The following is a 56183-nucleotide window of genomic DNA, read 5'->3' as shown; positions in this document are numbered from 1 at the left end:
TCCATGCCCACCAGCGGCATCGAGCTGATGAATTCAGCAGCGTAAGGGCTGTTCCAGGCCGCCTGCAGCAGGGTGGCCATTTCACGCGTGCTGACACGTTCAGCGCGAGACAGGCCAGAGCCGTTCTCCATCACCAGGTGCGGTGAGGTGATACCTTTTTTCGCCATCCACTGACGCACGACCCGTTGTGCGGCGCGCGCGTCATCGCCGTCGGCATCGGTACGGAACTGCGCGCCCAGGCTCAGGAACAGCTGCTGAGCCATGGTGTTGTTGCTGTATTTGTTGATGTCGCGGATCACCTCGACCAGGTCGGGCGAGAATGCCCGCGCCAGTACTCGGGCGCTTTTCGGCACGTTCTCGATGCGATCGCCACCCTGGATGGTGCCGCCCAGTTCGTTCCAGATTGCGCGAACGGCACCTGCCGCGTAGGCGGGGTGGTCGAGCAGGGCCAGATAGGTCTGCGAGTTGCAGCCTTCGCCCAATTGGCCGCTGACCACTACGGTGACACCGTCTGGTCTGACCTGCGGGTTATAGCGGACCTCACCGGCGCACTGCTTGGAGGCGACCGCCTTGACCTGATTGTCGATGCGGATGCTGGCAATCGGCGGTTCGACTGCAATCATGACCTTGCCGCCGTCATTGCGAGCAACGAAACGCAGCGCCTTGAGGTTGACCAGCAACGAGTCTGGCTTGACCAGAAACGGCTTGTTGGTGTCGCCGCCGTCATCGTCGAAGTGGGGCAGGTTGGGCTGCACGAAGTGGCTGCGGTCCAGCACCAGGTCACCGGTGACGGTGCGCACGCCGTTGGCGCGCAGGTCACGCATCAGCAGCCAGAGCTTTTCCATGTTCAGTTTGGGATCGCCGCCACCCTTGAGGTACAGGTTGCCGTTGAGCACGCCATTGCTCAGGGTGCCATCGGTGTAGAACTCGGTTTTCCATTGAAAGGTCGGGCCAAGCAGCTCGAGGGCGGCGTAGGTGGTAACCAGTTTCATGGTTGAGGCCGGGTTGACCGACACATCGGCGTTGAACACCGTTGCCGTACCGGGGCCATCGAGGGGCAGCATGACCAGCGACAGGGCGTTGTCCTGCAATTTGTTGGTCTTGAGAGCCTGTTGCACCTTGGGCGGCAAGGTGGTGTTGACGGCGGCCTCAGTGGGCATGGCCAGAGGCAGCATCAGGCCGGCGAGCAGCAGTGGGCGGAGCGCTTTGATCATAAGTAGGAAAACCCTGCGGGCGAGGGGGAAATAACGGGGCTGTAAAAGATGGTGGCCCCAGATCGAAATATAGCGGGCATTATGCCCCAAGCGCGTCCTGTATGTGCCGGGTTCGACACAAAAGCGCCGCTGCGCCCCGGAAACTGGTAAAGTGCCGCCCGTAATTACTTAAGAGGATTGTTTCATGGCTACCAACCGTTCCCGCCGTCTGCGCAAAAAACTCTGCGTAGATGAATTCCAGGAGCTGGGCTTCGAACTGAACCTTGGTTTCAAGGAAGACCTGTCTGAAGAAGCCATCGATGCCTTCCTCGACGCCTTCCTGGTAGAAGCCATGGACGCCAACGGCCTGGACTACGTCGGCGGCGATGACTTCGGTCTGGTCTGCCTGGCCGAACGTGGCTCGGTCAGCGAAGAGCAGCGTGCTGCTGTCGAAGCGTGGCTCAAGGGCCGTAACGAGCTGACCGAAGTCAAAGTCAGCCCGCTGCTGGACGCCTGGTATCCGGAAAAGCCGATCAACTCGGCTTCCTGAACCAGCCTGGCGGGCGCTGTCGGCGCGCCGCCATGCCAAAGCCCTGAACGCTCAGCCCAGCTGACGGCTCAGGGCTTTTTCAATTCTGCGCATGTGCCTGGCCAAGGCCTGCCGCTTCAGCTTCAACTCGTGCAGCGTCAGTTCGCCACTGGCGAGCAGCTCGCACACCTCCATCATTGCCTGAGCATCCAGCATCCGTGCGGCGCTGAGGATTTTGTGTGCCTGCTCGACGATGGCCAGGGCCTGCTGCTCTGGATCAAGGCTCATCAGCACTGTGCAGTCATCCTTCAGGCTCTGCTGCAACAGCTGCAGAAAACGCTGTTGATCTGCCGGGTCGTCGCCAGCAACCCTCCTCACACTGGCGACGTCGAACGCCGTTCGGCGGGGCTGTAGCGCCGCGGATTCGGGTAATGGAGTGACGTTGGCGAGGTGCTCACTCAGCGTACGCAGGCTTATCGGCTTGAGCAGGCAGTCGTTCATGCCCGCATCCAGGCAGCGCTGGCGAACTTCGGGTTGGGCATTGGCGGTGTAGCCAAAAATGACGCAGGGTGGCCGGTTGCTGGCGCGCTCTTCAGCGCGGATGGCTCGCGTCACCTGATAGCCGTTCATGTGGGGCATGTTGCAGTCGAGCAGCAGCACATCGAACGTAGCGCTGTGCCAACATTGCAAGGCTTCATTGCCATCCCGGGCACTGGTGTGGCGCAGCCCCATGAAATTCAACTGCTGCGCCATCAGCATCAAGTTGGCGGGGTGGTCGTCGATGACCAGTACGCGCAAGTCGGGATTGAGCGCGTCGACCTGGCGTATCGCCGCCTCGGCTGCCACCGGTGCACCGGCTGGGCAGACCTGCATGCTCAGGCGGACCTGGGTGCCTACCCCCTGCAAACTGCGCAGGGTCAGTGTGCCACCCATCATTTCGCACAGGGTGCGGCTGATGGTCAGGCCCAACCCGGTGCCGCAGCGTGCGCCGTCGCTCTGGGTGTTGGCCTGCACGAAGGGACTGAACAGCCCTTGTATTTCGTGCTCGGGAATGCCGATGCCGCTGTCGCGCACCTCAAGTTCCAGTTGGGTGGTTGGCGCAGAAGCTGACCGGTGCAGCTGTGCGTGTACGCGGACCTGGCCAATGTCGGTGAACTTGATCGCATTGCTGAGCAGATTGCTCAGTACCTGCTTGAAACGCAGTGGGTCGAGCAGTACGTGACGTTGTGCGCTCGGCTCGATCTGGACTTCCAGTGCCAGGCCCTTTTCACGTGCCTGGCCTTCAAATACCCGCGCTACGGATTTGATCAAAGCAGCCAGCTCGACCGGTTCTGGCGCCAGGCTCATGTGCCCGGATTCAATCCGCACGATATCCAGGATATCTCCGATCAGGCCCAGCAGGTCGGTAGCGGAATGGTAGGCGACTTCCAGTGCCGGTTTGTCCACGCGGCCTTGATCGGCGTGCCTGACGGCGAGTTCGAGCATGCCGATGACTGCGTTCATCGGCGTGCGAATTTCATGGCTGATGGTTGCCAGAAAGGTGCTCTTGGCACGGTTGGCATCATCGGCCTGCTGTTTTGCCAGGCGCAGCTCCTGCACCAGCTGGCGGCGCTCGCTGATATCGATCCAGCCGCCAATGATGCCCTGCACTTCACCCAACGAGTCACGATAGGGCAGGACCCAGTGGTACACCGTCAGTTCGCGATTTTTCAGGCGGAGCTGGCGATCAAGGATCAACGGCTCGCCGGCGGCCATGACCTGCTGATAGTCGGCTTCGATCTGATGCGTACAGGCATGCTGGCTGCCCAAGCTCTCTTCCAGGCGTTTGCCAATGACGTCTTGCGCACAGGCGTCCATCGCCTTCAGGTAACTGTCGTTGCAGCTTTGCAACTTGCCATCACGACCCCGCACAAACAGCGGATGAGGAGTGCCATTGAGCATCACCTGCATGAATTCGAGTTGGTCGTTGAGGGCTCGTTCGACGCGTTGGCGATGGCGAATCTGGCGGCGCAGATGCGCGTTCCAGACCAGCGCCAGCAACAGTAAAGAGCAGATTCCCACTGCAATCTGCAGAGCCAGATGCCGCAGGTTCCGCCAATAGGCATCGTCTTGCGCATTGAGGCCGCTCCAGCGGTTGTAGATCGCGCCAAATTCTTCTGGAGAGATACTCAACAAGGCCTTGTCGAGGATAGCTGCCAGCGGCTGCGCATTGCTGGCATTCGCCATCGCGAAGCTGGCGGGCTCGATGCCCACCGTATTGCGAATCACCAGATCCGGGTCGCTGGCCAGCGCATGGTTGGCATCGATCAGCGTGCTGACAGCGCCGTCGACGGCACTGCTGCTGAGCAGCGCCAGGGAGTAGTACGGGCTTTCGGTCTGGATAGCCATGACATCCGGGTACTGCTGGGCAAGCAGTTGCGCTGCTGCGCTGCCACGTGTGACGGCAACCCGCTTGCCGTTGAGTTGCTCGAATGAGCTGGCCGTTTCGTTGTGTCGGGTGACCAGCACCAGCGAGCTTTCCAGATACGGCCGAGTCACCAGCAGTTGCGGGTTGTGCTGCTCTTGCATCGGCAGTGCTGCAATGACATCGGCGCGACCATCGGCAATCCGCGCGAGCATGTCGTCAACACTGCCCGCACGCTGAATCTCGAAATGCAGACCTGTGCGCAGCCTGAGCATTTCCAGCAGGTCGGCGGTAATGCCGCGGAACTGACCGGCCGCGTCGAAGTAGGACACCGGGGCCGCCGTTTCGTCGATGACTACCCGCAACAATGGACGCTGCCTTAGCCACTGTTCTTCTGCTGGGCTTAGCTGCAGCTTGCGCTCGCTCAGCAGAATGTCGCTACCGGCGCTCCAGCGTTTGAGAATGTTGCTTTGCACCACCACTGGCTGAGCTTGCAGCGCGAGGTTGATCAACCCTCTGAGCATCGATGCGTCGCGGCGCATGGCGAAGCTGAAGCCAATGGCCTCATGCTGGCCAAAATTGGCCATACGCAGGCGCGGCAGATGGCCCTGATTGAGTTGAAAGTAGGTGGAAATGGTATCGCCGATGAAGACGTCGGCCTGCCCAAATGCAACCGCATTGAGTGCCTGGGTCGACGAGCCGAACGTCAGCAGTGAAGCGTTGGGGTAGGTCTCGCGTACCACCTTGGGCGGCAGGTAGTGATACAGCATGCTCAGGCGCATGCCATTGAGGCCGTTGTTCAGCGGGCGCGCCTCGTCCTCGCGAGTCACCAGCACGGGTTGGTCGACCGCATACGGGACCGACAGCCCCAGCCCTTGCGCAGCGGCTTCGAAACCGTTAGCGCTGCCCAACAGGTCAATCCGCCCTTGCTTGAGCGCCTCGACGGCATCCAGGCGATTGTCGAAACGCAATACTTTCACCGGCAGCCCGAGCGCGCTGCTGATCACCGCAGCGTACTCGGCGGTAATGCCCTGGTAGTCACGGCCACCGCTGGTGATATCGAACGGGGGGTAATCGGGGAAAGAGGTGCCTAGCGTCAGTTGCTGCTTTGTCTCAAGCCAGTTGCGCTGCTCGGCGCTGAGCTGTGGGCGGCTTGGTTGTGCTGACGTACGTTTGAGCAAGGTCAGTGTCGTAGGCTCCTGCTCCGCCGCCACCGACAAGCCGGTGGCGGCCAGGAAAAGGCACAAACAGGTCAAGTAATGCCCCACTCGCAGCATCACACCAGCGCGTTCCGTTTGGCCACGTCAATCAGGTCGACCAAAGTACTTACCCGTAGTTTTTGCATCAGGCGTTTTTTGTAGGTGCTCACTGTCTTGTTGCTGAGAAACATGCCTGAAGCGATTTCCTTGTTGCTTCGACCCTGGGCAAAAAGTTGCAGCACCATCAGTTCTCGATCATTGACCTGTCGGAATAGACCTAATTCCGATCTGCTGCTTTCTGTCTCACCCTGCAGGACTTGGCTGGGGAAATAGTTGTAGCCAGCAAGTACTGCCTTGATTGCACTGATGAGTTCGCTCAAGTCTTCCTGCTTGCAGACATAGCCCGATGCGCCCGAATGCATGCAGCGAATGGCGAACAGCGCGGGTGACTGGGCAGTTAGTACCAGCACCTTCATGGGCAGGGCCATGCTCTGGAAACGCGCCAGCACTTCGAGCCCATCCAGTCGCGGGATAGCGATGTCAAGGATGACCAGGTTGGGGCGTGCCTCGCGAATCAGCTGCATCGCGTCGACGCCGTTGTCAGACTCGCCGACGATCTTGTAACCCTGGTTTTCCAGTAGCATGCGTACGGCCAAGCGAATAACCGGATGGTCGTCGACAATAAATACGGATTGCATAGTTAACATTCCATTGGGACAGATGGCGTGAACAGAGCGCACCTTAACCCAGATGGGCGGCAGGAAGCAGGCAACAAGCGTTTGTCAGTCGTATATGGGAAATGGACTACAGTAAGAGACTACATAGCCGATGATTCTTGAGACGAGATGTTTATATGTAGCAAGAAATTAGTAACGTGGTGTGAGTGGCTGTTAGTTGGGGTTGGTTAATCGATAGGCGTGAGATTGGTTCATCTATCTACACTGCTAACCTTCGCATAACCGGGGCCGCACAGCGGCCCCAATACTGGCTGAGATCTGCCTAAGTTTGCCGTATTCAGGTCGGGCTGGAACGCCCAGTCATCTCACAAGCCATCTCGCTGGCATAGCTGTCGGTCATGCCGGCGATGAAATCAATCATCCGCAGGAAGGCGTTGTGCAACGTGTCATCAGGGCTTGGCGCATGGTTGCCAATCAGGTCGAGCACTCGCCGGCTTTTGAACGACGGGGTGCGCCCGCCGTGTTGTTCCAGGGCCGCGCCACAAAAAGCGTTGAGCAAGATTTCCAGCGTGGTGTAAGCGCCAATCTCGTGCAGCGTCTTGCGCTTGTCCTGGAAAATCTTCTTGCGCGCCATGTCCTTGGCCTGCAGTACACAGCGCTTGGCAGGGCCGTGCATGTGCTCGACCAGGTCGCCCGCTAACTGACCGCTGAGCAACGCCCGTTGCTGCTCGACGAACGCTTCGGCTGCCGCATTGGTCAGGTGTTCGATAGCCTTGCCGCGCAAGATCGCCAGCTTGCGTCGGCGCGAGTCGTTGGCGCCGAGCTGGCGGTAGGTCTCGGGCAGGTCGTCACCGACCAGGTCCAGCAGCAGCGCTTCGACTTCGGCATATTGCAGCAGCTCCATCTCGACCCCGTCTTCAAGGTCGATCAAGGCGTAGCAGATATCGTCGGCAGCCTCCATCAGGTACACCAGCGGATGGCGTGCCCAGCGTTGCTCCTCGAGCTGCGGCAGGCCCAGCTTGCGTGCGATCTGCTCGAGCAACGGCAGCTCGCTCTGATAGCTGCCGAACTTGTGCTTCTTGTAGCCCAGGGCATCGGCGTGACGCGAGCTCCACGGGTATTTAAGGTAGGTGCCGAGGGTGGCGTAGGTCAGCCTGGTACCGCCATCGAACTGGTGATACTCCAACTGTGTGAGCACCCGAAAGCCCTGCGCATTGCCTTCGAAATTGAGAAAGTCAGCGCGTTGCTCGTCGCTCATGCCGTCCAGCCAGCCGCGACCTGCCGCCTGCTGAAACCAGGAGCGGATCGCGTCTTCGCCAGAGTGGCCGAACGGCGGATTACCGATGTCGTGGGCCAGGCAGGCCGACTGCACGATCATGCCCAGGTCGCTTGGCTCGCACCAGGCCGGCAGCTCGTCGCGCAAGGTCTCGCCCACACGCATGCCGAGTGAGCGGCCGACGCAGCTCACTTCCAGCGAATGGGTCAGGCGGGTATGAATATGGTCGTTGCTCGACACCGGGTGGACTTGAGTCTTGCGTCCAAGCCGGCGAAACGCACCGGAAAAGATGATCCGGTCGTGGTCCTTATGGAAGGGACTGCGCCCTAGTTCCTCAGGGCTGTACAGGGCCTTGCCCAGGCGCTCACGGGTCAGCAGGGTATCCCAGTCCAATGCTCGCTCTCCGATCGGATAATCGCCATAGCTTCAGGGTAGCGCTGCGCCTGCGCAAGGGGCAGGCGCAGCCGCTGCTAGCGGCGTCGACCGTTGTGCAGGAACAGTCTGGCCAAGGGCAGCAACGTGCCGCCCAGGCGCAGCAAGCGCGTAAGGCCACCACCGCGGGCACCCTTGCCAGTCAGAAAGCCCATGAAAACCACGCCGGCAATGCCCCATAACGGCGCATGCTTGATCCCCAGCCCTTGCTGCACAGAGCTACCTATGCCGCGCAGGCGACGGACTGGCTCGAGCAGTTGCGCCGATTCCTGGCGGATTTCCTGGCGGTGCATTTCGAGGCGCAGACGCAACAGCGCCTTGCGCAGCTCGCGCGGATTACGCGTATTGGGAAGTTCAGGCAGGCTCATGGCAACAGTCGCTCCCGATCCTTGGCAAGCTCCTCAAGTGTGGAGCTGAACGGTGAAGACTCATCGAATACCGCAGCTTTCAGGCGAACAGCGCAGTACAGCGTGGCGAGGCAGTAGAACACGCACAGACCGATGATCCCGGCCAGGCGATAACTGTCCCAGACCAGTACCAGCAGCAGACCAGACAATGCCGACAGCAACAGCAGGGCAAATACCAATGCCATGCCTGCGAACAGCAGCAGCTTCAAGGTACGGCCTTTCTGCTCCTGCAGCTCGATGCCGAACAGCTCGATGTGGCTGTGCAGCAGGCCAAGCACGGCAGCGCCGAGGCGCTTGCCGGTTGCGCTAGTGGAGGCGTCATTTTCCATGAAGTTACCTCAGCGGCGATTGGCCAGCAGCCCGATCAGCAGGCCGACACCTGCAGCAATGCCGATAGCCTGCCAAGGGTTTTCTTGGACATAGGCTTCGGCTTGAACAACCGCCTCCTGACCGCGGGCGCGCACCGATTCCTGAGTCACCTGCAGGTTGGCACGAGCCTCTTCGAGGCGCGCATGAATCTGTTCGCGCAATTCGTCAGCCTGATCACCCGCCAGATTGGCCGTGTCCGCCAGCAGCCGCTCGGTGTCGCGTACTAGCGCCTGGAAGTCAGCCATCAATATCTCTTGAGCATTCTTTGCCGATTTGCTGGCCATTGGGTCTCTCCCTGTTTAGGTATGTGGATAATTCGAGTGATGGCTGTTGTGAAGGTTCACTGCAGTTGCTGGTATGGCGTTTGCTAAGTGTTTGTTAAGTATTGGGGCGTGCCCGCAGCGGCTGCGACGATTTCGCGCATCACGTCTGCACATACCGATAAACCTTAACCCAATCCACGACAAACCCAAGAAAAAACCACGCACGTTCCGCCAGGCCTCACCAGAACAGGGCAGCGGGGCGGGCACCGATTCGGTGCAGGGATGCCGGTTCTTGAACTGTCATGGTGCCTTTTTCAGCAGGTCTGCCAATTTCATGGAAAACACCCACAGCGCAATGGACTCTCTGGTCCACGGTTCCAACACGCTTTTCTTACTGATGGGCGCCATTCTGGTGCTGGCGATGCATGCCGGTTTTGCCTTTCTGGAAGTAGGTACGGTTCGCCACAAGAATCAGGTCAACGCACTGTCGAAGATCCTCAGCGACTTTGCCATTTCGGCGCTGGTGTACTTTTTCGTCGGTTACTGGGTTGCTTATGGGGTGACCTTCCTGCAGCCGGCAGCGACGCTGGCCAGCGATCATGGCTACGCCTTGGTGAAGTGCTTTTTCCTGATCACCTTCGCAGCGGCCATTCCCGCGATCATCTCCGGCGGCATCGCCGAACGTGCCCGCTTCGCCCCGCAGTTATGCGCGACAGCGCTGATTGTGGCGTTCGTCTACCCGTTCTATGAAGGCATTGTGTGGAACGGCAATTTTGGCTTGCAGGAATGGCTGCAACAGCGCTTCGGTGCGCCGTTTCACGACTTCGCTGGCTCGGTGGTAGTGCATGCCATGGGCGGCTGGCTGGCCCTGGCAGCGGTGTTGCTGCTTGGCGCACGGCGTGGGCGTTATCGTGACGGGCGACTGATCGCCTTTGCTCCCTCGAGCATTCCGTTTCTCGCGTTGGGCTCTTGGATCCTGATCATCGGCTGGTTCGGCTTCAACGTCATGAGCGCGCAGAGCCTGCAAGGGATCAGTGGCCTGGTGGCGATCAATTCGCTGATGGCAATGGTGGGCGGCACCCTGGCAGCGCTGCTGGCCGGGCGCAATGACCCAGGCTTTCTGCACAACGGTCCGTTGGCTGGGCTGGTGGCGGTCTGTGCCGGCTCCGACCTGATGCATCCACTTGGCGCGCTGCTCACCGGCGTAGTGGCGGGTGGGCTGTTCGTCTGGTGTTTCACCGCTGCGCAGAACCGCTGGAAAATCGACGATGTTCTCGGCGTCTGGCCACTGCATGGCGTTTGCGGTGTGTGGGGCGGCATCGCCTGCGGGATCTTTGCCCAGCCGAGCCTGGCTGGTCTGGGCGGGGTGAGCATGATCAGTCAACTGATCGGCAGCCTCGGCGGTGTACTCGTGGCATTGACCGGTGGCCTGGTCGTGTATGGCTTGCTCAAGGCTACGCTGGGCTTGCGTCTGAGCCATGAGCAGGAGTTTCAGGGGGCAGACCTGTCGCTGCATCGAATCGGTGCCACCAGCCAGGATTGACGGGTGCGGGCTGGACTTTACAATAAGTCCACCTCTCCATTGTGCGCAGGCCCGCCATGCTTCCGGAATGCCAACTGCTGGGCACCCTTGGGTGCCACCTGTGCGAAGTCGCCGAAGCCGTGCTGATGCCATTCGTCGAGCGCGGCCTGCTGGTCGAACTGGTCGACATCAGTGAACAGGAGGCATTGTTCGAGCGCTATGGATTGATCATCCCGGTGCTGCGTCGGTGCGATTCAGGCGATGAGTTGCACTGGCCGTTCGATAGCGAACAGGTGGTGGCTTTCCTCCGGCAATGATCGCCCCAGGGGCGGCGCGTCCCTCGTGTGCAAACCTGTGTGGTGACAGATGATCGGCCCTGGCCCGCCATGAGCGAGCCTTGCCATCAGCCACGCAGAGGTCCGTGATGTTCATCACCCCCCACTTCACGCTAGCCGAAATGACCGCTTCCAGCACAGCAGCGCTTGCAGGTCTGGATAACACGCCGCCGCCCGCGGCGTTGGCGAACCTGGGCCTGTTATGCGGCGTACTCGAGCAGGTGCGTAGTCTGCTCCAGGTGCCACTGACGATTACCAGCGGCTTTCGTAGCCAGGCGCTCAACCACAAGGTCGGCGGCACAGCGCAAAGCGCTCATGTACTGGGGCTGGCGGCTGACTTCACGGCTTTGAACATTCCCGCACGCCAAGTTGCAATACGGATTCGCGACAGTGACATCATGTTCGATCAGTTGATTCTCGAGTTCGACAGCTGGGTCCACCTGGGTGTCTCGACCGAGCATCCACGCCGTCAGGTACTGACTATTCAACGAGGCAGCGGCTACCTACCGGGCATCCACTGACAGCGCCTGCCATTTGACGAAAGCCGGAACAACTTCGTATGCTGTATATAAATACAGTGTCAGGGTGAAGCGATGCTCAATGTCGAGCAACTGAAATACAGCATCAACAGGATGGCGCCCGAGCGTGTAGCCGACGCCGTTCTGGAGCTGCGTCTCGAGGGCCTGGTCACGGATGACCGGACGCCCTTTGGCAAGGTCCACTTCAATACCTGCTTCGCTGAAGTCGAGGCGTTGTTTCAACGGGCCGGATTTCACCGACCGCTGGATGTCGTCGGCTATCAAGGCCTGGTTTATGCGCTGTATGACCCTGGCCGCTGGGACGCCGTGCAGGTGCTGCGCTGGCTCAAGGTGCGCTGCGAGACGGCCGAAGCTGGCTGAGCTGCAGGGCATGGGTGATAATGCCGGCTTATTGACTGCCTGAGCCTGACATGAGCGCACCTTTCGATCCTGCACATCAACAAGCCAGCACGGTATGCCTGCCGCCTGGCGAGTGGAAGACGGTGCTTGATTGCTTGTGTGAGCACTTCAAGGCAATTGATCGCGAGCAATGGCTTGACCGTTTTGCCCGCGGTCGGGTGCTGGACGCTGAAGGGCGTGCAATCGGCGCAGATTTGCCTTACCGACGCGGCATGCGCCTGCATTATTTTCGTGAAGTGGCCAACGAGAAACCGATCCCGGTGCACGAATCGATTGTGCACATGGACGAGCACCTGGTCATCGCCGACAAGCCGCACTTTCTGCCGGTGACGCCCACAGGCGAATACGTCGAGCAGACTTTGCTCCGTCGGCTCATCCGCCGGCTGGGCAACCCGCACCTGGTGCCCTTGCATCGCATCGACCGGCATACGGCAGGACTGGTCATGTTCTCGGCCAACCCTGAGACCCGCAGCGCCTATCAGCGCCTGTTCCCCGAACGGCGTATCGACAAGCAGTATCAGGCGATTGCCGCTGCACTGCCTGAACTCGACTTCCCGCTGGTGCGACGCAGCAGGTTGGTGCACGGCGAACCGTTTTTCCGCATGCACGAGGTCCCCGGCGCAGAGAACAGCGAGACGCTGGCGCATGTGATCGAGAAAAATGGTGATTGCTGGCGCTATGGCCTGTCGCCGGTAACCGGCAAGACGCACCAGTTGCGCGTGCACATGGCCGCGTTGGGGGCGGGCATCTGCAACGACCCGTTTTACCCGCAGTTGCAGGCGGTCGAGGATGACTATCAACGGCCCTTGAAACTATTGGCGCAGAGCCTGCGCTTTGCCGATCCGCTGGACGGCAGCGAGCGCTGTTTCGAAACGCGGCTGGCGCTGGACTGGTAAACGGCCGTTACCGCAGGTTCCCCAGCGATAACGACTCCGTCAGCACATCAACGGTTGAAGCGCTCCACCAGTGAGTACTGAGTCCCCGCCGTGCCGGTCAGCTCTTCGCTGAGCAAAGCCGAGTGCTGTGCTTGTTCGGCGGTTTCGTCAGCAAGGCTGGCAATGGTGCTGATGTTGCGGCTGATTTCGTCAGCCACGGCGGTTTGCTCTTCGGTTGCCGCTGCGATCTGGGTCGCCATGTCGGTGATATTGGCCACCGCTTCGCTGATGCCGATCAGCGCCTGATCCGCTTCCATAACCCGGGCAACGCCTTCCTGCGCCTGGCGATGGCCACTTTCCATGGTCAACACGGCGCTGCTGGCCGTCTGTTGCAGCTTGGCAATCAGGCCGTGGATCTGCCCGGTGGATTCGGCAGTGCGTTGCGCCAGCTGGCGCACTTCATCAGCCACCACGGCAAAACCGCGGCCCATTTCGCCGGCGCGGGCGGCTTCGATGGCAGCGTTCAAGGCCAGCAGGTTGGTCTGATCGGCAATGCCTTTGATCACATCGACCACGCCGCCGATCTCGTCGCTGTCCTTGGCTAGTTGGGTCACGGTTTGCCCGGTTTCGCCGACTGCGGTGGACAAGCGAGCAATGGCCTCGCGGGTCTCCCCGGCGATCTGCCGGCCCTGGCTGGTCAGGCGATTAGCTTCCTGGGTGGCATCGGCAGTGCGCTGCACGTGGTTGGCAACTTCCTGGGTGGTCGCGGCCATTTGGTTGACCGCGGCTGCGACCTGCTCGGTTTCTACCCGTTGGCGTTCCAGGCCCGATGAGCTCTGGTGAGCCAGGACATCGGACTGACGCGCCTGCTCGCTCAGGTGTTCGGCGCTGTCCTGCAAGCGGGTCAGGCAGGTTTTCATCCGCGCGTCCTGGCTGAGCATGGCCATTTCAAGACGCGCCTGTACGCCGCGGCTGTCGGTGTACATCTGCGCGATCAGCGGGTCGGAGGTGGTTTGCTCAGCCAGACCGAGCAGGCGCTTGAGGCCGCGTTGCTGCCAGCTCAAACCGAGCAGGCCCAACGGTACCGACAGGCCGGCGGCGAGGGCGAAGCCCCAGGAATGGCCCAGCCAGTTGCCGATCAGGAAGCCGACCTGGCTGACCAGAATGAACGGCAGCCAGTCTTGCAGCACCGGCAGCCAACGGTCGCGGCGAGGGATCGCCGACTTGCCCTGGTTGAGGCGCTGGTACAGGCCTTCGGCACGGCGAATCTGTTCAGCGGTAGGTTTGACCCGCACCGATTCGTAACCGACTACCTGGTTGTTGTCGAAAATCGGCGTTACGTAGGCGTTGACCCAGTAATGATCGCCGCTCTTGCAGCGGTTCTTGACGATACCCATCCACGGCAGGCCTTGCTTGAGGGTCTGCCACATGTGGGCAAACACTGCTGCGGGGACATCGGGGTGGCGGACCAGATTATGCGCAGCGCCGATCAATTCCTCGCGTGAGAAACCGCTGATTTCGACGAAGGCATCGTTACAGTAACTGATCACACCTTTGGCATTGGTGGTGGAGATCAACCGCTGTTGGGCAGGGAAAGTCCGTTCTCTCTGGGTAATCGGCTGGTTGTTACGCATGGCTGCTCGGTCCGCAAGGCTTTCCATGGCTATCGGCATGGCTGCGGTTTTATTGAATGATTATTTAACCAGCGGCGGGCGAGAGAAGGGGCGCAGTGCGCCCCTGGGTTGATGAGATGGCGATCAGCTGGCGATCAGTTGCCGCAGCACATAGTGCAGAATGCCGCCTGCCTTGAAGTACTCGACCTCGTTGAGGGTGTCGATCCGGCACAGCACCTGGATGTCCTGTTGCTCGCCGTGTTCACGGTGGATGCGCAGGGTCAGGGTCATGCCCGGGCGGATCTGCGCGTCGCTCAAGCCGAGGATATCGATGCGTTCAGTGCCGGTCAGGTTCAGCGTCTTGCGGCTGTCACCGGCCATGAACTGCAAAGCCAGCACGCCCATGCCGATCAGGTTCGAGCGGTGAATGCGCTCGAAGCTCTCGGCCAGCACTGCCTTGACCCCGAGCAGGTTGGTGCCCTTGGCTGCCCAGTCGCGGCTGGAACCAGTGCCGTATTCCTGCCCGGCAATCACCACCAGCGGAGTACCTTCGGCCTGATAACGCATGGCGGCATCGTAGATCGAGAGTTTTTCACCGCTGGGCACGTGCACGGTGTTGCCGCCTTCTTCGCCGCCGAGCATCTCGTTGCGGATGCGGATGTTGGCGAAGGTGCCGCGCATCATTACCTCATGGTTGCCGCGGCGCGAGCCATAGGAGTTGAAGTCTTTGGGCTGCACGCCTTTGTCGCGCAGATAGCGACCGGCAGGGCTGTCGGCCTTGATGTTGCCGGCAGGGGAGATGTGGTCAGTGGTGACCGAGTCTCCGAGCAACGCCAACACACGGGCCTGCTGAATATCAGCGATCTCGGGCAGCGCCCCGCCGATGTCCTCGAAGAATGGCGGGTGCTGAATGTAGGTCGAGTCAGCCTGCCAGACATAGGTTGCCGCTTGGGGCACTTCGATGGCCTGCCATTGTTCATCGCCGGCGAATACCTCGGCGTATTCCTTGTGGAACATCGCGGTATCGACCTTGGCTACCGCATCGGCGATTTCCTGCTGGCTCGGCCAGATGTCGCGCAGGTACACCGGCTGGCCATCTTTGCCGACGCCCAATGGTTCTTGGGTGAGGTCGACGCGCACACTGCCAGCCAGCGCGTAAGCCACCACCAAGGGTGGCGAGGCCAGCCAGTTGGTCTTGACCAGGGGATGCACCCGGCCTTCAAAGTTGCGGTTGCCCGAGAGCACCGAGGCAACGCTCAGGTCAGCGGTACCGATGGCCGTTTCAATAGCTTCATCGAGCGGCCCGGAGTTACCGATGCAGGTGGTGCAGCCGTAGCCGACCAGGGCAAAACCCAGTTGGTCGAGATATGGGGTGAGGCCGGCAGCATTGTAGTAATCGGTGACGACCTTGGACCCAGGCGCCAGCGAGCTCTTGACCCAAGGCTTGCGGCTCAAACCCTTCTCGATCGCCTTCTTCGCCACCAGACCGGCGGCCATCATCACGCTGGGGTTGGAGGTGTTGGTGCAGGAGGTGATCGCGGCAATCACCACCGCGCCGTCGCGCAGGGTGTAGTTCTGGCCTTCGTGGCTGTAGTCGATCTGCCCGGTCTGGTCGGCATTGCCCACTGCAACGCCACCACCACCTTCGCTTTCGAGCCGGCCGACTTCCTTGGTGGCAGGTTTGACCTGCAGCTTGAGGAAGTCATCGAAGGCCTGGCTGACCTGACCCAAAGCGACCCTGTCCTGCGGCCGTTTCGGGCCGGCCAGGCTGGCTTCCACGGTGTCCATGTCGAGCCCCAGGCTGTCGCTGAACAGTGGCTCCTGGCCTGGCATGCGCCATAGGCCCTGGGCCTTGCAATAGGCTTCGACCAGGTCGACCGTGGCTTGCGGCCGGCCTGACAGGCGCAGGTAGTCGAGGGTCACCTGATCCACCGGGAAGAAACCGCAGGTGGCGCCGTATTCCGGCGCCATGTTGGCCAGCGTCGCGCGGTCGGCCAAGGGCAGTTCGGCAAGGCCGTCGCCATAGAACTCGACGAACTTGCCGACCACGCCTTTCTTGCGCAGCATCTGCGTGACGGTCAGCACCAGGTCGGTTGCAGTGATGCCCTCGCGCAGCTTGCCGGTGAGCTTGAAGCCAATCACTTCGGGGATCAGCATCGACACTGGCTGGCCAAGCATGGCTGCCTCCGCCTCGATGCCGCCCACGCCCCAGCCAAGTACACCGAGGCCGTTGATCATGGTCGTGTGCGAATCGGTGCCGACCAGGGTGTCGGGGAATGCGTAGACCTTGCCGTCTTCCTCGCGGGTCCAGACGGTGCGGCCGAGGTATTCCAGGTTGACCTGGTGGCAGATGCCGGTACCCGGTGGCACCACACTGAAATTATCGAACGCATTCTGGCCCCAGCGCAGGAAGGCATAGCGCTCGCCGTTGCGTTGCATTTCGATATCGACGTTTTGTTCGAAGGCATCGGCGCTGGCGTAGCGGTCGACCATCACCGAGTGGTCGATGACCAGGTCCACGGGCGACAGCGGATTGATCCGCTGCGGGTCACCACCGGCCTTGGCCATCGCCGCGCGCATGGCTGCCAGGTCGACCACGGCCGGTACGCCGGTAAAATCCTGCATCAATACCCGGGCAGGGCGGTACTGGATCTCGCGGTCGGAGCTGCGCGTGTCCAGCCACTGCGCCAGCGCCTTGAGGTCGGTGCCGGTGACGGTCTTGCCGTCCTCCCAGCGCAACAGGTTTTCCAGCAGAACCTTGAGCGACATCGGCAGGCGTTGCAGGTCGCCTAGCTGCTGTGCTGCTTCGTCGAGGCTGAAGTATTGATAGGCGCGGTCGCCTACCTGCAGGGTCTTGAGGGTGTTCAGGCTATCGAGCGAGGGCATTGCCAACTCCTTCTGCGCCGGTGCCCGGCCTCTTGTGCATGCCGGTGTCACCGCTCTGAATAGGTCCGCACGGCACGGACCTGGCTGAGTAGTCAGGTTAGGCCGAAATTGCGGCCATGACCCTGTACTGGACAGGCGGGGCATGTCGCTGGTTCCGATCTTCCTTTATCATCGCCGCCGTGCCGGTGCGTGTTGTGCGCTGGATCAAGGCTGACGATCGCCGTCAGCGATGTGGAGTGACAAATGAATACCCTGTTCATGCATTGCCGGCCTGGTTTCGAAGGCGAGGTCTGCGCCGAAATCAGCGAACACGCCGCCCAGCTTGGGGTGGCCGGCTATGCCAAAGGTAAAGCGCAGAGCGCCAGTGCCGAGTTCGTCTGCAGCGAGCCGGGTGCCGCCGAGCGCCTGATGCGTGAACTGCGCTTCGACAAACTGATCTTCCCTCGCCAATGGGCGCGTGGTGAATTTATCGAGTTGCCCGAAACCGACCGCATCAGCGTGTTGCTCGAGCATCTGGCAGCACTGCCGGTCGCCGGCAGCCTGTGGCTGGAGGTGCTTGATACCAATGACGGCAAAGAGCTGTCGACGTTCTGCCGCAAGTTCGAAGGGCCGTTGCGCAAGGCTTTGGAGAAGGCTGGCCGGTTGGTCGAAGACGCTCAGCGGCCGCGCCTGTTGTTGAGCTTCATCAGTGGTCGACGGGTGTTTGTCGGCCTTGCCGAAGCGGACAACTCGGCGCTGTGGCCAATGGGCATTCCGCGCCTTAAATTCCCCCGTGAGGCGCCCAGCCGTTCGACCCTCAAGCTGGAAGAGGCGTGGCATCAGTTCATCCCGCGCGATCAGTGGGAAGAGCGTTTGCAGGATGACATGACCGGTGTCGACCTGGGTGCCTCACCGGGTGGCTGGACCTACCAGTTGGTCAAGCGCGGCATGTTGGTTACCGCGATCGATAACGGGCCGATGGCCGAAAGCTTGATGGACACCGGCCTGGTGCAGCACCTGATGGCCGATGGCTTCACCTGGAAGCCCAAGCACACCGTGGACTGGATGGTCTGCGACATCGTCGAAAAGCCTGCGCGCAGTGCGGCCTTGATCGAGACGTGGCTGGGCGAGGGCTTGTGCCGTGAGGCGGTGGTCAACCTCAAATTGCCGATGAAGCAGCGCTACGCCGAAGTCCGGCGCCTGCTGGACCGCATCGAAGCGGGCTTCAAGGAGCGCAAGATCAGGGTCTCGATCGCCTGCAAGCAGCTCTATCACGACCGCGAAGAAGTCACCTGCCATTTGCGCCGGCTTGACCTCAAACCGCGCAACACGCGCGGCTGAGGCTCTGCCGGGATCAACGCTTGCCGAGAATTTCGCCGAGCTTGTCCGGCCGTGGTGCGCCTTGCTGACTTTGCAGGCGGCCTTGCGCGTCCTGGTAGAAGATCGCCGGGGTTGCCGATAGGCCGAGTTCTTCCATCACCGCCAGGTTGCTGTCGAGCTGTTGCTGGACGCTCTCGGGGATCTTGTCCAGCGCCTTGAGGGTGCTGGCCTTGCCAGAACTCTCGTGCTGCAGCAGGGCCTTGGCTGGGTCCTTGGCGGCCAGCAGGGCTGCCGATTTGCCTGGGCTGTCTTCACGAATGATGCCGACCATGATGTGCCGCAGCTGCACCTTGCCAGACTCGACCCACGGCCGTGCCTGCTGCCAGAACATGTTGCAGTAGGGGCAGTTCGGATCGCTGAACAGGTAGACCGTGCGCGGTGCATCGGCTTTGCCATCGGCAATCCACGCCGACTTTTCCAGCTTTGCCCAGATCGCCTTGCTCATCGGCGCATAGACCAGTTTTTCCAGTGGTTCAGCGCTCAGATCCTGGCCTTGCTCGTCAAACAGGCTGCCGACCAGCACATGCTTGCCGTCTGGTGTGAGATACAGGGCAATACCGTTGTTCTGGTACTCGGCTGCGTAGCCACGCATACCGTCTGGAGCGGCGAAGCTGCCCTTGATCACGGCGCCCTTGGCCTGCAGTTGCTGGATGGCCTTTGGCAGTTCTTCGGCCTGCAGCAAGGGCGCGGCGAGCAGAGCGAGGGTCAATGGCAGGAGTGCGGTCAAACGCATGTCAATTTCCTTTTGCAGCGGAGGCGGGCACATCGTCCCGCTCGAATGATTGCAGCGCGTGGCTCAGGCTGGCCCGGGACAGCTCGCCCAGGTGGCTGCCGACCAGCCTGCCGTCGGCGCTGTAGAACAGGGTGGTGGGCAAGGCCATCGAACCGACCCGTTGGGCCAGTTGGCCAGCGCCGTCGAACAGCACATGGGTCAGACTGAGGCCGGTGGTAGCAAGAAAGGTGCTGACGTTTTCCGGGGTTTCCCCTTGGTTGACGAACAGAAAGGTCACGTGTGGGTATTCGTGCTGGGCCTGTTGCAGCACCGGCATCTCGCGCCGGCAAGGCGGGCACCAGGTCGCCCAGATATTGATCACAAGTGGCTTGCCGCGGTAGTCGTGCAGCGCCATCGACTGGCCACTGGCGGTGCGCAAGGTCAGCTGCGGCAGCTCGGTGCCCTTGCTGTACAGGTGGCTGCCCAGGCTGGCCAGCACCCAGAACACACCGCCGCTGGCCAGCGCCCAGCCCAGCGGCCGGCGCAGGCCGGGTTGGCGCCAGCCCTGCCAGAGGGTGCCGAGCACGATCGCCAGCAAGCCGCCCCAGAGCAAGAAGCCGCCATCGCGGATATCGATGATCTGCAGCAGCTCATCGCGGTACATCGGCCAGTAGGCAAGCACGAAGGTCACGCGTGCACCCAGTACCCCCAGCAAGAACAGGTTGAATAGTGCCGACTCCGGGCTCTGGCCACCACGTCGGGCGACGGCCCAGCCAACTACGCAGGCAATCGCCAGCGCCGCCAGCATCAGCAGATGGTTCAGGGCCATGGTCAATGGCCCGAGGGTCACGCTCAGCATCAGCCTCGGCTCCTTGTCTGTGCCCAGTGTTGCAAGAATGTCGCCGCGTCGACTTCACCGGTGATGCGCCGGGGGCGGCGTTCGTCACCCTCTGGGCCGATCCAGATCAGGCTCGGTGGGCCCGGTACCTTGTAGTGTTGCAGCAACTCGCGACTGGATTGCGAGTCAGCGGTGACATCCAGCCGTAGCAGGTGCACACCGGCCAGGCTGGCTTGTACATCAGCGCGAGCGAAGACTTGTTTCTCCATGACCTTGCACGACACGCACCAGTCGGCATAGTAGTCGACCAGCACCCACTGGCCACGGGCCTTGGCGGCTTGCAGTTCGCGTCGCAGGTCCTGCGGCTGGCTGACGGTGATGAAGGCGTCTTCGGTTTTACCCGCTGAGCTTGGCGCACCGGCGGTAAACGGATGCAGCGGCTGCCATAACTCGCTGCCACCAGCAGCGGCGCCCACCAGCAGCAGGCCACCCCACAGCGCGCCGAGCAGTGGCAGCACACGCAGCGCCGGCAAGCGCTGCAGTGCGGGCCAGGCGGCCCAGGCCAGGGCAATCAGCCAGCTGCCGGCCAGACCCAGCAGTAGAGGCGCTGGCAGCAAGCCGCGGAGGGTGTACAGGGCCATGGCCAGGAAGACAAAGCCAAACAGGCCCTTGACCCGGTTCATCCAGGCGCCGGGGCGCGGCAGGACGCGGTTACCGAGGGTGACCAGCAACAGCAGTGGCACGCCCATCCCCAGGCCAAGGCTGAACAGCACCAGAGCGCCTTGCACGACATCGCCGCTCTGCGCGATATACAGCAGTGCACCGGCCAGCGGCGCGGTCATGCATGGGCCCATCAACAGCCCGGACAACGCGCCGAGCAGGGCTGCACCGTACAGGTTGCCACCGCGGGTGCCCTGGCCGGCCCGGTCGAGGCGGTCGCGCACGGCGACAGGCAATTGCAGCTCGAAGGCGCCGAACATTGGCAGCGCCAGCAAAATGAACAGCCCCGCCAGGCTGCCGAGCAACCACGGTTGCTGCAGCCAGGCTTGCAAGCTGGCGCCCAGCAGTGCGGCGATCACACCCAGTGCGGCGTAGACCAGAGCCATGCTCAGTACATAGACGCCCGCCAGCAGCCAGCCGCGGCGAGCGCTGGCGCCGTTGCCCAGCACCAGCCCGGCCAGGATCGGCAGCATGGGCAGCGAGCAGGGGGTAAAGGCCAGCAGCAGCCCCAGGCCAAAGAACGCCAGCAGGCCCCAGGCCAACTGGCCCTGCTGCAGATCACTTGCCAGCGCCTGGTCATCCGCCTGGCCTGCGCTCGTAGCAGGCGTGCTGCCGCCAAGGTCGATAACGGTGGTTTGCGGCGGGTAACACAGGCCAGCGTCGGCACAGCCCTGCCAGCCCAGTCGCAGCTGGCCACTGGCCGTCGCCGGGATCAGCAGCTCAAGCTCGCTGCGGTACACCGCACTGTCACCGAAGAATTCATCGTGATGGTTGAGTGCCGCTGGCAGCGGCGGGTGCTGCGTTGCATCCAGGCCGTCGAATTTCAGCCGCTTCTGGTACAGGTAATAGCCGTCCTTGATTTGAAACTGCACGCGCAGTTCGCCTGACGGCAAGCGCTCATGGGTGAGCATGAACGCCTGTTCCACCGGGAGAAAGTCAGGCTTGACCTCGAATGGATTGGCCAGCAATGGCCCGCTCATGAAGAATGTCAGCAGCAACAGAAAAACGCGCATGTCTGGGCCTTGGCAGTGCAGAAGAATGGCCATGCTGGATTGGCCTGATTAACCGAGGGTTAACCCGGTCCTACACGGGCCGTCCTACAGCCAGGCGCAGGCGACTAATCCAGCCGCACAGTCCATAATCCTGACTTAATCAGGCCATGGCGCAATAGCTCATCGCCTATTGGAGATTGACCATGCACGTACTGCTCTGCGAGGACGACGACCTGATCGCCAGCGGCATCTGCGCCGGGCTTACCGCCCAGGGCCTGACCGTGGATCGGGTTGCCAGTGCCTCGGCCGCCCGCGCGCTGCTGCAGGCGGCACAGTTCGACGTGATGATTCTCGATCTTGGCTTGCCTGACGAAGACGGCCTCAAGTTGCTACGGCGGCTGCGCCAGCAGGGCGAGAGCTTGCCGGTGCTGGTACTGACCGCCCGCGATGCGATCACCGATCGCGTCGCCGGCCTTGAGGCGGGCGCCGACGACTACCTGCTCAAGCCGTTCGACCTGCGCGAGCTGGCGGCGCGGCTGCACACCTTGCTGCGGCGCATGGCCGGGCGCGCAGTGAACATGATCGAGCACGGGCCGCTGCGCTACGACCCGAGTAGCTGCGAAGCCTATCTGGGCGACCAGCCTGTTGACTTGTCCCGGCGTGAACAGGCGCTGCTGCAGGCACTGCTGCAGAACAAGGGGCGGGTGCTCTCCAGTGAACAACTCAAAGACTGCGTCTACGGCTTCAGCGATGAAGTCGAGAGCAATGCCCTCAACGTGCATATCCATCACCTGCGGCGCAAGCTGGGCAACGGCATTGTCGAGACCGTGCGCGGCCTCGGTTATCGGCTGGGCCCGGCGCAGGTGCCCGCACCATGAGCCTGCGTGTACGCCTGTCGCTTATTCTGGGCAGCGCCTTCATCGTCATCTGGGCGCTTGCCGCGGCCTGGATGCTGCGCGACCTGCGCCAGCAGATGATGTTCTCCCTTGACCAGCGCCTGGTGGCCTCCGCGCGGATGGTTGCCGGGCTGATCGACCAGTTGCCCCAGCCCCTGGCGGGCAAGGGTGAAGAAACTCGCTTTGCCGCTGACCAGCTCAGCGTGCCGGATGGCATGGCCTGCCAGGTCAGTTCGCTGCGCGGCGAGATCATCGCCAGCAACCACAAGCACGAAGGCACCATGGACGACCAGTACAGCGGCTTTCGTGACCAAACCATCGACGGTGCAAGCTGGCGCACGTTCACCTACCACCGCGGTGATATCCGCATCACCACGGCGGACCGCCATCAAGAGCGCGAGGCGCTCAATCAATCGATCCTGCTGGCGGCTTCGGCACCGGTGCTGATGGCCTTGCTGGGCAGCCTGGGCTTGTTGTGGATCGGTCTGGGCAAAGGGCTGGAGCCGATCAATCGGATCCGCGATGCGTTGCGCAAGCGTCGTGTCGATAGCGTCGAGCCGCTGCAGGTCAGTGGCATACCGAGTGAACTGCAGCCGTTGGTGGAAACCCAGAATCAGCTGTTCCAGCGCATCGCCCAGACCCTTGAGCGCGAGCGGCGCCTGACCGACGACGCTGCCCATGAGCTGCGCAGCCCGCTGACCGCGATCAAGACGCACCTGCAGGTGGCACGCATGACCGACGGCGCCGTACGCGAGCAGGCACTCGAGCACGCCGAGCAGGGCACCGACCGCATGCACCGCACTCTTGAGCAGTTGCTGATGCTGGCGCGGGTCGAGGGCAGCCTGTCGTTTGACGACGGGGTGCAGTGCACTGCCGAGCAAGTGGCGCGCCAGGCCGTGCAGGATGTCGGCGCCGGTGACAGTCGGCGGATCACCGTACGCCTGCCGCAGGACGCCACCGAGGTTTACCTGAGCATGCCCGGCCCGCTGGCGGTGGCGGCGTTGCGCAACCTGCTCGACAACGCACTGCGCCATGGCGGTGATGCCGCCGTGGAACTGGAAGTGCAGATGGCCGACGGCCAGGCTGGGTTCCTGGTGCGTGACCATGGCCCAGGCATCAGCGCAGGCGATTTGCAGCACATGACCGAGCGTTTCTGGCGCAACAGCCAAAGTGGCGGTTGCGGCCTGGGCCTGGCGATTGTGCAGGCGATTGTCCAGCGCTGTGCCGGCAGCCTGCGCTTTGACAGCCGCAGCGATGGTTTGCGGGTTTGGCTGCAGGTGCCGACTCGGGCGGACAACTGAGTTTGCCGGCGGCGCCTTGGCCTGGGTTGGCCCAGGCGCAAAATGTTTGTAAATCCGTGACGGGCTGAAGCGTATTTCAAGCGATGCCACCTTTCGCTTGCAAGGGACTCTTCAATGTCGACCGCTTCCAGCCTTGCCCAGATCCTGCCGCTTGCCACGCCGCAGCCGTTGTATGAATTCGCCGAATCACCGTTGCTGCTGCGCCAGCAGCAGCAGGAGTCCAATGCGCGCAGCTATCCGCGGCGGATTCCGCTGGCGCTCAAGCGCGCCCGCGGGATCTATGTCGAGGACGTCGAAGGGCGGCAGTTCATCGACTGCCTGGCCGGGGCCGGTACCCTCGCGCTGGGCCACAATCACCCGGTGGTGGTGGCGGCGATCCAGCGTGTGCTGGCCGATGAACTGCCCCTGCATACGCTCGACCTGACCACACCGGTGAAGGACCGCTTTGTCCAGGACCTGTTTGCCATTCTGCCCGAAGCCTTGCGGCGTGAGGCGAAGGTCCAGTTCTGTGGCCCGACCGGCACCGACGCGGTGGAAGCTGCGCTGAAACTGGTGCGCACGGCGACCGGTCGCAGCACGGTGCTGGCGTTCCAGGGTGCCTACCACGGCATGTCGCAGGGGGCGCTGAGCTTGATGGGCAGCGTCGGGCCCAAGCAACCGCTGGGCGCGTTGCTGGGCAACGGTGTGCAGTTCATGCCGTATCCTTATGACTACCGTTGCCCGTTTGGCCTCGGCGGTGCCGCAGGCGTGCGCGCCAACCTGCATTATCTGCAGAATCTGCTGCTCGACCCGGAGGGCGGCGTGCCGCTGCCGGCAGCGGTGATCCTCGAAGTGATACAGGGCGAGGGCGGCGTGATCCCCGCCGATATCGAATGGCTGCAGGGCGTGCGGCGCATCACCGAGCAGGCCGGTGTGGCGTTGATCGTCGACGAGATCCAGAGCGGCTTTGCCCGCACCGGCAAGATGTTTGCCTTTGAACATGCCGGCATCGTGCCGGACGTGGTGACCCTGTCCAAGGCGATTGGCGGCAGCCTGCCGTTGGCCGTGGTGGTCTATCGCGACTGGCTCGACACGTGGAAACCGGGCGCCCATGCCGGCACCTTCCGTGGTAATCAGATGGCCATGGCGGCGGGCTCGGCAGTCATCGACTATTTGCTCGAGCATCGCCTGGCAGACCACGCCGAGGCCATGGGCCAACGCCTGCGTGGCCACCTGCAGCAGTTGCAGCGCAGCTACCCGCAGCTTGGCGATATCCGCGGGCGTGGCCTGATGCTGGGCGTCGAGCTGGTCGAGCCGAATGGGCCACTCGACACCCGCGGGCATCCGCCGGTGGCCCGCGAGCTGGCGCCGAAGGTGCAGCGCGAGTGCCTCAAGCGCGGTTTGATTCTCGAACTCGGCGGTCGGCATGGCGCAGTGGTGCGCTTCCTGCCGCCACTGATCATCACTGCCGAGCAGGTCGACGAGGTCGCGCAGCGCTTTGCCGAGGCCTTGCAGGCTGCGCTGGGGAGCTGCGGCTAATTCGCCGAAAAGGCGTCGAGGATGGTTCTGGGGGCGGGCTTGAGCGACAATGGTCGGCCATTCACGGAGTAGCCCATGACAGATTACACCCCCGACGCCGTCCTCGACGCCAGCGGCCTGAACTGCCCGGAGCCAGTGATGATGCTGCATCAACAGGTGCGCGCACTGGCTGCCGGCGGCCTGCTCAAGGTCATCGCCACCGACCCGTCGACCCAGCGTGACATCCCCAAGTTCTGCACCTTCCTCGGCCATCACTTGCTTGAGCAGCAGGAACAGGCTGGCACTTATCTGTATTGGATTCGCAAAAAGGCCGATTGAGCCGCGCTGGATCGCGCCCGGCGCAGGGCCTACACTGCGGGCCCCTGACAGGAGAGCGCCATGCTGATAGTTGCCGACGAAAACATCCCGCTGCTCGACGCGTTTTTTGCCGGATTCGGCGAGATCCGCCGCTACCCTGGCCGCAGCATCGATGCTCAGTGCGTGCAAGATGCCGACGTGCTGCTGGTGCGCTCGGTAACCGATGTCAATCGGCAACTGCTGCAAGGCAGCAAGGTCGGCTTTGTCGGTACCTGCACCATCGGCACCGATCACCTGGATCTGGACTACTTCGCCGAGGCCGGTATCCGCTGGAGCAGCGCCCCTGGCTGCAATGCCCGTGGCGTGGTCGACTATGTGTTGGGCAGCCTGCTGACCCTGGCCGAGCTCGAGGGTGAAAACCTCGCCGAGCGGGTCTATGGCGTGGTCGGTGCCGGGCAGGTTGGTGAGCGTCTGGTGCGGGTGCTGCATGGCCTGGGCTGGAAAGTACTGGTGTGTGACCCACTGCGACAGGCGGCGGGGGGCGGCGATTTCGTCAGCCTCGATCGCGTGCTCGAGCAGTGTGATGTGATCAGCCTGCATACTCCGCTGCAGCGCGACGGCGAACACCCCACCTGGCACTTGCTCGGCGCCCCGCAACTGGCGCGGTTGCGCCCGGGCGCGTGGCTGATCAACGCCAGTCGCGGGCCGGTGGTGGATAACCAGGCGCTGCGTGAGTTGCTGCTGCAGCGCGACGATCTGCACGCGGTCCTGGATGTGTGGGAGGGTGAACCTCAGGTTGACCTGCAACTGGCCGACCTGTGCACGCTGGCGACGCCGCACATTGCCGGTTACAGCCTCGACGGCAAGCAGCGCGGTACGGCGCAGATCTATCAGGCATTTTGCCAGTGGCGCGGCGTGCCGGCGCCTGTGCAGTTGGCGGATCTGCTGCCGGAACGCGACCTGGTCCAGATAGAACTGAATGCGGCCAGTGATCCGGCCGTGGCCTTGGCGACGGTCTGCCGAGCAGTTTACGACCCGCGCCGCGACGATGCCGACATGCGCCGTAGCTTGAGCGAGGATCCGATCGAACAGCGAGCAATCTTTGACCTGCTGCGCAAGCATTACCCCGTGCGCAGGGAAATCGAAGGGTTGGCAGTGAAGGTGCGCGGCGAGTCGGCGCAGTTGGCGCAGATGATCAATGCGCTGGGGGCGGTGCTGGTTTAGCAGTAGTAAAGCAGGGGCCGCTTGGCGGCCCCAATCCAGCCCGCGCAGCGCTCAACTAGCTAACTGAGCGCCACGCTGCTGTGATCCAATCAATTCTTCTCGGCAAGCGCCACTCGGCTTTTTTCCAGCTCTTCACACGCTTGTTTGATCATCTCAGGGGTAATTGCCACTTCGCGGCCCTGGTCGTCGATGATCGAGCCGCAAATCGGCTGCGGTTGCGCTTGCTGGTTGGCGTGCGTTTCACTGTGCTGCTGCATGTGCTGTCTCCTCATCAGGTTCAAACCAAGCCTATCCACGGGTCGTGACTGGCGTATGACATTGTCTGTGCCGCCACGACTGCTCTAGTCCAACAGAAAGCTCGGCAAAGCTCCACCAGCACTTTAGAACCATAAGCTATTGCTACTGTGCTCTGCTGTGCTGGCCAATGGCATGTCCTTTTCTGCGATCCTGACAACCGCTGCAAAGTTCAGCCTGTGCAGATGGATGGTAGGCTTGCTGCTTCTTCGCCTGAATGATCTGAGTCATGACCGAACCTGTCTCCTCACGTCAGCGCCGCGCCTTGCGCCTTAGCTGGCGGTTTCTGCGTCCCTACCGCAAGCAGGCGGTACTGGCACTGCTCGCGCTGGTCGTCACCGCTGCGATCACGTTGTCGATGGGCCAGGGCATTCGCCTGCTGGTCGATCAAGGCTTCATGACCGGTTCTGCGCACCAGCTCAACCAGACCCTCGGCTTGTTCATGTTGCTGGTGCTGGCACTGGCGATCGGCACGTTCAGTCGCTTCTACCTCGTGTCGTGGATCGGCGAGCGCTGCGTGGCCGATATCCGCCGCGCCGTGTTCGACCACCTGGTCGGCCTGCATCCGGGCTTTTTCGAGGACAACCGCAGCTCGGAAATCCAGTCGCGGCTGACCGCTGACACCACCTTGTTGCAATCGGTGATCGGCTCGTCGTTGTCGATGTTCCTGCGCAACGCCTTGATGGTGATTGGCGGCGTAGTGTTGCTGTTCATCACCAACCCCAAGCTCACCAGCATCGTCGTGCTGGCACTGCCGCTGGTGCTGGCGCCGATCCTGTTGTTTGGCCGACGGGTGCGTAGCCTGTCGCGGCAGAGCCAGGACCGGGTCGCCGATGTCGGCAGTTATGTCGCAGAGACCCTCGGCCAGATCAAGACCGTGCAGGCTTACAACCACCAAAACCTCGACCGTGAACGGTTTGCCGACACGGTCGAGGCAGCCTTTGATGTGGCGCGGCAACGGATTGCCCAGCGGGCCTGGCTGATCACACTGGTCATCGTACTGGTGCTCGGCGCTGTCGGGGTAATGCTCTGGGTGGGCGGCATGGACGTGATCGCCGGGCGTATCTCCGGTGGCGAGCTGGCCGCATTCGTGTTCTACAGCCTGATCGTCGGCAGCGCGTTTGGCACCCTCAGCGAGGTGATCGGCGAGCTGCAACGCGCGGCTGGGGCGGCAGAGCGGATCGCCGAGTTGCTGGCAGCGCAGAGTAAGATCCTGCCGCCGGCGCTGAGCGCGGGCCTGGCCAACGCGCGCGCCAGCGGTCGCATCGAGCTGCGCGAGGTGCGCTTTGCCTACCCGTCGCGGCCGACCGTGGCGGCGCTCGATGGCCTTAGCTTGCTGATCGAACCGGGCCAGACCTTGGCGCTGGTTGGTCCGTCCGGCGCCGGCAAGTCGACGTTGTTTGACCTGTTGCTGCGTTTCTATGATCCGCAACAAGGCAGCATCCTCCTCGATGGCCAGGCATTGACCAGTCTCGACCCACTGTTGTTGCGTAGCCAGTTCGCGATGGTGGCGCAGAACCCTGCGCTGTTTCGCGGTTCGGTTGAGGCCAATATTCGCTATGGCCGCCCCGATGCCAGCTTCGCCGAGGTGCAGGCCGCGGCCCGCGGGGCGCATGCCGAGGAGTTTATCCAGCAGCTGCCGCAGGGTTATCAGACCTTGCTTGGGGAAGGCGGGGTCGGCTTGTCCGGTGGTCAACGCCAGCGCCTGGCGATTGCCCGGGCGCTGCTGGTGGATGCGCCGATCCTGTTGCTCGACGAAGCCACCAGTGCCCTCGACGCCCAGAGCGAGCACCTGATCCAGCAGGCGCTGCCCACGCTGATGGCGGGCCGTACCACCCTGGTAATCGCGCACCGCTTGGCCACCGTGCAGCATGCTGACCGCATCGCGGTGATCGACAAGGGCCAGATTGTGGCGGTGGGCAGTCATCGCCAGTTGATCGAAGAAAGCCCACTGTATGCGCGGTTGGCGCAGTTGCAGTTCACCTCGAGCTGAAATTGGAGGCACGTCGCTGATCTGTCACATTTCTGTAGCAATGGCCTGAGACTATCTGCCTCAGCGTAAGTGCTCGACCTGGCTGCTATCGACTGATGGCAGCTTTTTTTTGCCCTGCGAACGAGGACATGGATGTCTGTCGTGGTGCTGCCTGCAGCGCCGTTTTCTTCTCTCCTTGTTCTCGAGACCCGCATGTTGCGTACATCCCTTCGCGTGCAAATTCTCTCTCTGCTGGGCGGCAGCCTGATCGCCATGCTGCTGATCGCGCTGGTTTGCTTCCAGTTCCTGTCGTCCAGCGTGCGCAGCTATGCCGAGCTGGTCGATGGCCCATTGCGCGCGTCACAGTTGATCGACGAGGCCAATCTGCAATTCAAGATCCAGGTGCAGGAGTGGAAGAACGTGCTGCTGCGCGGCCGCCAACCGGCCGAGCTGGACAAGTACTGGCAACAGTTTCAGAGCCGCGAGCAGCAGGTGCAGAGCCTGCTGGCGCAGTTGCTGGCAGACAGCGATGGCGAGCTGACGGCGCCACTGCGCCAGTTGCGCGACAGCCATCGCCAGTTGGGCCAGGCCTACAGCAAGGGGCGTGAGGCGTTTCTGGCCGCCGGCGGTGACCCGGTGGCAGGCGATGCGGCGGTCAAGGGTGTCGACCGCGCCGCCAGTGAGCAGATGAGCGCGCTGGTCGAGCAACTGCGCAGTGAGGCCCGCGAGCGTGCGGCGATCATCAATGACAGCGCCCAGCGTACCGTGTGGATCGGTCTGCTGGTCATGCTCGGCTCAGCCATATTGGTGGGGTTGCTCAGCCTGTGGCTGGTCAACCGCAGCCTGATCGAGCCAATCCGCCAGTTGATCGACTATGTGGCCCAGCTCAGCCAAGGACGTTTCGCCGCCCGCGTTGATGATCGCCGTAAGGATGAGCTCGGGCGCCTGGCGCGTGCGGCCAATACCTTGCGTGATTTTCTTGCCGAGACCATCGGTCGGCTCAAGGACAACGCCGAAGAACTGGAAGGCGCCAGTGGCCAGTTGCGCAACCTTGCCGGCGATATGGCGCGGGGCACCCAGGATCAGTTCCAGCGCACCGATCAGGTGGCCACGGCCATGCATGAAATGTCGGCGACTGCGCAGGAGGTCGCGCGCCATGCTGCCCAGGCCGCCCACGCTGCCGACGATGCCGATCACAGTGCCCAGGCGGGCGAGCAGGTGATGCAGGCAACCATCGAGACCATTGCCGGGGTCAACCGCGAGATTGCCGGTACCGCTGCAGTGATTCGCGACCTGGAGCACGACAGCACGCGCATTGGCAAAGTGCTTGAAGTCATCCGCGGGATCGCCGAACAGACCAACCTGCTGGCACTCAATGCCGCGATTGAAGCGGCGCGTGCCGGAGAGGCCGGGCGCGGATTTGCCGTGGTCGCCGATGAAGTACGCAGCCTGGCCCAGCGCACGGCGGCTTCGATTGCCGAGATCAATCAGATCATCGACGCGGTGCAATCAGGAGCGGTGGAGGCGGTCAAGGCGATCGAGAGCGGCCAGCGGCGCAGCGAGGAGGGCGCCGAACAAGTCCAGCATGCGGGGCAGATGCTGCAGCGGATTACCCAGGCGGTCGAGGCGATTCGCGATATGAATCGGCAGATTGCAACGGCAGCCGAGGAACAGACCAGCGTGGCCGAGGACATCTCGCGCAACTTGATCGAAATCACCCGCATCGCCACAGCCAATCAACGGGCCGTGGAACATACCGAGCAGGCTGGGCAGCGTTTGCATGGATTGTCCGGGCAGTTGGGGCAGGTGACGGCGCGGCTGGGGGTGTGAACTTTGTTCGACTCAGAATTGCCGGGGCCGCTACGCAGCCCTTTCGCGACACAAGGCCGCTCCTACGCCGACCGCGTATTACCTGGATGCGCGGTCTCTGTAGGAGCGGCCTTGTGTCGCGAAAGGGTCGCGTAGCGGCCCCAGCGATTTAGCATTAGCGCAGATCAGAGCTCTTTGACAGTACGAACCTGATCTTTATTGATGCGGGTACGCTTGCCGTCAAGCTGCTCGATTTCATAGAAGCCGGAATCGTCGTCATAGCTTGGAGTATCTACCGCCTGAATTTCGCGGCCGTCGTTCAAGGTGATCACGGTTGGCGAAGCACAGCCGGCGAGGGCGCCGAGGCCAAGTGCAAGAATAAAGGCGGGAAGGGTCCGTTGAATCATCGTGTTTCTCCTGTCGATGGTGCTTGATGGTTTTATGACGCGGTGTGTCCGCGCAAGTTCCTCAGCCAGTGCAGCATAGTCACAGCAGGCTGACATTGACCGAGAACAAGCCTCGCGTTCGGCGCTGTGCGGGCTGTGATATAACAGGCGCCATCTTCTTCCTTCCCTGCGCTGGAGCCCCCATGAAAGCCAAGGCAGATACCCCGTTCGTGCCGCTGAACATTGCCGTGCTCACGGTCAGCGATACCCGCACTTTCGAAACCGACACCTCTGGCCAGGTGTTCGTCGACCGTCTCACCGAGGCTGGTCACCAATTGGCCGCGCGGGTGCTGCTCAAGGATGACCTGTACAAGATTCGCGCTCAGGTTGCGACTTGGATTGCCGACGACCAGGTGCAGGTGGTGCTGATCACCGGCGGTACCGGCTTCACCGGCCGTGACAGCACGCCCGAGGCGGTCGCCTGCCTGCTGGATAAACAGGTCGATGGCTTTGGCGAATTGTTCCGGCAGATATCGCTTGCCGACATCGGCACCTCGACCGTCCAGTCCCGGGCCTTGGCTGGTCTGGCCAATGGCACGCTGGTGTGCTGCCTGCCGGGCTCGACCAATGCCGTGCGCACCGGCTGGGACGGCATTCTTGCCGAACAGCTCGACGCGCGTCATCGCCCGTGCAACTTTGTCCCTCATCTGAAGCAGGCAGCGGCCTGTGACAGCCGTGGTTGAACCCGCCCCAAGCCGGCCATTGATGCCGGTCGAAGAGGCCCTGCAACGTCTGCTGGCCTTGGCCGAAGCTGCGCCAATCAAGGACACCGAGTGGGTTGCCTTGGCGGGCGCTGAAGGCCGCGTGCTGGCCACCGAGCTGGTGGCCGCACTGGACCTGCCGCCCTGGCCGAACAGCGCCATGGACGGCTACGCCCTGCGCCTGGCTGATTGGCACGGCGAGCCGCTGGCGGTCAGCCAGCGGATCTTTGCCGGGCATGCGCCGCAGCCGCTCCAGGCCGGGACCTGCGCGCGGATTTTCACCGGCGCGCCGCTACCTGAGGGCGCCGACTGTGTCGAAATGCAGGAAAACGCCCAAGTGCTGGATGACGGCCGGGTAACCTTCAGCGAGCCGTTGCGGGTGGGCCAGAATATTCGTCCGCAGGGCCAGGAAACCCGCGTTGGCGAGCAGGTCATGAGCGCTGGCACTCGGCTTGGGCCGATTGAACTTGGCCTGGCGGCGACGCTTGGGCATGCGCGCCTTGAAGTGGTGCGCAAGGTGCGCGTGGCGCTGCTGTCGACCGGTGACGAACTGGTCGAGCCGGGTTTGCCCCTGGGGCCGGGGCAGATCTACAACAGTAATCGTCGCCTGCTCGCCAGTTGGCTGCAACGGCTGGGCTGCGAAGTGGTCGATGCCGGTATCCTGGCTGACGACCTGCAACTGACCCGCGACTGCCTGGCGCGGTTGGCTGACGTTGACCTGATTCTTTCGACAGGCGGGGTTTCGGTAGGCGAGGCTGATTATCTCGGTATCGCCCTGCGTGAAGCCGGCGAGCTGGCGCTGTGGAAGCTGGCGATCAAGCCCGGCAAACCGCTGACCTTTGGCCATTATCGCGGTGTGCCGGTGATCGGCTTGCCTGGCAACCCGGCCTCGACCCTGGTCACCTTTGGCCTGCTGACGCGACCTTATCTGTTGCGTCGCCAGGGCGTGGCAAATGTCACACCGCTGCAGTTCAGCGTGCCAGCCGGGTTCGATTGGCCCAAGGCCGGGACGCGCCGCGAGTACCTGCGCGCCCGTATCGAAGACGGCCGCGTGCGCATTTACAAGAACCAGAGTTCGGGTGTGCTGCGCAGCGCGGCGTGGGCTGAAGGTCTGGTCGAAGTGCGCGAAGGCAGCACCCCGCAACAGGGCGACAACGTCAGTTTCATCCCCCTCAGCGAACTACTTGGCTGAGCGCCTCAGAATCACCGCCGCTGGCGCTGGGGCGGTGCTTGGCAGCGTTTGGGTCAAGCGCGTGTGCACGCTCTCCAGCTGCTGCGCGACGACGCTCCAGTCATGCCGCTGGCGGGTGAACTGGCGGCCGCTTTCGCCCAGCTGACACATCCGCCACGGCTGATTGAGCAACTGGGTGATCTGCAACGCCAACTGGCCGCTGTCATCGCTGCCCAGATAATGCTCGCCGTTGTTGACCGCCAGTCCCGACACACCCTTGCTGGTAGTGATCACCGGCAGGCCGGCTGCCATGGCTTCGAGAATCTTCACTTTGGAGCCGCCGGCATACCGTAGCGGGGCAAAAAACAGCGCGGAGCGGCGCTGCAGTTCACGCAGGTCGGGGCGGTAGCCGATCCATTCGATACGCGGGTCGTTCCAGTGCAGCTTCCAGCTCGCCGGCAGGGCGTGCCCGGCAATCGCCAGGCGCACGGCGGGGTTGCTCAACCAGACCTGCGGCAGGATTTCTTCCAGCGCCCACTCGATAGCCTCGAGGTTGGCGCCATACTCGAAATTGCCGACAAACAGCAGGCGCTGACTGTGCGCGGCGGGGCGCACCTGTTCGAAGTAGTCGCAATCAACGCCGTTGACCACCACATTGACCGGCCGGCCGCTGATCTGGCTGATCAACTCGGCATCATGCGGGCTCACCGCGACCACCTCCGAGGGCTGGCGCAGCACCCGCTGCTCCCAGCGCCGGTAGCGCCAACGGTCGAATGCGTTCAGAGGTCTGAGCCACAGCGGCAGGCGGTCGTGACAGGCAGCACCCATCACCGACTCCAGCGTGTGTTCGCTGAGCATGTAGGGCAAGCCGCGTGCCTGCAGAGCTTTTTCGAAGGGCTGAAAGCTGTAGCTGTGCTCGATCTGGATAACATCCCAGGGCTCGTCCAGCAGTTGTTCGAACTGATGACGCAGGGCAGGAGCCAGGCCATGGATGATCGCCCGCATGGGGTAATCGATGATCGGCGAAGCAAGCAGGTTGAGTGGGCTGTGCAACGCGCGCCTGGGCAGCACGATCAGGCGCTCGAGCAGGGGTTCAAGGGCAGTGCGGGCGGCGTCGCCGAGGGGCACCTTGGACTGCACCAGCAAGGTAATCCGGTGACCACGCTGCGCCAGTTCGCGCAGCAGGTGGTATTGCCGGGTCTTGCTGCCACTGGTGGTTGGCCAGGGCAGGTAGGGCAAAGTCCAAAGTATGCGCATCGCCCCAAATCCTCGCTGACGGTTGGGTCATGGATGGCAAGGCACGCCCGCACAGGTTCAGCCGATGGCGGCTTCTTCCGGGACGCGTCCGTAGATATCAGTAAAGCGCACGATGTCGTCTTCGCCCAGATACTCGCCGCTCTGCACCTCGATCATCACCAGATCGATCACCCCCGGGTTGGTCAGGCGGTGGGTACGGCCTGGCTTGATGAAGGTCGACTCGTTGGTGTCGAGCAGGAACTCTTCGTCACCGTTGGTCACGCAGGCCATGCCACTGACGATGATCCAGTGCTCGCTGCGGTGATGGTGCATTTGCAGCGACAGCGATTCGCCGGGGCGGACCATGATCCGCTTGATCTTGAACCGCGCACCTTCCTCGAGGATGGTGTAGGTGCCCCATGGCCGGGTCACGGTCCGGTGCAGGCGATAGGCTTCGTGGCCCTGGCGCTTGAGCTGCTGGGCGATGATCTTGACTTCCTGGCTGCGCGCCGCATCGGCGATCAGCAGCGCATCGGGGGTGTCGATGATGATCAGGTTGTCCAGGCCCACGCCGCCGACCAGACGCCGCGGCGAGTCGATGTAGCAGTTGCTCACATCATGCAGTACGGTCTCACCATTGGCGTAGTTGCCCTGAGCGTCGGTCTGGCGCAGTTCGCGTACTGCTTCCCAGCTGCCGATATCGCTCCAGCCCAGCTCGCACGGTACCACTGCAACCTGGCTGGAGCGCTCCATCAACGCGTAGTCGATGGAGATGTCCGGCGCCAGAACGAACGTGTCCGGGTCCAGTTCTACCTGAAGGGCACGCTCACCTTGTTTGCTGACGCTCTGCTCAAGGCAATGGGCGACGGTTTCCAGCACCTCGGGCGCGTGGGTCTGCAACTCGCGCAGCACGGCGTCGACGCGCAGGCAGAACATGCCGGCGTTCCACAGGTGGCGGCCGCCGTCCAGGTAGGCCTGAGCGGTCGCGGCGTCCGGTTTTTCGACAAAGCGTGCGACCTTGTACGCGCGCTCACCCAATGTCTCGCCTTGCTCGATATAGCCAAAGCCGGTTTCAGCACGGCTGGGCAGCAGGCCGAAGGTGCTCAACCAGCCGTCATGGGCGAGCTGGGCCGCTTGGGCGACCGCTTGTTCGAAGGCTGGGATGTCTTCGATCAAATGATCTGCCGGCAAGATCAGCAGCAGACTATCCTCACCATACTGCTTGGCGCAGTGCAGCGCGGCGGCAGCGATGGCCGGCGCAGTGTTGCGGCCACATGGCTCGAGAATGAAGTCCAGCGCGACATTGAAGCTGTTGACCCGGTTGTATTCATCCTGGGTGCGGAACAGCACGTCGCGGTTGGTCACTGTCAGCACGCGCTCGACACCCGGCAGGGCGCTGGCACGCACGAAGGTCTTCTGCAGCAGGCTTTCACCATCGGCCAGGCGCATGAACGGTTTGGGCATGGCTTCACGGGAAACCGGCCACAATCGGGTGCCGGCACCGCCAGCAATGATGCAAGGGATCAGAACGCTCATTATCACAGCCTCGAAGCGGGGGCGCTGAGGGCAGCGCGATCAAAGGGACTTCGCCATAAACTCAGGCGATCTGTCAGATGTACGGCGAGGCAATAAGTCAAAAAACCGACATTTATTAGCGGCATCCTCCGTGATGGCCAATTATTTGTCGATGATGCGCTTGCTCGCGCCGGCTTTCAATGGCATTTGTGTTAAACCCGCTTATTTTCTGACGCAAGCGCTCTTTGTATGCAGCAATATGCCCTCGGCCATGGTCGAGATTGGGATAGGTATTTTTGCGGAGTGAAACGGATGAGCGAGCGCAAGGCGATGTTGGTGCTGCATGGCAAGCAAGCCATGAACGAAGATGTCAGAGCCGCTGTGGGCACCATGCGCGAGCAAGGCTGGCAGCTCGATGTGCGCCTGACCTGGGAGGGCGGCGACGCCCAGCGGCTGGTCACTGAAGCCCTGGCAGTAGGGTACAGCCACATCATCGCCGGTGGTGGTGATGGCACCCTTCGCGATATCGCCGAAGCCATGGGCCTGGCCGCGACACAGGCCAGCCTGGTGTTGTTGCCACTGGGCACTGCCAATGATTTCGCCAAAGCGGCCGGAATACCGCTGGAGCCAGCCCAGGCGCTGGCCTTGCTGGACGAGCCCGCACGCGCCATCGACCTGGGCCGGGCCGGTGATCAGTTGTTTCTGAACATGGCTACTGGCGGCTTCGGCAGCCAGGTCACGGCCAACACTTCCGAGGACCTCAAGAAAGTCCTGGGCGCAGCGGCCTACTTGTTTACCGGGCTGTCGCGCTTCAGTGAGCTGCAGGCCGCTGCAGTCGAGCTGACCGGGCCGGACTTTCACTGGCAAGGCGATGTGCTGGCGTTGGGGATCGGCAATGGCCGGCAGGCCGGAGGTGGGCATGAGCTGTGCCCCGAGGCGCTGGCTGACGACGGCCTGCTCGATATCGGCATCTTGCCCGCACCGCAGGAGGTGGTCGGTGCGCTGAAAGAGCTGATCGGTGGTGAGGGCTTGTACGTGCGTGCGCGCCTGCCGTGGGTCGAGGTAAAAAGTGCGCAGGGGTTGGATATCAACCTGGATGGTGAGCCGATGCACGGCGAAAGTCTGCGCTTCGAAGCCGTCCCAGCAGCACTGCGTGTGCACCTGCCAGCCGATTCGCCGTTGCTCAGTCGTCCAGGCTGATGATCTTCTCGCGCACGGCAAACAGCACCAGGCCTGCGACGTCGTAGATCTGCAGGCGCTTCATGATCTGGGAGCGATGGGTCTCCACGGTCTTGATCGACAGGCCCAGGCCGCCGGCTATTTCCCGAGTTGATTTGCCGCGTACGATCAAGCGCAGGATTTCCAGCTGGCGTGCAGTGAGGTTAAGTCGGTCGTTGATGCTTTGGCGGCTGTTCTGCGCGCGCAGCAAGGCCTGGTTGATCACGGTGTGAGCGATCGCTGGGCTGAGATAGCGTTCATCCCCACGCAAGGCGCTCAGCGCCTGCTCCAGTTCAACAGCGCTGGTGTCTTTGAGCAAGTAGCCATGCGCACCGCATTCGAGCGCACGCATGATCAGCTCCGGATCAGTGTGCATCGACAGAATCAGCACTTTGCAGGGATGACCGCTGGCACGCAGTTGGGTCAAGGCGTCAAGGCCGCTGGTAGAGCGCATGGAGATATCCAGCAGGACGATGTCCGGCTGCAGCTGTTCGACAAGCGCGTTGAGCTGGCCGCCGTCATCCGCTTCACCAACCACCGTATAGCCAGCGATGTCCGCCACGAGCGCGCGCACCCCCGCGCGAATGAGCGAATGGTCATCGACCAGAAGTAATCTACAGGTCATGGCTGGCAAAGGTCCTGGCGCGTTCTTGAGTGCGGGCTGGCCACGGCAGCATGGCCTCGATGCGGGCGCCCCGTCCCGGTTGGCTGTACACGCTGAGGTTGCCATTCAGGGCGCGGGCACGCTCATGCATGCCGGCCATGCCGCGCTGACCGGCCGCAGCCGGATCGCTGTTGGGGATGAATCCGCAGCCGTCATCCTCGATGGTCAAGGCCAGCCCCGCAGCGGTGCGCTGCAACTGCACCCGCAGATTGCGCGCGCTGGCGTGGCGCAGCATGTTGGTGACAGCCTCCTGGGTGATGCGAAATGCGGCCATGCTGATGTCGTCGTTGATCCCGGTCAGGCGCTGTTTGCACTCCAGGCTCCACTGCACCTCGCTATCGTTCAGCGTGCGCAGCAGGTGCTCGCGCAGGCTGGCTTCCAAGCCGAGGCTTGCCAGCTGGCGCGGATTAAGCAGGGCGGCAACATCACGCACGCTGTTCAAGGCCTCATCCAGGGTGCTGCGCAAGCTGCTGGCATGGCTCAGCAGCTCACTTGGCAGGCGCCGCTGGAGCCAGTCCAACTGCAGCTTCGCTGCTGTGAGCAATTGGCCGATATCATCATGCAATTCACGGCTCAGACGCTGGCGTTCGTTCTCCTGGACCTTGAGCATGCGCTCGGCCAGTTCTGCGGGGCGCAGGCTGATCGAGCGGGCCCACTGGTGCCATTGCCAGGCGGCGCCAAGCAGGGCCGCCATCTGCAGCAGGATCAGGCCGATCGGCATCGGCAAGGCTTTTACGTGCAGTGCCACGTTAGCGCTCAGTGACGCCACGCATAGCGCTGCGGTCGTCCAGCGCGCCACGGCGCTGCGAGAGCAGTGGCGCGGGGTAAGATTCAAACGTGGGAACATAAATTGGAAAGCCACTGAGTTAATGCTATTGGAGGCCTTGCACGTGTCTAGTCAGCGGCTTTGGCGTCCTGCTCACAATCAATTAAAAGCATCTGTTCAATTGACGGCTATCTGCATGGGCTGCATTCATTGGCGCGCATGGTATCACTTAAGTTGTGTTTGGTCGCCTTGCTCAGGGGTCTCAAACCGCCGTATTCACGGGCTCAAAACGATCTGGCCGGGTCTGGCATAACTATCAAAAAGCCAGCATTGGCGAGTGCGTGCATAATCGAGCACTGCAACTAACGACTATTACTCAAGCGGCCAGTCGGAACTTGCCAAGTGTCTGGCTGATAAATACAGCTTGATTGACTTAGTTGCAGACGAATGCCGAACTTACTGTACGTTTGGCGGTGATTCCGATGGCGACCTGGCTGACCCTTGCAGGGCGCTGGCCAGATCATCCAGAAGCACTGCCTGCTCGCTGCGGTCCAGGTTCAGCTGTCCGGTTTGGGCATCGACCAGCTCCAGTTGCCAGTCCAGCAGGTTCAGGCAGGCTTCGACTGCCGGCAGTGCTGTGCTATGCAGGTGTCGCTGGCCGCAGGCAGGTGCGAGCAGATGGTGCAGGGCGGAGCTATAGTGGGCGACCTCGTCAAGGCCCAGTTGCTCGGCGCGCTTGGCCAGCTTGGTGAGGGTGTCGTTGAGGCACCGGCAGGCATCTGGATCATTGTCGATCAGCTGCAGGTGTAGCAGGCACTCCTGCGCCTGGCTCAACAAGCGCTGTGCATCCCGCAGGAATTCCGGCAGCTCGGCGCCGGGCGGCACGCGGCTATCCATCCTGAGCCTCCAGCACGGTGGGCTGGAGCGGGCTGGGCAACACCGAAACGATTGCTAGCAAAAGCCTGACTCCATTCATGCAATGAGAATGGCGTCACATTAATGGCTAATGGATATCGCGAACATCAGGTTAGGCCTGATCGCGGCATAGGGGAAACCCTGAGGGGCGTTGCTGGTTACGCCGCCGTAACAGGTGTTGCTGAAAGTGTCGAAGCAGTAAAGCATGATGGTAAAATGATATCAATCGCCTGGTCTGGATTTGCTGACGAGGGTCAAGCTGCCGGTTTACCCGCCGATACAGAGCAGATGATTACATTTTCCCGATACGCGCCTGGGGGCTTCCAATGGCTGGCATTCTCGACACTGTAGACCAACGTACGCAACTGGTAGGTGAGAACCGCCTGGAAATCCTGATGTTCCGTCTGGCGGGCCGTCAGTTGTTCGCCATCAACGTGTTCAAGGTGCAGGAAGTGCTGCAGCTGCCCAAGTTGACCTTGATGCCGCAGCGTCATGCTTATGTGTGTGGGGTGGTCAACCTGCGCGGGCAGACCTTGCCGGTGATTGACCTGTCCCAGGCGATTGGCATGCGCCCGCTGCAACCAGGCCCGGACAGCACCATCATCGTCACCGAATACAACCGCTCGGTGCAGGCGTTTCTGGTCGGCGGTGTCGATCGCATCGTCAACATGAACTGGGAAGCCATCATGCCGCCGCCGACCAGTGCCGGTCGCCAGCATTATTTGACGGCGATCACCAAGGTCGAAGAACAGTTGGTCGAGATCATCGACGTCGAGAAGGTGCTGGCCGAGATCGTGCCGTACAACGCCAAGGTGTCCGGCGACAAGCTTGCCGATCCGGTACTGGCCAAGGCGCGCGGCCGCGAGATATTGCTGGTCGACGATTCCACCGTGGCCTTGGCGCAGTTGCGCGATACCTTGTCGCAACTGGGCGTAAAACTGCATGTGGCCAGCGATGGCCTGAAGGCCTTGCGCATGCTCAAGGCCTGGGCAGATGCCGGTGAAGACCTGTGTGAAAAACTGCTGATGATTTTCACTGACGCCGAAATGCCGGAAATGGACGGCTACCGCCTGACCACCGAGATCCGTAGCGATCCGCGTCTGCGTGGCCTGTACGTAGTGCTGCATACCTCGTTGTCGGGTAGCTTCAACGAGTCGATGGTGAAAAAAGTCGGCTGTGACAACTTCCTGTCCAAATTCCAGCCAGACCGTCTGGTAGAGGTGGTGCGGCAGCGCCTGATGCTTGATCACGCACCGGCCTGATATCTGCGCGCGTCCTGCTGGGTATAAGCTAGGCGTTTTTGCACTGGTATGAGGCGGGCAGGGATGTTTGTGAGTGAGTTGTATCGGTATCCGGTGAAGTCGTGTCGGGCGCAAAGCCTGCAGGCCTCGCCGGTAGGTCTGCTCGGCCTGGAAGGCGACCGCCGCTGGCTGGTGGTAGAGGAGGGCAACGGACGCTTCCTGACCCAGCGCGCCTGGCCACTGCTGAGTCAGCTCAGTGCCACGGTCGCTGCCAGTGGTGATCTGCTGCTGGAGACGCCAGGGCAGGCACCGCTGCTGGTCGCCGTGCCGGCGGACGACGAAGACTTGCGCGGTGTGACCATCTGGCGCGACACCTTGCGCGTGCCAGACGCAGGCGACGCTGCTGCGCTGTGGTTGAGCCAACTGCTCGGCAAGCCGGTGCGGCTGGTGTATTGCCCCGAGCCGCGCGCGCGTTACCTGCCCAGCGGCTATGGCTTGAACAGCGACCGTGCGGCGTTTCCGGATGGCTTTCCGTTGCTGCTGATCGGCCAGGGTTCACTGGATGAGCTGAGCCGGCGGGTTGGCCGGGCGATGGAGATGCTGCGTTTCAGGCCCAATCTGGTGGTGCAGGGCAGCGCAGCGTTTGCCGAAGACGGCTGGAAGCGGATCCGCATCGGTGCGCTGACTTATCGCATCCTCAAACCGAGCGTTCGTTGCATATTCACTACCCTTGACCCGCACACGGGCGAGCGCAGTGCTGACCGCGAACCGCTGGCCACCCTGAAGACATTTCGTGAGCGTGATGGCGATGTGCTGTTCGGGCAGAACCTGGCGGTGGATGGGCCGGGTGAGATTGCCGTGGGCATGCCGGTAGAGGTGCTGGAGTAAGCCGCCAGCTCAAGCCCGCTGCAGCCGATGGCGGCGGGCTTGAGCTTAGGGTGGCTCGATTACATGTCGTCGAAGTAACGCTCGTGCCAGTCCACCAGCGGCTGCGGTGAATTGAGCTTTTGCCCGTAGATCACCGAGTACGACAGCACGTTCTGCACATACTGGCGGGTTTCATCGAACGGGATCGACTCGACCCAGACATCGAAGCTCAAGTGCTTGGCGCCTTTGAGCCACTGCCTCACGCGCCCTGGCCCGGCATTGTAGGCGGCCGATGCCAGCACCCGATTGCCGTTGAATTGACCATGTACCTGGCTCAGATAGGCGGCGCCGAGCTGGATGTTCTTGTCCGGGTTGAGTACCTGAGCCGGTGACGCCAACGGGATGCTGAACTTGCGTGCAGTCTCCTTGGCGGTGGCTGGCATCAGTTGCATCAGGCCACTGGCGCCCACCGGCGAGCGAGCGTCTTCCATGAAGGCGCTTTCCTGGCGGGTGATGGCAAACACCCAGCTCGAGTGGAGGCCGCGGACCTTGGCTTCGCGCACCAAGGTGTCGCGGTGCGCCATCGGGAAGCGAATATCCAGGTCGTCCCAGTACTGCGCCTGGCTGATGGTGCGAATCGCCGGGAAGTACCAGCGCAGGTCGTAGGCCAGGCGGGCCTGGGCGACCATTTCGTCGCGGTTGAAGTGGCGGCTGACGTGGTACCACTCGCGGCGGCCCTCGACGATCTGGCCGCGGGCATGGAATTCCAGTGCGCGGCGCACGCCCGGGGTGTTGCGCACCTTGTTGACCAGCTGCGGGCTGAGCACCAGCGGTTTGTTGTTCAGCTGGTAGGGCGTCTGCACCCGATCTGCGGCCAGGAAGCCATAGAAGTCACGCTCACGCGCGACCGCTTTGTACAGCAACGGGATCTGCGCGTTGTTCGGCTGTGCCAGTTCCAGGCTGCGCGCCTGCCAATAGCGCCAGCGGCTGCTGGCGGCCAACTCCTGCGGCAGGCGCTTGGTCAGCTCGTAGGCATCTTCCCAGCGGCCCAGGCGCAGCAGCAGGCGCAGGCGCCATTCGCTGACGGTGTTGTCCCGCAGCTCCGGATCGTAACGGGTCATCAGGTCGAGCGCGCGCGGGTCGTAGCGGCGAGCCAGGGTCAGGCCGATCTCGCGGGCGATGGCAACCTTTTCGTCGCGCGAGAAATGCATGCGCTGGGCATAGTCATCGAGCAGCGCCATGGCCCGCTCGGGGTCCTGGCGTGCCAGCCGGCGCAGGCCTAGGCTGACCACGTCGGACATTGCCTCGTTGACCGGGGTGAAACGCGACGGCTGATTGAGCAGCTCGGGCTTCTGCGCCACATCGATCAGCAATTGGCCCTGGGGGGCGAGGGTGGTCAGGGTCTTGACCAGATTGTTCGCCAATGGGTAGTTGCGCGCCTGTGCGGCCAGTTTGGCTCGCTCCCAGCGTCTGGCTTCGGTGAGCTGACCTTCGGCCGCCCACATCGCAAACAGCGTGTCACACGCAGCAGGTTGCGACTTGCCCACGTTCCACAGCTTGGCAGCGCTGGCAAAGCCTTCGGCGCGTTTGCCGGTGCTGAGCTGGTACTGGCCGTTGATGCAGTCCAGCTCGGTGAAGTTGAGCTTGGGATCGTAGTACTTGGCGAAGGTGGCCCACTCGCCGCGCTCGGACAACCAGCGCAACCAGCGCAGTTTCATCCAGTTGGCTTGTGGCAGGTCGCCGTGCTGGGCCAGAAAACCCTCGATCTCTTCGTTGCTGGCGCTCTTCAGGCGAGCAGTGAGTTCGTCGTACGCCAGATACGGGGTCAGCGGATAGTCACTGAGGGCCTGCGAGTAGCGCAGGTAGGGACCTTTGTCGCCCTTGGCCAGGGCGCGTTTGGCTTCGTCGTAGTACTGACGCTGCTGGCTAAGGTCGATGGCCTGTGCCGCACTCGCGGTGGCGGCAGTCAGCAGCAGGCATGAAGCAATCTGTAACAGGCGGCTGCGCATGATACGTCCGGGCAGTTGAACCATGGGAAAGTGACGGCGGTGCCAGCACTGTTGTATGGCGTTAGCTTAGCCGGTTGCCGGCTACCGGCGAAAGCACTGCGGTTGTATCGGGGTGTTATCGGCGACCGGATATCGCAAAGCCTTGATACACACGCTGACTTAGTGCTGGCGAGGGTCAAGTCAGGTAGAATACGCGCCCAGTTTTTGGAGATGATCATGACCCTGCTCAAATTAAGCGATGTGTCCCTTGCATTCGGCGCGATGCCGCTGCTGGACAAGGTTTCCTGGCAGATCGCCCGAGGTGAGCGGGTGTGCATCATCGGCCGCAACGGTACCGGCAAGTCGAGCATGCTGCGCCTGATCAAGGGCGAGCAAAAGCCTGATGACGGCTCGGTCTGGCGCGCACCTGCGCTGAAAATCGGCGAGCTGCCGCAGGAACTGCCGGTGGCCGACGAGCGGACCGTGTTCGACGTGGTCGCGGCTGGCCTGGACGGCGTAGGCGAGCTGCTCGCGCAGTATCACCACCTTAGCCAGAACATCCATAACGACGAAGATCTGGACAAGCTCATGCACGTCCAGCACGAGCTCGAAGCGCGCGATGGCTGGCGTTTGCAGCAAGTGGTCGACAGCACCCTGAGCCGCTTGCAGCTACCTGCCGACAAGACCCTGGCCGAGCTCTCCGGTGGCTGGCGTCGCCGTGTGCTGTTGGCCCAGGCGCTGGTTTCCGAACCTGACCTGCTGCTGCTCGATGAGCCAACCAACCACCTGGACATCGGTGCGATTGCCTGGCTGGAAGAAGCCTTGAGCGGCTTTGGCGGCGCGGTGCTGTTCATCACCCACGACCGTTCCTTCCTGCAAAACCTGGCCAACCGCATCCTTGAACTGGACCGCGGTGGGCTGATCGACTGGAACGGCGACTACGCCAGCTTCCTGGTGCACAAGGAAGCCGCGCTGGCGGCCGAAGAGACCGCCAACGCGCTGTTCGACAAGCGCCTGGCCCAGGAAGAAGTGTGGATTCGCCAAGGCATCAAGGCCCGCCGCACCCGTAACGAAGGCCGCGTGCGTGCGCTCAAGGAGCTGCGCGTCGAGCGTGGTGAGCGCCGTGAGCGTCAGGGCAAGGCCAACATCCAGATCGACACCGCGGAAAAATCCGGCAAGCAAGTGATGCTGCTGGAGAACGTCAGCTTCTCGCACCCGAACGGGCCGATGCTGGTCAAGGACTTCTCCATGGTCCTGCAGCGTCAGGATCGGATTGGCCTGCTCGGCGCCAACGGTACCGGCAAGACCACCCTGCTCAAACTGATGCTGGGTGACTTGCAGCCGACGTCGGGCAAGGTCGAGAGCGGCACCAAGCTGGAAGTGGCCTATTTTGACCAGATGCGCCACCAGCTCGACCTGGAAAAGACTGTCATCGAGAACCTCGCCGAGGGGCGCGACTTCATCGAAATCGACGGCCAGAACCGTCACGTGCTGAGCTACCTGGGCGACTTCCTGTTCAGCCCGCAGCGTGCCCGGACGCCGGTCAAAGCCTTGTCCGGAGGTGAGCGTGCGCGTCTGCTGCTGGCCAAGCTGTTCAGCAAGCCAGCCAACCTGCTGGTGTTGGACGAACCGACCAACGACCTCGATGTGGAAACCCTCGAGCTGCTCGAAGAAGTCCTGTGCAACTACAAGGGCACCGTGCTGATGGTCAGCCACGACCGGGCCTTCCTCGACAACGTGGTGACCAGCACCCTGGTGTTCGAAGGCGGCGGCAAGGTTCAGGAATACGTCGGCGGCTACGAAGACTGGATCCGTCAGGGCGGCTCGCCGAAGCTGCTGGGCGTCACCGAAAGCAAGGGTGGCAAGTCCGAGCTCAACAGCGCCGTGGTCGAAAAGGCTGCCGATGTGGCCGCGCCAGTTGCTGCTGCACCGGTAGAGGCGAGCAAGAAGAAGCTCAGCTACAAGCTGCAGCGTGAGCTGGAGGCGTTGCCAGGGCAGATCGACGTGATCGAGAAAGCCATGGCCAAGCTTCAGGAAGAAGTGGCTTCGGCGAACTTCTACCAGCGCCCGATCGGCGAGACGTCCGAGGTGCTGGCCAAGCTCGAGAAGCTACAGGGCGAGCTGGATGTTCTGGTCGAGCGCTGGGCAGAGCTGGAAGGCTAAGCGGCCATCAGCCATCGCGGGGTTGCCCGCGATGGCGTCAGTGCATTTTTCAGTCTTTCTTCAGCAGGCGTACTGCCAGCACATCACACGGCGCGCCGTGCAGCACATCGTTGGCGGTGGAGCCTAGCAGCAGTGCCAGGCCGTGGCGACCGTGGCTGCCGACCACGATCAGGTCGCACTTCTGATCCTTGGCCAACTGGTGGATTTCCTGGCGCGGCTGGCCGTAGACCAGGTGCGAGTCACCCCGGTTGATATCCGGGTACTTGTTGAACAGGCGATCCATGCGTTCCTTGGCCTGGTCGAACTGCTGTTGCTGCAGCTGCGACAGGTCCATCGGTACGTCGCCGCCAAAGGCCATGGCCATCGGTTCGACGATATGCACCAGCGATACCTTGGCGCCGCTCGCCGAAGCGATTGCCTTGGCGCGCTTGATCACCGGATCGCATTCTTCGGTGAGGTCGACAGCGACCAGAAGATGTTCGTAGGACATTGGAGGTGCTCCTGACAATCGCGATAGTAGAAGTATGGTCGCTTTGTGGCGGTTTACCGTGAAACCTGGCTAACCAGCTCATTTGCAACGCTTTATGGGATCTACAGATATGACGGTATGGCTGGTGGTGTCAATCCTTGCGCTGATTCTCAGCCCACTTGCCTGGCTGCGTCCATCACGCAAACAAAGCGAACAGATGAGCCTGCGCCTGGCCGGCAGGCGCATTGGCCTGGCCATGCAGTTGGCGCCGCAGCAGTGGCCGCACTGGCTCGAACAGCAGCCGCCGAGCCCGTGCCCGCAGTACCATCGGCCGCGGCGCAAGGGCCGGGATGACTGCTGGGCGTATTGGCAGGTCAGCCCTGGGGTGTGGTGGAACAAGTGGCGTGAGCCTTGCGAAGATCCGCGCCTGGCCAAGGCCTTGGCGGTGTTGCCGAGCAATGTCTACATGATTGAGGCCACCACGCAAATGGTTGCCCTGTACTGGGGCGAGCGCGGTGATGAATCTGTGTTGCAGAACATTGCGCAAACCCTCGAAGACCTCGCTTAACCCTTCGTAACGACATCGCGGGGCACCCCTGCCGATCCGCCACCCATGCTCAGGTGGCGGATCGGCAGGGGTGCCCCGCGATGCGTTCTGCTGCCGCAGAAAGGCCAGGCAGGCCGGGATACTTTGCTTGCGAGAGTGACTATAGCCTGCCGCAGCCTGCTGCGCAGTTTTTGCCGGGTGCCTGGCGCAGCTTCTGCTGCCCGCCAAGGGCTTATCGCTGGCATGAATGGCTGGCGATCACTGTCATCAAGGTTGATACCTAGTCGCTACAAAATGACCGGAAAGTCGCGTTTTCACCTCCTCAGGGAGGATTTGACAACGCCGACCTTTTCGGAGAATGTGTGCGTACCCAAATCAAACGGGCGTATGAATTGAGCGTTTGTATGTTGCGCCGTTCATGCCAATCCCGACTATCGCGCTGACGGGTGTGCCTGACCAAGCCGCTGTTGTGACAGGGTTTAGCCAGCGTCCGGCGTGTACAGTTTAGCTTCCATATCGTGGAGATCAGTTGATGATTTACGAAGGTAAAGCCATCACGGTTAAGGCTCTTGAAAGCGGCATCGTCGAACTGAAGTTCGACCTCAAGGGTGAGTCCGTCAACAAGTTCAACCGCCTGACCCTGGACGATCTGCGTCAGGCCGTGGCCGCCATCAAGAGCGACGCCTCGGTCAAGGGCGTCATCGTCAGCAGTGGCAAGGATGTGTTCATCGTCGGCGCCGACATCACCGAGTTTGTCGACAACTTCAAGCTACCCGAGGCCGAGCTGGTCGCTGGCAACCTGGAAGCCAACCGCATCTTCAATGATTTCGAAGACCTCGGCGTACCTACTGTTGCTGCGATCAACGGCATCGCACTGGGTGGCGGCCTGGAAATGTGCCTGGCAGCTGATTACCGGGTGATGTCCAGCACCGCCAAGATCGGCCTGCCGGAGGTCAAACTGGGCATCTACCCAGGCTTTGGCGGTACCGTGCGCCTGCCGCGCCTGATCGGCTCGGACAATGCCATCGAGTGGATTGCCTCGGGCAAGGAAAACCGCGCCGAAGACGCCCTCAAGGTTGGCGTCGTTGATGCCGTGGTCACCCCAGAGCTGCTGCAGGCTGCAGCGCTGGACCTGATCAAGCGCGCCATCAGCGGTGAACTGGACTACAAGGCCAAGCGCCAGCCCAAGCTGGAAAAACTCAAGCTCAACGCCATCGAGCAGATGATGGCCTTCGAAACCGCCAAAGGTTTTGTTGCCGGCCAGGCCGGGCCGAACTACCCGGCGCCGGTCGAAGCGATCAAGACCATCCAGAAAGCCGCCAACTTCAGTCGTGACAAAGCGCTGGAAGTGGAAGCTGCAGGCTTTGCCAAACTGGCCAAGACGCCCGTCGCTGCCAGCCTGATCGGCTTGTTCCTGAATGACCAGGAGCTCAAGCGCAAGGCCAAGGCGCACGACCAGATCGCCAATGACGTGAAGCAGGCTGCCGTACTCGGCGCTGGCATCATGGGCGGTGGTATCGCCTATCAGTCGGCGGTCAAAGGCACCCCGATCCTGATGAAGGATATCCGCGAGGATGCCATCCAGCTGGGCCTGAACGAAGCCTCCAAGCTGCTCGGCAATCGTGTCGAGAAGGGCCGCCTGACCCCGGCGAAAATGGCCGAGGCGCTCAATGCGATTCGCCCGACCTTGTCCTACGGCGACTTCGCCAATGTCGACATCGTGGTCGAAGCTGTAGTCGAGAACCCCAAGGTCAAGCAAGCCGTTCTGGCCGAAGTCGAAGGTCAGGTCAAAGAGGACGCGATTCTCGCCTCCAACACTTCGACCATCTCCATCAACTTGTTGGCCAAGGCCCTCAAGCGTCCGGAGAACTTCGTCGGCATGCACTTCTTCAACCCAGTGCACATGATGCCGCTGGTGGAAGTGATCCGTGGCGAGAAGTCCAGCGAAGTAGCCGTGGCCACCACTGTTGCCTATGCCAAGAAAATGGGCAAGAACCCGATCGTGGTCAATGACTGCCCAGGCTTCTTGGTCAACCGCGTACTGTTCCCGTATTTCGGCGGCTTTGCTCGCCTGGTCAGCGCCGGTGTCGACTTCGTGCGCATCGACAAGGTCATGGAGAAATTCGGCTGGCCGATGGGTCCTGCGTACCTGATGGACGTGGTCGGCATCGACACCGGCCATCACGGTCGCGACGTCATGGCTGAAGGCTTCCCGGACCGCATGAAGGACGATCGCCGCACCGCCATCGATGCCTTGTACGAAGCCAAACGCCTGGGCCAGAAGAACGGCAAGGGCTTCTATGCCTACGAGACCGACAAGCGCGGCAAGCCGAAAAAGGTTGCCGACGAGAGCGTGCTCGAAGTGCTCAAGCCGATTGTCTTCGAGCAGCGTGAAGTCAGCGACGAGGACATCATCAACTGGATGATGATCCCGCTGTGCCTGGAAACCGTCCGCTGCCTGGAAGACGGCATTGTCGAAACCGCAGCCGAGGCCGACATGGGCCTGGTCTACGGCATCGGCTTCCCTCCCTTCCGCGGTGGTGCATTGCGCTACATCGACTCGATCGGGGTTGCCGAGTTCGTCGCCCTGGCTGACCAGTACGCCGACCTGGGGCCGCTGTACCACCCCACCGCGAAGCTGCGCGAAATGGCCAAGACCGGCCAGCGTTTCTTCAACTGAGCGCCCAACGAGTTAGAGCGAGAGTATTGATATGAGCCTGAATCCAAGAGACGTGGTGATTGTCGACTTCGGTCGGACCCCGATGGGTCGTTCCAAGGGTGGCATGCACCGCAACACCCGCGCCGAAGACATGTCGGCGCACCTGATCAGCAAGTTGCTCGAGCGCAACGACAAGGTCGACCCGAAAGAAGTCGAGGACGTGATCTGGGGCTGCGTCAACCAGACCCTTGAGCAGGGCTGGAACATCGCCCGCATGGCCTCGCTGATGACCCAGATTCCGCACACCTCGGCGGCGCAGACCGTCAGCCGCCTGTGCGGCTCGTCGATGAGCGCACTGCACACAGCTGCCCAGGCGATCATGACCGGCAACGGTGACGTATTCGTCATCGGCGGTGTCGAACACATGGGGCACGTCAGCATGATGCACGGTGTCGATCCCAACCCGCACATGTCCTTGCACGCTGCCAAGGCCTCCGGGATGATGGGTCTGACTGCAGAGATGCTCGGCAAGATGCACGGCATCAGCCGCGAACAACAGGATGCTTTCGCCGTGCGTTCGCATCAGTTGGCGCACAAGGCCACGGTCGAGGGCAAGTTCAAGGACGAGATCATCCCGATGCAGGGCTATGACGAGAATGGCTTCCTCAAGGTCTTTGACTTCGATGAAACCATTCGTCCGGAAACCACCCTCGAAGGCCTGGCCTCGCTCAAGCCTGCGTTCAACCCCAAAGGTGGTACCGTCACTGCCGGTACCTCGTCACAGATTACCGATGGCGCTTCGTGCATGATCGTCATGTCCGGTCAGCGCGCCATGGACCTGGGCATCCAGCCGCTGGCGGTGCTTCGCTCGATGGCGGTGGCCGGTGTCGACCCGGCTATCATGGGTTACGGCCCGGTGCCTTCGACGCAGAAAGCGCTCAAGCGTGCCGGCTTGAGCATGGCCGATATCGACTTCATCGAGCTCAACGAAGCCTTCGCTGCACAGGCCCTGCCGGTGCTGAAAGATTTGAAAGTGCTCGACAAGATGAATGAGAAGGTTAACCTGCACGGCGGCGCCATTGCCCTGGGTCATCCGTTTGGTTGCTCCGGTGCGCGAATTTCCGGCACCTTGCTCAACGTCATGAAGCAGAATGGCGGTACCCTCGGCGTCGCCACCATGTGTGTCGGCCTGGGCCAAGGCATCACCACTGTCTTCGAACGCGTCTGATCGCGGCGCAAGACAGCAGCCGGGGCCATGTGCCCCGGTTTTTGTTTTTTACAGGATTTATCACGAGGGTCAGCAACATGCACATACAGCCAGGCGTGTACCGGCATTACAAAGGGCCTGAGTATCGTGTGTTCGGCGCAGCCCGCCATTCTGAAAGCGAAGAGTGGATGGTGTTCTACCAATGCCTGTATGGTGATTACGGGCTGTGGGTGCGACCCTTGGCAATGTTTGTCGAATCGGTCGAAGTTGACGGCGATCAGGTCCCGCGCTTTGCTCTGGTCACGGCCGAGGAGGGGCGTTTTGGCCCGTCCGAACAGGCCAGCGGTTAGTCGAGCGCGCTTGACCTGACCCTGTAGCCACTATATATAGCGGTGCCGCGTGCGGCACCTGACGCGATTTTTAATTTTCAGATTCAGGAATACACCGATCCATGGGCAAATCGCTGGTCATTGTGGAATCCCCGGCCAAGGCCAAGACCATCAACAAGTACCTGGGCAACCAGTACGTGGTGAAGTCGAGTATCGGCCACATCCGTGACCTTCCCACCAGCGGTTCGGCCAGCGCCAGTAAGGAGCCGGCGGCCAAACGTGGCAAGGCAGCTGCGGCTGAGGCACCGGTACTGACGCCGAAAGAAAAGGCTCGCCGCCAGTTGGTCTCGCGCATGGGTGTCGATCCGGACGCTGGCTGGAAAGCCAAGTACGAGATCTTGCCCGGCAAGGAAAAGGTCATCGAAGAGCTGCGTCGCCTGGCCAAAGATGCCGACACCATCTATCTCGCGACCGACTTGGACCGCGAAGGGGAGGCAATCGCCTGGCACCTGCGTGAAGCCATCGGTGGTGATGACACCCGCTACAAGCGCGTGGTGTTCAACGAGATCACCAAAAAGGCCATCCAGGAGGCGTTCTCGCAGCCAGGTGAGCTGGACATCAACCGGGTCAACGCCCAGCAGGCGCGGCGCTTCCTCGACCGTGTGGTGGGCTATATGGTCTCGCCACTGCTGTGGTCGAAGATTGCCCGTGGCCTGTCTGCCGGCCGTGTGCAGTCGGTAGCGGTCAAGCTGGTGGTCGAGCGTGAGCGCGAGATTCGTGCGTTCAACCCGGAAGAGTACTGGGAAGTACACGCCGACCTCGGCACCGCCAAGGACGCCAAGGTCCGCTTTGAAGTAGCGCGCGAGAAGGGTGAAGCCTTCAAGCCGCTCAACGAAGCCCAGGCCATGGCTGCCCTGGATCAGCTCAAGTCGTCGAGCTACACCGTCGCCAAGCGTGAAGACCGGCCGACCAGCAGCAAGCCGTCGGCGCCGTTCATCACTTCGACCCTGCAGCAAGCGGCGAGCAATCGCCTCGGCTACGGCGTGAAGAAGACCATGATGATGGCCCAGCGTCTGTACGAAGCCGGCTACATCACCTACATGCGTACCGACTCGACCAACCTCTCGGCCGATGCCGTGGAAATGGCCCGCAGCTACATCGAGCGCGAGTTCGGCAAGCAGTACCTGCCGGAAGCGCCGATCGTCTACGGCAGCAAGGCCGGCGCACAGGAGGCGCACGAAGCGATTCGTCCGTCCGATGTGGCGACCCATCCAAGCAAGCTGACTGGCATGGAACGCGATGCCGAGCGCCTGTACGAGCTGATCTGGCGCCAGTTCCTGGCCTGCCAGATGCCACCCGCGCAGTACCTGTCGACCAGCGTCACGGTCAAGGCCGGTGACTTCGAGCTGCGCGCCAAGGGCCGCATCCTCAAGTTCGACGGTTACACCCGCGTCCTGCCGCAGCAGAGCAAGCCAGGCGAAGATGACGTGCTGCCTGACATGGGCCAGGGCGAAGTGCTCAAGTTGATCAAACTTGATCCAAGCCAGCACTTCACCAAGCCGCCGGCGCGCTTCACCGAGGCCAGCCTGGTCAAGGAAATGGAAAAACGCGGTATCGGTCGCCCGTCGACCTATGCAGCGATCATTTCCACCATCCAGGACCGCGGCTACGTCACCCTGCACAACCGCCGCTTCTACTCCGAGAAGATGGGCGACATCGTTACCGAGCGGTTGTCCGAGAGCTTCTCCGACCTGATGGACTACGGCTTCACCGCCGGCATGGAAGAGAACCTCGACGACGTCGCCCAGGGCGAACGTGACTGGAAAAACGTACTCGACGAGTTCTACGGCGATTTCAGCAAAAAGCTGCAAACCGCTGAGTCTCCCGAGAACGGCATGCGCGCCAACCAGCCGACCATGACCAACATCGCCTGTAAGGAATGTGGCCGGCCGATGATGATTCGTACCGCCTCTACCGGCGTGTTCCTCGGTTGCTCGGGTTACACCCTGCCGCCGAAAGAGCGCTGCAAGGCGACCGTCAACCTCGTCCCCGGCGACGAAATCGCCGCGGACGACGAGGGTGAGTCCGAATCGCGTGTGCTGCTCGGCAAGCACCGTTGCCCGATCTGCGCCACGGCGATGGATGCCTACCTGCTGGACGAGAAGCACAAGCTGCACATCTGCGGTAACAACCCGGATTGCGTTGGCTACGAAATCGAGCAGGGCAGCTACCGGATCAAGGGCTACGAAGGTCCGAGCCTTGAGTGCGACAAGTGCGGCAGCGAAATGCAGCTCAAGACCGGCCGTTTCGGAAAGTTCTTCGGTTGCACCAACCCGGCCTGCAAAAACACTCGCAAGCTGCTCAAGAACGGCGAAGCAGCGCCACCGAAGATGGACAAGGTGGAAATGCCTGAGCTCAAGTGCGAGAAGGTCGATGACACCTACGTGCTGCGTGACGGTGCCTCGGGCTTGTTCCTGGCGGCCAGCCAGTTCCCGAAAAACCGCGAAACTCGCGCGCCATTGGTGAAAGAAATCATCCCGCACAAGGATGAGATCGATCCCAAGTACCACTTCCTCTGTGAAGCGCCTGCCAAGGATCCAGACGGTCGCCCGACCGTGATCCGCTACAGCCGCAAGACCAAGGAGCAGTACGTCCAGTCCGAAGTTGACGGCAAGCCGACCGGTTGGAAGGCGTTCTACGACGGCAAGGCCTGGAAGGTCGAAGACAAGCGCTGATCCGGCGCCGCAGCACCTGCGCGGGGCAAGCCCGCTGTTGTGTCCTCAGGGTGAGGCGCAGCAGCAGGCTTGCCCCGCGCTGCTTTTGCGCTTGCGGCTTTTGTGCTTGCGAGAGTGCCCGGCGATAGCTGAAACTTGCTGATCGCCACGCTGCCCTCAGGAGGCCAACCGCCATGGCCCAGGAACTCTATACCCGCACCAACCAGAAACTGTTCTTCGCCGGCCTCGCGCTGGAGTCCATGGCCAAGGCTGAGCAAAGCCAGGCCATGAACGCCCAGGGGCTGGTGCAGGCTGAGCGCGAAGCGGCGCAGTTTCATCTGTACGGTGCGCTGCTCGGGTTATGTCACGAAATCGCCGGCTTCTACCGCCTGCCGCAAGCGGGCGCTGCTCGCGCTGAACAGCTACTGGACGCCGAAGTGCTGGCCGGCATGGCCATCCCGGAGTTGGCCGAGCTGATCGAACTGGCAGACAATCGGCAAACCTGGCTGGCGCAGATGTTGACCGCTTATGCAGATTTGTTCCGACCACCTGTCGCGAAAAAAACCGCTAAAACTGACGTCACCCAGCCGTTGATTCAGGCCATCAACCTCGACGAGCCCGAGCAGCCTGCGCTTTCGCGGGCAGAGCTCGAGCAGTGGCGGAGCAATTTGAAAGACCTGGCCAGGCGCTTTCGTGATGCGTTGAGTGAGTGCTGAGCAGGCACTTGGCTGGTACAATGCTCGCCTTTCGTGGAGAACAGCCTTTTATGTCGACGTCCTTTCTTGAAATTGTAGAGTTGCCTGATGGCCGGATCGAGCTGCGTCGCGCCGAAGATGAAGGCTCATTGGTAACCCTGGATTTCTCCGAGGACGCCAAGGTGTTTTTGCAGGGTCAACACGTCGAAGTGGCCAAGGCCATGCTCAGCGTCGGCGTGCAAATGGCTGGCAAGCTGGTGGAAGGCGAGTTGGAGCGTGACGAAGGGCCGCGCGTTCTGCACTGAGTAGTGCCAGACCCCTACACGATCACGATGAGAACAGGCGAAGCCTGAACATCAGCCGAGGCGGATGTTCAGGCTTTGTGCGTTTCCGACCGTGGCGGCGCGGATCAGCTGCTGACGCAGGGTGACATTGAGGCTACCCAGCCAGCTGACTACGGTATGGCTGTGGCCCATGCGCAGGGCTTCGCAAGTGAGCTGCAAGGCGCTTTTATTGCTGCTGGGGTGCAGCAGCAGAATGCGCTCGCGGTTGAGCCCGGCATCGCGCAGCCAGGCCTGGGTCAGGCTGGTCGGCGGGGCGATCAGCGTCAGCCAGCGCGCATCCACTTCTTCGCTCAGGTCGCGCAGTACCGGCGCCAGCAGGCTTTGGCAATGTCCCGGCGCACCGCGCAGGGCCAGTTCGCTGAACCGCTCGGGGTCGCTGTTTTTTTGCCGTGCCTGGGCGCTGGCCTTGAGGCCAGGCAGCACCGGTTCGGCCAGAAACGCTTCGAATAATGGCAACTGAATTGACTGCGGTACGTGGATTGCTTGCTGCATGACGCCTCCTGGATCAGCGACGAATGACGCCGACGCTCAAGCCCTCGATCACCAAGTCCTGTTGCTTGAGGTCGACTTCGATCGGGGCAAATTCGGGGTTCTCGGCCATCAACCAGACCTTGTTGCCTTCACGCTTGAAGCGCTTGACGGTGACTTCGTCGCCAATGCGTGCGACCACGATCTGGCCATTGCGTGCTTCGCGGCAGGTATGCACGGCCAGCAGGTCGCCGTCGAAGATACCGACGTCCTTCATGCTCATGCCGTGTACGCGCAGCAAGTAGTCAGCGGGCGGGTGAAAGAAGGTCGGGTTGATGTTGCACGACTGCTCGATATGCTGTTCAGCCAGGATCGGCGCACCGGCAGCGACGCGGCCAATGATCGGCAAGCCGCTCTCTTCGGCCTTGGCTTCGTGGCCAGGGATGCGGATGCCGCGGGACGCGCCCGGAGTCATCTCGATGGCGCCTTTGCGCGCCAGGGCCTTGAGGTGTTCTTCAGCGGCGTTGGGCGACTTGAAGCCCAGCTCTTGGGCGATCTCCGCGCGGGTCGGCGGATAGCCGTTGTCGTCAAGGCAGCGTTTGATGAAAGCCAGGATTTCGGCTTGGCGTGGCGTCAGTTTCAACATGGCGATCGCTCTGTCTTTTTATACAGTGACTGGGATTATATACAGTAGAAGGCTGGCTGCAAGCATCTTGCCGCAGAAGATGCTCGGGCTGACGCACGGCGTGGCCTGCAGCTCTGTACGCGAGGCTGTGTTTTAATGGCGACCGGTGAGTCAGCCAACCTTGACAGATAGAAGCCTGAAACGTATGTTTCAAACAACTGTTTGTCAGGCCCCCACCCCGGAGTAGCGAGTAGTCATGGCCCAATCGGAAACCGTTGAACGCATTCTCGATGCTGCCGAGCAGCTATTCGCGGAAAGGGGGTTCGCGGAAACCTCGTTGCGCCTGATCACCAGCAAGGCTGGCGTCAACCTCGCAGCGGTGAAC

The 56183-nt window shown here is 62.0% G+C and carries 51 protein-coding genes and 1 pseudogene (2 of these 52 only partly in view); 29 read left to right on the top strand and 23 right to left on the bottom strand.

The features are described 5' to 3' along the window. A protein-coding gene (gene dacB, locus IDM28_RS15840) for a D-alanyl-D-alanine carboxypeptidase/D-alanyl-D-alanine-endopeptidase (RefSeq protein ID WP_188036437.1) crosses the window boundary here: on the bottom strand, window positions 1-1214 show its 5' portion. It extends 247 nt beyond the left edge of the window; the window shows 1214 of its 1461 coding nt (coding positions 1-1214); the start codon lies at window positions 1212-1214; its stop codon lies beyond the left edge, outside the window. 184 nt (window positions 1215-1398) lie between these two features. On the opposite strand from dacB, the gene IDM28_RS15835 reads away from it, so the two are divergent. Further along, the gene (locus IDM28_RS15835) at window positions 1399-1743 is read left to right on the top strand and encodes a YggL family protein (RefSeq protein WP_101321297.1); all 345 of its coding nucleotides are present in this window, start codon (window positions 1399-1401) and stop codon (window positions 1741-1743) included. A gap of 51 nt (window positions 1744-1794) precedes the next feature. Here IDM28_RS15835 and IDM28_RS15830 read toward each other — a convergent pair whose 3' ends face one another. The 6 genes from IDM28_RS15830 to IDM28_RS15805 all read right to left on the bottom strand — a co-directional run bounded on the left by IDM28_RS15830 (window position 1795) and on the right by IDM28_RS15805 (window position 8770). Next, window positions 1795-5403, bottom strand: a complete 3609-nt coding sequence (locus tag IDM28_RS15830) for a response regulator (RefSeq protein WP_188036469.1) — start codon at window positions 5401-5403, stop codon at window positions 1795-1797. After that, window positions 5403-6023 carry a response regulator transcription factor gene (locus tag IDM28_RS15825; RefSeq protein ID WP_101321292.1) on the bottom strand — a complete coding sequence of 207 codons (621 nt, stop codon included), beginning with the start codon at window positions 6021-6023 and terminating at the stop codon, window positions 5403-5405. The genes IDM28_RS15830 and IDM28_RS15825 overlap by 1 nt, the downstream gene beginning before the upstream one ends. 316 nt (window positions 6024-6339) lie before the next feature. Continuing rightward, window positions 6340-7671 carry a deoxyguanosinetriphosphate triphosphohydrolase gene (locus IDM28_RS15820; protein ID WP_101321290.1) on the bottom strand — a complete coding sequence of 444 codons (1332 nt, stop codon included), beginning with the start codon at window positions 7669-7671 and terminating at the stop codon, window positions 6340-6342. A 77-nt stretch (window positions 7672-7748) separates the two neighbouring features. After that, window positions 7749-8078, bottom strand: coding sequence for a hypothetical protein (locus IDM28_RS15815; RefSeq protein ID WP_188036436.1), 330 nt, complete (start codon window positions 8076-8078; stop codon window positions 7749-7751). Further along, the gene (locus IDM28_RS15810) at window positions 8075-8446 is read right to left on the bottom strand and encodes a phage holin family protein (protein ID WP_188036435.1); all 372 of its coding nucleotides are present in this window, start codon (window positions 8444-8446) and stop codon (window positions 8075-8077) included. Before IDM28_RS15810 ends, IDM28_RS15815 begins: the two co-directional genes overlap by 4 nt. A gap of 9 nt (window positions 8447-8455) precedes the next feature. Next, window positions 8456-8770, bottom strand: a complete 315-nt coding sequence (locus tag IDM28_RS15805; RefSeq protein WP_101321284.1) for a YqjD family protein — start codon at window positions 8768-8770, stop codon at window positions 8456-8458. A gap of 313 nt (window positions 8771-9083) precedes the next feature. Here IDM28_RS15805 and IDM28_RS15800 point away from each other — a divergent pair, with 313 nt between their 5' ends. The 5 genes from IDM28_RS15800 (at window position 9084) to IDM28_RS15780 (ending at window position 12440) form a co-directional block, all read left to right on the top strand. Next, on the top strand, window positions 9084-10292 hold the full coding sequence (locus IDM28_RS15800; RefSeq protein WP_188036434.1) for an ammonium transporter: 1209 nt from the start codon (window positions 9084-9086) through the stop codon (window positions 10290-10292). Between the two features lie 56 nt (window positions 10293-10348). Beyond that, complete coding sequence (locus IDM28_RS15795; protein WP_150570722.1) at window positions 10349-10588, top strand: glutaredoxin family protein; 240 nt, start codon at window positions 10349-10351, stop codon at window positions 10586-10588. A 107-nt stretch (window positions 10589-10695) separates the two neighbouring features. Then, window positions 10696-11127 carry a D-Ala-D-Ala carboxypeptidase family metallohydrolase gene (locus IDM28_RS15790; protein ID WP_188036433.1) on the top strand — a complete coding sequence of 144 codons (432 nt, stop codon included), beginning with the start codon at window positions 10696-10698 and terminating at the stop codon, window positions 11125-11127. A gap of 72 nt (window positions 11128-11199) precedes the next feature. Continuing rightward, a complete protein-coding gene (locus tag IDM28_RS15785; RefSeq protein ID WP_101321275.1) occupies window positions 11200-11505 on the top strand; it encodes a transcriptional regulator in 306 nt (101 codons plus the stop codon). A gap of 50 nt (window positions 11506-11555) precedes the next feature. Further along, the gene (locus tag IDM28_RS15780; protein ID WP_101321272.1) at window positions 11556-12440 is read left to right on the top strand and encodes a pseudouridine synthase; all 885 of its coding nucleotides are present in this window, start codon (window positions 11556-11558) and stop codon (window positions 12438-12440) included. Window positions 12441-12487: 47 nt separating this feature from the next. Here the strand turns inward: IDM28_RS15780 and IDM28_RS15775 are convergent, their stop codons facing one another. Both IDM28_RS15775 and acnA read right to left on the bottom strand, forming a co-directional pair. Further along, complete coding sequence (locus tag IDM28_RS15775; RefSeq protein WP_188036432.1) at window positions 12488-14053, bottom strand: methyl-accepting chemotaxis protein; 1566 nt, start codon at window positions 14051-14053, stop codon at window positions 12488-12490. Window positions 14054-14176: 123 nt separating this feature from the next. Beyond that, a complete protein-coding gene (gene acnA / locus IDM28_RS15770; protein ID WP_150570727.1) occupies window positions 14177-16918 on the bottom strand; it encodes an aconitate hydratase AcnA in 2742 nt (913 codons plus the stop codon). Between the two features lie 243 nt (window positions 16919-17161). Between acnA and rlmM the strand changes: the two genes are divergently transcribed. Beyond that, window positions 17162-18238 carry a 23S rRNA (cytidine(2498)-2'-O)-methyltransferase RlmM gene (rlmM, locus tag IDM28_RS15765; protein ID WP_181107904.1) on the top strand — a complete coding sequence of 359 codons (1077 nt, stop codon included), beginning with the start codon at window positions 17162-17164 and terminating at the stop codon, window positions 18236-18238. Between the two features lie 13 nt (window positions 18239-18251). Here the strand turns inward: rlmM and dsbG are convergent, their stop codons facing one another. From dsbG to dsbD, 3 genes are read right to left on the bottom strand one after another with little or no spacing between them, the layout of a single operon-like run. Next, window positions 18252-19010, bottom strand: coding sequence for a thiol:disulfide interchange protein DsbG (dsbG, locus tag IDM28_RS15760; RefSeq protein WP_101321264.1), 759 nt, complete (start codon window positions 19008-19010; stop codon window positions 18252-18254). A gap of 1 nt (window position 19011) precedes the next feature. Beyond that, a complete protein-coding gene (locus IDM28_RS15755; protein WP_101321261.1) occupies window positions 19012-19848 on the bottom strand; it encodes a TlpA family protein disulfide reductase in 837 nt (278 codons plus the stop codon). After that, on the bottom strand, window positions 19848-21560 hold the full coding sequence (gene dsbD / locus IDM28_RS15750) for a protein-disulfide reductase DsbD (RefSeq protein WP_188036431.1): 1713 nt from the start codon (window positions 21558-21560) through the stop codon (window positions 19848-19850). Before dsbD ends, IDM28_RS15755 begins: the two co-directional genes overlap by 1 nt. Window positions 21561-21742: 182 nt before the next feature. Here dsbD and IDM28_RS15745 point away from each other — a divergent pair, with 182 nt between their 5' ends. From IDM28_RS15745 to pdxB, 5 genes are all read left to right on the top strand, one after another. After that, the gene (locus tag IDM28_RS15745) at window positions 21743-22417 is read left to right on the top strand and encodes a response regulator transcription factor (protein WP_101321259.1); all 675 of its coding nucleotides are present in this window, start codon (window positions 21743-21745) and stop codon (window positions 22415-22417) included. After that, the gene (locus IDM28_RS15740) at window positions 22414-23736 is read left to right on the top strand and encodes an ATP-binding protein (RefSeq protein WP_103438045.1); all 1323 of its coding nucleotides are present in this window, start codon (window positions 22414-22416) and stop codon (window positions 23734-23736) included. The genes IDM28_RS15745 and IDM28_RS15740 overlap by 4 nt, the downstream gene beginning before the upstream one ends. 114 nt (window positions 23737-23850) lie before the next feature. Further along, window positions 23851-25254: an aspartate aminotransferase family protein gene (locus IDM28_RS15735; RefSeq protein WP_150570731.1), complete on the top strand. Its 1404-nt coding sequence runs from the start codon at window positions 23851-23853 to the stop codon at window positions 25252-25254. 75 nt (window positions 25255-25329) lie between these two features. Then, window positions 25330-25572, top strand: coding sequence for a sulfurtransferase TusA (gene tusA / locus IDM28_RS15730; protein ID WP_188036430.1), 243 nt, complete (start codon window positions 25330-25332; stop codon window positions 25570-25572). A 60-nt stretch (window positions 25573-25632) separates the two neighbouring features. Further along, complete coding sequence (gene pdxB, locus IDM28_RS15725) at window positions 25633-26775, top strand: 4-phosphoerythronate dehydrogenase PdxB (RefSeq protein ID WP_188036429.1); 1143 nt, start codon at window positions 25633-25635, stop codon at window positions 26773-26775. Window positions 26776-26864: 89 nt separating this feature from the next. On the opposite strand, the gene IDM28_RS15720 is transcribed toward pdxB, so the two are convergent. Further along, window positions 26865-27032, bottom strand: a complete 168-nt coding sequence (locus IDM28_RS15720; protein WP_178080784.1) for a PA1571 family protein — start codon at window positions 27030-27032, stop codon at window positions 26865-26867. A 266-nt stretch (window positions 27033-27298) separates the two neighbouring features. Here IDM28_RS15720 and IDM28_RS15715 point away from each other — a divergent pair, with 266 nt between their 5' ends. The 3 genes and pseudogenes from IDM28_RS15715 to IDM28_RS24255 all read left to right on the top strand — a co-directional run bounded on the left by IDM28_RS15715 (window position 27299) and on the right by IDM28_RS24255 (window position 30871). Continuing rightward, window positions 27299-29062, top strand: a complete 1764-nt coding sequence (locus tag IDM28_RS15715; RefSeq protein ID WP_188036428.1) for an ABC transporter transmembrane domain-containing protein — start codon at window positions 27299-27301, stop codon at window positions 29060-29062. A 132-nt stretch (window positions 29063-29194) separates the two neighbouring features. Then, a pseudogene (locus IDM28_RS24260) lies at window positions 29195-29938 on the top strand (methyl-accepting chemotaxis protein); the annotation flags it as partial. A 165-nt stretch (window positions 29939-30103) separates the two neighbouring features. After that, window positions 30104-30871, top strand: coding sequence for a methyl-accepting chemotaxis protein (locus IDM28_RS24255; RefSeq protein WP_410524677.1), 768 nt, complete (start codon window positions 30104-30106; stop codon window positions 30869-30871). 164 nt (window positions 30872-31035) lie between these two features. Here the strand turns inward: IDM28_RS24255 and IDM28_RS15705 are convergent, their stop codons facing one another. Continuing rightward, window positions 31036-31257, bottom strand: a complete 222-nt coding sequence (locus IDM28_RS15705; RefSeq protein ID WP_150570734.1) for a YgdI/YgdR family lipoprotein — start codon at window positions 31255-31257, stop codon at window positions 31036-31038. Window positions 31258-31439: 182 nt separating this feature from the next. Between IDM28_RS15705 and moaB the strand changes: the two genes are divergently transcribed. Further along, a complete protein-coding gene (moaB, locus tag IDM28_RS15700; RefSeq protein WP_101321240.1) occupies window positions 31440-31979 on the top strand; it encodes a molybdenum cofactor biosynthesis protein B in 540 nt (179 codons plus the stop codon). Window positions 31980-32001: 22 nt separating this feature from the next. Beyond that, on the top strand, window positions 32002-33189 hold the full coding sequence (glp, locus tag IDM28_RS15695) for a gephyrin-like molybdotransferase Glp (RefSeq protein WP_188036468.1): 1188 nt from the start codon (window positions 32002-32004) through the stop codon (window positions 33187-33189). Here the strand turns inward: glp and IDM28_RS15690 are convergent. Then, window positions 33178-34425 carry a glycosyltransferase family 4 protein gene (locus tag IDM28_RS15690; RefSeq protein ID WP_150570735.1) on the bottom strand — a complete coding sequence of 416 codons (1248 nt, stop codon included), beginning with the start codon at window positions 34423-34425 and terminating at the stop codon, window positions 33178-33180. The genes glp and IDM28_RS15690 overlap by 12 nt on opposite strands. Before the next feature lie 57 nt (window positions 34426-34482). Further along, window positions 34483-35940, bottom strand: coding sequence for a mannose-1-phosphate guanylyltransferase/mannose-6-phosphate isomerase (locus tag IDM28_RS15685; protein ID WP_181107909.1), 1458 nt, complete (start codon window positions 35938-35940; stop codon window positions 34483-34485). A gap of 291 nt (window positions 35941-36231) precedes the next feature. Between IDM28_RS15685 and yegS the strand changes: the two genes are divergently transcribed. Beyond that, the gene (gene yegS / locus IDM28_RS15680; RefSeq protein ID WP_188036427.1) at window positions 36232-37119 is read left to right on the top strand and encodes a lipid kinase YegS; all 888 of its coding nucleotides are present in this window, start codon (window positions 36232-36234) and stop codon (window positions 37117-37119) included. On the opposite strand, the gene IDM28_RS15675 is transcribed toward yegS, so the two are convergent. The 3 genes from IDM28_RS15675 to IDM28_RS15665 all read right to left on the bottom strand — a co-directional run bounded on the left by IDM28_RS15675 (window position 37103) and on the right by IDM28_RS15665 (window position 39464). Continuing rightward, window positions 37103-37762, bottom strand: a complete 660-nt coding sequence (locus IDM28_RS15675) for a response regulator (RefSeq protein WP_101321230.1) — start codon at window positions 37760-37762, stop codon at window positions 37103-37105. The genes yegS and IDM28_RS15675 overlap by 17 nt on opposite strands. Beyond that, a complete protein-coding gene (locus IDM28_RS15670) occupies window positions 37752-38648 on the bottom strand; it encodes a sensor histidine kinase (RefSeq protein ID WP_188036426.1) in 897 nt (298 codons plus the stop codon). The genes IDM28_RS15675 and IDM28_RS15670 overlap by 11 nt, the downstream gene beginning before the upstream one ends. 375 nt (window positions 38649-39023) lie before the next feature. Beyond that, entirely contained in the window at window positions 39024-39464 is a 441-nt protein-coding gene (locus IDM28_RS15665; protein WP_150570738.1) for a histidine kinase, read from the bottom strand. Window positions 39465-39808: 344 nt separating this feature from the next. Here IDM28_RS15665 and IDM28_RS15660 point away from each other — a divergent pair, with 344 nt between their 5' ends. Then, the gene (locus IDM28_RS15660; protein WP_101321223.1) at window positions 39809-40744 is read left to right on the top strand and encodes a chemotaxis protein CheV; all 936 of its coding nucleotides are present in this window, start codon (window positions 39809-39811) and stop codon (window positions 40742-40744) included. A gap of 63 nt (window positions 40745-40807) precedes the next feature. Next, window positions 40808-41611, top strand: coding sequence for an MOSC domain-containing protein (locus tag IDM28_RS15655; RefSeq protein WP_188036425.1), 804 nt, complete (start codon window positions 40808-40810; stop codon window positions 41609-41611). Window positions 41612-41670: 59 nt separating this feature from the next. Here the strand turns inward: IDM28_RS15655 and IDM28_RS15650 are convergent, their stop codons facing one another. Continuing rightward, entirely contained in the window at window positions 41671-43599 is a 1929-nt protein-coding gene (locus IDM28_RS15650) for a transglycosylase SLT domain-containing protein (protein ID WP_181107910.1), read from the bottom strand. A gap of 216 nt (window positions 43600-43815) precedes the next feature. Here IDM28_RS15650 and IDM28_RS15645 point away from each other — a divergent pair, with 216 nt between their 5' ends. After that, entirely contained in the window at window positions 43816-45741 is a 1926-nt protein-coding gene (locus tag IDM28_RS15645; protein WP_101321216.1) for an ATP-binding cassette domain-containing protein, read from the top strand. Window positions 45742-45790: 49 nt separating this feature from the next. Here the strand turns inward: IDM28_RS15645 and IDM28_RS15640 are convergent, their stop codons facing one another. Next, a complete protein-coding gene (locus tag IDM28_RS15640) occupies window positions 45791-46231 on the bottom strand; it encodes a universal stress protein (protein WP_101321214.1) in 441 nt (146 codons plus the stop codon). Between the two features lie 109 nt (window positions 46232-46340). Here IDM28_RS15640 and IDM28_RS15635 point away from each other — a divergent pair, with 109 nt between their 5' ends. The 7 genes from IDM28_RS15635 to IDM28_RS15605 all read left to right on the top strand — a co-directional run bounded on the left by IDM28_RS15635 (window position 46341) and on the right by IDM28_RS15605 (window position 54666). Further along, window positions 46341-46778, top strand: coding sequence for a hypothetical protein (locus IDM28_RS15635; RefSeq protein WP_101321212.1), 438 nt, complete (start codon window positions 46341-46343; stop codon window positions 46776-46778). Between the two features lie 511 nt (window positions 46779-47289). Next, entirely contained in the window at window positions 47290-49437 is a 2148-nt protein-coding gene (fadB, locus tag IDM28_RS15630) for a fatty acid oxidation complex subunit alpha FadB (RefSeq protein WP_188036424.1), read from the top strand. A 31-nt stretch (window positions 49438-49468) separates the two neighbouring features. Continuing rightward, complete coding sequence (gene fadA, locus IDM28_RS15625) at window positions 49469-50644, top strand: acetyl-CoA C-acyltransferase FadA (RefSeq protein WP_101321208.1); 1176 nt, start codon at window positions 49469-49471, stop codon at window positions 50642-50644. A 77-nt stretch (window positions 50645-50721) separates the two neighbouring features. Continuing rightward, on the top strand, window positions 50722-50973 hold the full coding sequence (locus IDM28_RS15620; protein ID WP_188036423.1) for a DUF1653 domain-containing protein: 252 nt from the start codon (window positions 50722-50724) through the stop codon (window positions 50971-50973). A 101-nt stretch (window positions 50974-51074) separates the two neighbouring features. Next, window positions 51075-53687, top strand: coding sequence for a type I DNA topoisomerase (gene topA / locus IDM28_RS15615; protein WP_150570742.1), 2613 nt, complete (start codon window positions 51075-51077; stop codon window positions 53685-53687). Window positions 53688-53860: 173 nt separating this feature from the next. Next, a complete protein-coding gene (locus IDM28_RS15610; RefSeq protein WP_101321202.1) occupies window positions 53861-54382 on the top strand; it encodes a DUF6586 family protein in 522 nt (173 codons plus the stop codon). Window positions 54383-54432: 50 nt separating this feature from the next. After that, window positions 54433-54666, top strand: coding sequence for a hypothetical protein (locus IDM28_RS15605; RefSeq protein WP_101321200.1), 234 nt, complete (start codon window positions 54433-54435; stop codon window positions 54664-54666). Between the two features lie 51 nt (window positions 54667-54717). On the opposite strand, the gene sulA is transcribed toward IDM28_RS15605, so the two are convergent. After that, window positions 54718-55197 (bottom strand): SOS-induced cell division inhibitor SulA, encoded by a 480-nt coding sequence (gene sulA / locus IDM28_RS15600; protein ID WP_101321197.1) that lies wholly within the window; start codon window positions 55195-55197, stop codon window positions 54718-54720. Window positions 55198-55210: 13 nt separating this feature from the next. Next, the gene (lexA, locus tag IDM28_RS15595; RefSeq protein WP_101321195.1) at window positions 55211-55819 is read right to left on the bottom strand and encodes a transcriptional repressor LexA; all 609 of its coding nucleotides are present in this window, start codon (window positions 55817-55819) and stop codon (window positions 55211-55213) included. Window positions 55820-56054: 235 nt separating this feature from the next. Between lexA and IDM28_RS15590 the strand changes: the two genes are divergently transcribed. Then, window positions 56055-56183: the 5' end (the start) of a TetR/AcrR family transcriptional regulator gene (locus IDM28_RS15590; protein ID WP_101321193.1), read on the top strand. 585 nt of this gene lie beyond the right edge of the window; the window shows 129 of its 714 coding nt (coding positions 1-129); the start codon lies at window positions 56055-56057; the stop codon falls past the right edge of the window.

It is taken from the genome of Pseudomonas sp. EZ-C24 (assembly GCF_014525325.1).
Taxonomy (GTDB): domain Bacteria; phylum Pseudomonadota; class Gammaproteobacteria; order Pseudomonadales; family Pseudomonadaceae; genus Aquipseudomonas; species Aquipseudomonas shirazensis.
This window is presented reverse-complemented; position numbering and strand designations above follow the sequence as displayed.

Bases quoted from the DNA above. Each gene is read 5' to 3' on its own strand.
- dsbG (WP_101321264.1), bottom strand. From the start codon at position 19,010: ATGCGTTTGACCGCACTCCTGCCATTGACCCTCGCTCTGCTCGCCGCG.
- IDM28_RS15805 (WP_101321284.1), bottom strand. From the start codon at position 8,770: ATGGCCAGCAAATCGGCAAAGAATGCTCAAGAGATATTGATGGCTGAC.
- IDM28_RS15830 (WP_188036469.1), bottom strand. From the start codon at position 5,403: ATGCTGCGAGTGGGGCATTACTTGACCTGTTTGTGCCTTTTCCTGGCC.
- IDM28_RS15645 (WP_101321216.1), top strand. From the start codon at position 43,816: ATGACCCTGCTCAAATTAAGCGATGTGTCCCTTGCATTCGGCGCGATG.
- IDM28_RS15670 (WP_188036426.1), bottom strand. From the start codon at position 38,648: ATGTTCCCACGTTTGAATCTTACCCCGCGCCACTGCTCTCGCAGCGCC.
- IDM28_RS15610 (WP_101321202.1), top strand. From the start codon at position 53,861: ATGGCCCAGGAACTCTATACCCGCACCAACCAGAAACTGTTCTTCGCC.
- IDM28_RS15745 (WP_101321259.1), top strand. From the start codon at position 21,743: ATGCACGTACTGCTCTGCGAGGACGACGACCTGATCGCCAGCGGCATC.
- IDM28_RS15720 (WP_178080784.1), bottom strand. From the start codon at position 27,032: ATGCAGCAGCACAGTGAAACGCACGCCAACCAGCAAGCGCAACCGCAG.
- IDM28_RS15660 (WP_101321223.1), top strand. From the start codon at position 39,809: ATGGCTGGCATTCTCGACACTGTAGACCAACGTACGCAACTGGTAGGT.
- yegS (WP_188036427.1), top strand. From the start codon at position 36,232: ATGAGCGAGCGCAAGGCGATGTTGGTGCTGCATGGCAAGCAAGCCATG.
- IDM28_RS15635 (WP_101321212.1), top strand. From the start codon at position 46,341: ATGACGGTATGGCTGGTGGTGTCAATCCTTGCGCTGATTCTCAGCCCA.
- IDM28_RS15655 (WP_188036425.1), top strand. From the start codon at position 40,808: ATGTTTGTGAGTGAGTTGTATCGGTATCCGGTGAAGTCGTGTCGGGCG.
- moaB (WP_101321240.1), top strand. From the start codon at position 31,440: ATGAAAGCCAAGGCAGATACCCCGTTCGTGCCGCTGAACATTGCCGTG.
- tusA (WP_188036430.1), top strand. From the start codon at position 25,330: ATGACAGATTACACCCCCGACGCCGTCCTCGACGCCAGCGGCCTGAAC.
- lexA (WP_101321195.1), bottom strand. From the start codon at position 55,819: ATGTTGAAACTGACGCCACGCCAAGCCGAAATCCTGGCTTTCATCAAA.
- IDM28_RS15825 (WP_101321292.1), bottom strand. From the start codon at position 6,023: ATGCAATCCGTATTTATTGTCGACGACCATCCGGTTATTCGCTTGGCC.
- IDM28_RS15690 (WP_150570735.1), bottom strand. From the start codon at position 34,425: ATGCGCATACTTTGGACTTTGCCCTACCTGCCCTGGCCAACCACCAGT.
- IDM28_RS15815 (WP_188036436.1), bottom strand. From the start codon at position 8,078: ATGAGCCTGCCTGAACTTCCCAATACGCGTAATCCGCGCGAGCTGCGC.
- IDM28_RS15705 (WP_150570734.1), bottom strand. From the start codon at position 31,257: ATGATTCAACGGACCCTTCCCGCCTTTATTCTTGCACTTGGCCTCGGC.
- acnA (WP_150570727.1), bottom strand. From the start codon at position 16,918: ATGCCCTCGCTCGATAGCCTGAACACCCTCAAGACCCTGCAGGTAGGC.
- IDM28_RS15755 (WP_101321261.1), bottom strand. From the start codon at position 19,848: ATGCTGAGCGTGACCCTCGGGCCATTGACCATGGCCCTGAACCATCTG.
- IDM28_RS15780 (WP_101321272.1), top strand. From the start codon at position 11,556: ATGAGCGCACCTTTCGATCCTGCACATCAACAAGCCAGCACGGTATGC.
- topA (WP_150570742.1), top strand. From the start codon at position 51,075: ATGGGCAAATCGCTGGTCATTGTGGAATCCCCGGCCAAGGCCAAGACC.
- IDM28_RS15685 (WP_181107909.1), bottom strand. From the start codon at position 35,940: ATGAGCGTTCTGATCCCTTGCATCATTGCTGGCGGTGCCGGCACCCGA.
- dsbD (WP_188036431.1), bottom strand. From the start codon at position 21,560: ATGCGCGTTTTTCTGTTGCTGCTGACATTCTTCATGAGCGGGCCATTG.
- fadB (WP_188036424.1), top strand. From the start codon at position 47,290: ATGATTTACGAAGGTAAAGCCATCACGGTTAAGGCTCTTGAAAGCGGC.
- IDM28_RS15735 (WP_150570731.1), top strand. From the start codon at position 23,851: ATGTCGACCGCTTCCAGCCTTGCCCAGATCCTGCCGCTTGCCACGCCG.
- IDM28_RS15795 (WP_150570722.1), top strand. From the start codon at position 10,349: ATGCTTCCGGAATGCCAACTGCTGGGCACCCTTGGGTGCCACCTGTGC.
- sulA (WP_101321197.1), bottom strand. From the start codon at position 55,197: ATGCAGCAAGCAATCCACGTACCGCAGTCAATTCAGTTGCCATTATTC.
- IDM28_RS15640 (WP_101321214.1), bottom strand. From the start codon at position 46,231: ATGTCCTACGAACATCTTCTGGTCGCTGTCGACCTCACCGAAGAATGC.
- IDM28_RS15835 (WP_101321297.1), top strand. From the start codon at position 1,399: ATGGCTACCAACCGTTCCCGCCGTCTGCGCAAAAAACTCTGCGTAGAT.
- IDM28_RS15740 (WP_103438045.1), top strand. From the start codon at position 22,414: ATGAGCCTGCGTGTACGCCTGTCGCTTATTCTGGGCAGCGCCTTCATC.
- rlmM (WP_181107904.1), top strand. From the start codon at position 17,162: ATGAATACCCTGTTCATGCATTGCCGGCCTGGTTTCGAAGGCGAGGTC.
- IDM28_RS15620 (WP_188036423.1), top strand. From the start codon at position 50,722: ATGCACATACAGCCAGGCGTGTACCGGCATTACAAAGGGCCTGAGTAT.
- IDM28_RS15800 (WP_188036434.1), top strand. From the start codon at position 9,084: ATGGAAAACACCCACAGCGCAATGGACTCTCTGGTCCACGGTTCCAAC.
- IDM28_RS15675 (WP_101321230.1), bottom strand. From the start codon at position 37,762: ATGACCTGTAGATTACTTCTGGTCGATGACCATTCGCTCATTCGCGCG.
- glp (WP_188036468.1), top strand. From the start codon at position 32,002: ATGCCGGTCGAAGAGGCCCTGCAACGTCTGCTGGCCTTGGCCGAAGCT.
- IDM28_RS15605 (WP_101321200.1), top strand. From the start codon at position 54,433: ATGTCGACGTCCTTTCTTGAAATTGTAGAGTTGCCTGATGGCCGGATC.
- IDM28_RS15665 (WP_150570738.1), bottom strand. From the start codon at position 39,464: ATGGATAGCCGCGTGCCGCCCGGCGCCGAGCTGCCGGAATTCCTGCGG.
- IDM28_RS15715 (WP_188036428.1), top strand. From the start codon at position 27,299: ATGACCGAACCTGTCTCCTCACGTCAGCGCCGCGCCTTGCGCCTTAGC.
- IDM28_RS15650 (WP_181107910.1), bottom strand. From the start codon at position 43,599: ATGCGCAGCCGCCTGTTACAGATTGCTTCATGCCTGCTGCTGACTGCC.
- IDM28_RS15775 (WP_188036432.1), bottom strand. From the start codon at position 14,053: ATGCGTAACAACCAGCCGATTACCCAGAGAGAACGGACTTTCCCTGCC.
- IDM28_RS24255 (WP_410524677.1), top strand. From the start codon at position 30,104: ATGGCGCGGGGCACCCAGGATCAGTTCCAGCGCACCGATCAGGTGGCC.
- IDM28_RS15810 (WP_188036435.1), bottom strand. From the start codon at position 8,446: ATGGAAAATGACGCCTCCACTAGCGCAACCGGCAAGCGCCTCGGCGCT.
- fadA (WP_101321208.1), top strand. From the start codon at position 49,469: ATGAGCCTGAATCCAAGAGACGTGGTGATTGTCGACTTCGGTCGGACC.
- pdxB (WP_188036429.1), top strand. From the start codon at position 25,633: ATGCTGATAGTTGCCGACGAAAACATCCCGCTGCTCGACGCGTTTTTT.
- IDM28_RS15790 (WP_188036433.1), top strand. From the start codon at position 10,696: ATGTTCATCACCCCCCACTTCACGCTAGCCGAAATGACCGCTTCCAGC.
- IDM28_RS15785 (WP_101321275.1), top strand. From the start codon at position 11,200: ATGCTCAATGTCGAGCAACTGAAATACAGCATCAACAGGATGGCGCCC.